General features: G+C 47.9%; 54 protein-coding genes and 1 CRISPR repeat array. Of the genes, 26 read left to right on the top strand and 28 right to left on the bottom strand.

Annotated elements, in window-relative coordinates:
- Positions 1-9 precede the first annotated feature (9 nt).
- Positions 10-716: direct repeats of the CRISPR family, unit length 35 nt; unit sequence GTCGCAATCCCTTCAATCAGGTCGTGTGGTTCGTT.
- Positions 717-990: 274 nt separating this feature from the next.
- The 12 genes from cas2 (VIS94_02330) to cas6 form a co-directional block, all read right to left on the bottom strand.
- Positions 991-1,296: a CRISPR-associated endonuclease Cas2 gene (cas2, locus tag VIS94_02330; GenBank protein ID HEY9159907.1), complete on the bottom strand. Its 306-nt coding sequence runs from the start codon at positions 1,294-1,296 to the stop codon at positions 991-993.
- Positions 1,293-1,592: a CRISPR-associated endonuclease Cas2 gene (gene cas2, locus VIS94_02335; GenBank protein ID HEY9159908.1), complete on the bottom strand. Its 300-nt coding sequence runs from the start codon at positions 1,590-1,592 to the stop codon at positions 1,293-1,295. The genes cas2 (VIS94_02330) and cas2 (VIS94_02335) overlap by 4 nt, the downstream gene beginning before the upstream one ends.
- Positions 1,589-2,752, bottom strand: a complete 1,164-nt coding sequence (gene cas1, locus VIS94_02340; GenBank protein ID HEY9159909.1) for a CRISPR-associated endonuclease Cas1 — start codon at positions 2,750-2,752, stop codon at positions 1,589-1,591. The genes cas2 (VIS94_02335) and cas1 overlap by 4 nt, the downstream gene beginning before the upstream one ends.
- A gap of 51 nt (positions 2,753-2,803) precedes the next feature.
- Positions 2,804-4,030: a TIGR02710 family CRISPR-associated CARF protein gene (locus VIS94_02345; protein ID HEY9159910.1), complete on the bottom strand. Its 1,227-nt coding sequence runs from the start codon at positions 4,028-4,030 to the stop codon at positions 2,804-2,806.
- 12 nt (positions 4,031-4,042) lie between these two features.
- Positions 4,043-4,531 carry a DUF3368 domain-containing protein gene (locus VIS94_02350; protein HEY9159911.1) on the bottom strand — a complete coding sequence of 163 codons (489 nt, stop codon included), beginning with the start codon at positions 4,529-4,531 and terminating at the stop codon, positions 4,043-4,045.
- The gene (locus VIS94_02355) at positions 4,518-4,769 is read right to left on the bottom strand and encodes a UPF0175 family protein (GenBank protein HEY9159912.1); all 252 of its coding nucleotides are present in this window, start codon (positions 4,767-4,769) and stop codon (positions 4,518-4,520) included. The genes VIS94_02350 and VIS94_02355 overlap by 14 nt, the downstream gene beginning before the upstream one ends.
- A 102-nt stretch (positions 4,770-4,871) precedes the next feature.
- Positions 4,872-6,257, bottom strand: coding sequence for a type III-A CRISPR-associated RAMP protein Csm5 (gene csm5 / locus VIS94_02360; GenBank protein HEY9159913.1), 1,386 nt, complete (start codon positions 6,255-6,257; stop codon positions 4,872-4,874).
- Positions 6,254-7,273, bottom strand: coding sequence for a hypothetical protein (locus tag VIS94_02365; protein HEY9159914.1), 1,020 nt, complete (start codon positions 7,271-7,273; stop codon positions 6,254-6,256). The genes csm5 and VIS94_02365 overlap by 4 nt, the downstream gene beginning before the upstream one ends.
- A gap of 87 nt (positions 7,274-7,360) precedes the next feature.
- Positions 7,361-8,041 carry a type III-A CRISPR-associated RAMP protein Csm3 gene (csm3, locus tag VIS94_02370; GenBank protein HEY9159915.1) on the bottom strand — a complete coding sequence of 227 codons (681 nt, stop codon included), beginning with the start codon at positions 8,039-8,041 and terminating at the stop codon, positions 7,361-7,363.
- Between the two features lie 13 nt (positions 8,042-8,054).
- On the bottom strand, positions 8,055-8,498 hold the full coding sequence (gene csm2, locus VIS94_02375) for a type III-A CRISPR-associated protein Csm2 (protein ID HEY9159916.1): 444 nt from the start codon (positions 8,496-8,498) through the stop codon (positions 8,055-8,057).
- 9 nt (positions 8,499-8,507) lie between these two features.
- Entirely contained in the window at positions 8,508-11,084 is a 2,577-nt protein-coding gene (gene cas10 / locus VIS94_02380; GenBank protein HEY9159917.1) for a type III-A CRISPR-associated protein Cas10/Csm1, read from the bottom strand.
- On the bottom strand, positions 11,084-11,794 hold the full coding sequence (gene cas6, locus VIS94_02385) for a CRISPR system precrRNA processing endoribonuclease RAMP protein Cas6 (protein ID HEY9159918.1): 711 nt from the start codon (positions 11,792-11,794) through the stop codon (positions 11,084-11,086). The genes cas10 and cas6 overlap by 1 nt, the downstream gene beginning before the upstream one ends.
- A gap of 341 nt (positions 11,795-12,135) precedes the next feature.
- On the opposite strand from cas6, the gene ribD reads away from it, so the two are divergent.
- From ribD to VIS94_02430, 9 genes are all read left to right on the top strand, one after another.
- The gene (gene ribD / locus VIS94_02390; GenBank protein HEY9159919.1) at positions 12,136-13,233 is read left to right on the top strand and encodes a bifunctional diaminohydroxyphosphoribosylaminopyrimidine deaminase/5-amino-6-(5-phosphoribosylamino)uracil reductase RibD; all 1,098 of its coding nucleotides are present in this window, start codon (positions 12,136-12,138) and stop codon (positions 13,231-13,233) included.
- A 2-nt stretch (positions 13,234-13,235) separates the two neighbouring features.
- Positions 13,236-13,871, top strand: coding sequence for a riboflavin synthase (locus VIS94_02395; protein HEY9159920.1), 636 nt, complete (start codon positions 13,236-13,238; stop codon positions 13,869-13,871).
- 11 nt (positions 13,872-13,882) lie between these two features.
- Positions 13,883-15,085: a bifunctional 3,4-dihydroxy-2-butanone-4-phosphate synthase/GTP cyclohydrolase II gene (locus tag VIS94_02400; GenBank protein HEY9159921.1), complete on the top strand. Its 1,203-nt coding sequence runs from the start codon at positions 13,883-13,885 to the stop codon at positions 15,083-15,085.
- Positions 15,085-15,549: a 6,7-dimethyl-8-ribityllumazine synthase gene (gene ribE, locus VIS94_02405; protein HEY9159922.1), complete on the top strand. Its 465-nt coding sequence runs from the start codon at positions 15,085-15,087 to the stop codon at positions 15,547-15,549. Before VIS94_02400 ends, ribE begins: the two co-directional genes overlap by 1 nt.
- A 16-nt stretch (positions 15,550-15,565) precedes the next feature.
- Positions 15,566-16,015 carry a transcription antitermination factor NusB gene (gene nusB, locus VIS94_02410; protein ID HEY9159923.1) on the top strand — a complete coding sequence of 150 codons (450 nt, stop codon included), beginning with the start codon at positions 15,566-15,568 and terminating at the stop codon, positions 16,013-16,015.
- On the top strand, positions 16,015-17,196 hold the full coding sequence (larC, locus tag VIS94_02415; GenBank protein ID HEY9159924.1) for a nickel pincer cofactor biosynthesis protein LarC: 1,182 nt from the start codon (positions 16,015-16,017) through the stop codon (positions 17,194-17,196). The genes nusB and larC overlap by 1 nt, the downstream gene beginning before the upstream one ends.
- Positions 17,193-17,960 carry a nickel pincer cofactor biosynthesis protein LarB gene (larB, locus tag VIS94_02420; GenBank protein HEY9159925.1) on the top strand — a complete coding sequence of 256 codons (768 nt, stop codon included), beginning with the start codon at positions 17,193-17,195 and terminating at the stop codon, positions 17,958-17,960. The genes larC and larB overlap by 4 nt, the downstream gene beginning before the upstream one ends.
- Before the next feature lie 139 nt (positions 17,961-18,099).
- Positions 18,100-18,279 (top strand): hypothetical protein, encoded by a 180-nt coding sequence (locus VIS94_02425; protein ID HEY9159926.1) that lies wholly within the window; start codon positions 18,100-18,102, stop codon positions 18,277-18,279.
- A gap of 120 nt (positions 18,280-18,399) precedes the next feature.
- Entirely contained in the window at positions 18,400-19,032 is a 633-nt protein-coding gene (locus VIS94_02430; GenBank protein HEY9159927.1) for a class I SAM-dependent methyltransferase, read from the top strand.
- Positions 19,033-19,303: 271 nt separating this feature from the next.
- Here the strand turns inward: VIS94_02430 and VIS94_02435 are convergent, their stop codons facing one another.
- Positions 19,304-19,939, bottom strand: coding sequence for a hypothetical protein (locus VIS94_02435; protein ID HEY9159928.1), 636 nt, complete (start codon positions 19,937-19,939; stop codon positions 19,304-19,306).
- 386 nt (positions 19,940-20,325) lie between these two features.
- Between VIS94_02435 and VIS94_02440 the strand changes: the two genes are divergently transcribed.
- Together VIS94_02440 and VIS94_02445 are read left to right on the top strand one after the other, a co-directional pair.
- Positions 20,326-21,816, top strand: a complete 1,491-nt coding sequence (locus tag VIS94_02440; GenBank protein HEY9159929.1) for a glycoside hydrolase — start codon at positions 20,326-20,328, stop codon at positions 21,814-21,816.
- A 52-nt stretch (positions 21,817-21,868) separates the two neighbouring features.
- Positions 21,869-22,657 (top strand): acetoacetate decarboxylase family protein, encoded by a 789-nt coding sequence (locus tag VIS94_02445; GenBank protein ID HEY9159930.1) that lies wholly within the window; start codon positions 21,869-21,871, stop codon positions 22,655-22,657.
- Between the two features lie 292 nt (positions 22,658-22,949).
- On the opposite strand, the gene VIS94_02450 is transcribed toward VIS94_02445, so the two are convergent.
- The 5 genes from VIS94_02450 to VIS94_02470 are packed head-to-tail and all read right to left on the bottom strand — an operon-like array spanning position 22,950 to position 28,370.
- Positions 22,950-24,536, bottom strand: coding sequence for a radical SAM protein (locus tag VIS94_02450; protein HEY9159931.1), 1,587 nt, complete (start codon positions 24,534-24,536; stop codon positions 22,950-22,952).
- Positions 24,536-25,258, bottom strand: a complete 723-nt coding sequence (locus VIS94_02455) for an acyltransferase (GenBank protein HEY9159932.1) — start codon at positions 25,256-25,258, stop codon at positions 24,536-24,538. The genes VIS94_02450 and VIS94_02455 overlap by 1 nt, the downstream gene beginning before the upstream one ends.
- Positions 25,259-25,266: 8 nt before the next feature.
- Complete coding sequence (locus VIS94_02460) at positions 25,267-26,379, bottom strand: phenyltransferase domain-containing protein (protein ID HEY9159933.1); 1,113 nt, start codon at positions 26,377-26,379, stop codon at positions 25,267-25,269.
- Position 26,380: 1 nt separating this feature from the next.
- Positions 26,381-27,094 (bottom strand): methyltransferase domain-containing protein, encoded by a 714-nt coding sequence (locus tag VIS94_02465; protein ID HEY9159934.1) that lies wholly within the window; start codon positions 27,092-27,094, stop codon positions 26,381-26,383.
- Positions 27,081-28,370 carry a glycosyltransferase family 4 protein gene (locus VIS94_02470; GenBank protein ID HEY9159935.1) on the bottom strand — a complete coding sequence of 430 codons (1,290 nt, stop codon included), beginning with the start codon at positions 28,368-28,370 and terminating at the stop codon, positions 27,081-27,083. The genes VIS94_02465 and VIS94_02470 overlap by 14 nt, the downstream gene beginning before the upstream one ends.
- 217 nt (positions 28,371-28,587) lie before the next feature.
- Between VIS94_02470 and VIS94_02475 the strand changes: the two genes are divergently transcribed.
- Complete coding sequence (locus VIS94_02475; GenBank protein ID HEY9159936.1) at positions 28,588-29,607, top strand: omptin family outer membrane protease; 1,020 nt, start codon at positions 28,588-28,590, stop codon at positions 29,605-29,607.
- 30 nt (positions 29,608-29,637) lie between these two features.
- Positions 29,638-31,242 (top strand): YbhB/YbcL family Raf kinase inhibitor-like protein, encoded by a 1,605-nt coding sequence (locus VIS94_02480; GenBank protein HEY9159937.1) that lies wholly within the window; start codon positions 29,638-29,640, stop codon positions 31,240-31,242.
- A gap of 71 nt (positions 31,243-31,313) precedes the next feature.
- On the opposite strand, the gene pgeF is transcribed toward VIS94_02480, so the two are convergent.
- Positions 31,314-32,012 carry a peptidoglycan editing factor PgeF gene (pgeF, locus tag VIS94_02485; GenBank protein ID HEY9159938.1) on the bottom strand — a complete coding sequence of 233 codons (699 nt, stop codon included), beginning with the start codon at positions 32,010-32,012 and terminating at the stop codon, positions 31,314-31,316.
- Positions 32,013-32,022: 10 nt separating this feature from the next.
- Here pgeF and VIS94_02490 point away from each other — a divergent pair, with 10 nt between their 5' ends.
- Positions 32,023-32,496, top strand: coding sequence for a flavin reductase family protein (locus VIS94_02490; protein HEY9159939.1), 474 nt, complete (start codon positions 32,023-32,025; stop codon positions 32,494-32,496).
- A gap of 51 nt (positions 32,497-32,547) precedes the next feature.
- On the opposite strand, the gene VIS94_02495 is transcribed toward VIS94_02490, so the two are convergent.
- Positions 32,548-34,374 (bottom strand): acyl-CoA dehydrogenase, encoded by a 1,827-nt coding sequence (locus VIS94_02495; GenBank protein ID HEY9159940.1) that lies wholly within the window; start codon positions 34,372-34,374, stop codon positions 32,548-32,550.
- Positions 34,375-34,558: 184 nt separating this feature from the next.
- Between VIS94_02495 and VIS94_02500 the strand changes: the two genes are divergently transcribed.
- Positions 34,559-35,395: a lysophospholipase gene (locus VIS94_02500; protein ID HEY9159941.1), complete on the top strand. Its 837-nt coding sequence runs from the start codon at positions 34,559-34,561 to the stop codon at positions 35,393-35,395.
- A 48-nt stretch (positions 35,396-35,443) separates the two neighbouring features.
- Here the strand turns inward: VIS94_02500 and VIS94_02505 are convergent, their stop codons facing one another.
- Both VIS94_02505 and VIS94_02510 read right to left on the bottom strand, forming a co-directional pair.
- The gene (locus VIS94_02505) at positions 35,444-37,762 is read right to left on the bottom strand and encodes a GH92 family glycosyl hydrolase (protein ID HEY9159942.1); all 2,319 of its coding nucleotides are present in this window, start codon (positions 37,760-37,762) and stop codon (positions 35,444-35,446) included.
- Between the two features lie 114 nt (positions 37,763-37,876).
- Positions 37,877-39,169, bottom strand: coding sequence for an L-serine ammonia-lyase, iron-sulfur-dependent, subunit alpha (locus tag VIS94_02510; GenBank protein HEY9159943.1), 1,293 nt, complete (start codon positions 39,167-39,169; stop codon positions 37,877-37,879).
- Between the two features lie 94 nt (positions 39,170-39,263).
- On the opposite strand from VIS94_02510, the gene aspT reads away from it, so the two are divergent.
- Positions 39,264-40,952: an aspartate-alanine antiporter gene (gene aspT / locus VIS94_02515; GenBank protein ID HEY9159944.1), complete on the top strand. Its 1,689-nt coding sequence runs from the start codon at positions 39,264-39,266 to the stop codon at positions 40,950-40,952.
- A 32-nt stretch (positions 40,953-40,984) separates the two neighbouring features.
- On the opposite strand, the gene pdxT is transcribed toward aspT, so the two are convergent.
- The 3 genes from pdxT to coaE all read right to left on the bottom strand — a co-directional run bounded on the left by pdxT (position 40,985) and on the right by coaE (position 43,124).
- Complete coding sequence (gene pdxT / locus VIS94_02520) at positions 40,985-41,530, bottom strand: pyridoxal 5'-phosphate synthase glutaminase subunit PdxT (GenBank protein HEY9159945.1); 546 nt, start codon at positions 41,528-41,530, stop codon at positions 40,985-40,987.
- Positions 41,530-42,414: a pyridoxal 5'-phosphate synthase lyase subunit PdxS gene (pdxS, locus tag VIS94_02525; GenBank protein ID HEY9159946.1), complete on the bottom strand. Its 885-nt coding sequence runs from the start codon at positions 42,412-42,414 to the stop codon at positions 41,530-41,532. The genes pdxT and pdxS overlap by 1 nt, the downstream gene beginning before the upstream one ends.
- Positions 42,415-42,482: 68 nt before the next feature.
- Complete coding sequence (gene coaE / locus VIS94_02530) at positions 42,483-43,124, bottom strand: dephospho-CoA kinase (GenBank protein HEY9159947.1); 642 nt, start codon at positions 43,122-43,124, stop codon at positions 42,483-42,485.
- 266 nt (positions 43,125-43,390) lie between these two features.
- Here coaE and VIS94_02535 point away from each other — a divergent pair, with 266 nt between their 5' ends.
- The 8 genes from VIS94_02535 to argC all read left to right on the top strand — a co-directional run bounded on the left by VIS94_02535 (position 43,391) and on the right by argC (position 52,697).
- Positions 43,391-44,101 (top strand): FadR/GntR family transcriptional regulator, encoded by a 711-nt coding sequence (locus VIS94_02535; protein HEY9159948.1) that lies wholly within the window; start codon positions 43,391-43,393, stop codon positions 44,099-44,101.
- A gap of 27 nt (positions 44,102-44,128) precedes the next feature.
- Positions 44,129-44,914 carry an MBL fold metallo-hydrolase gene (locus VIS94_02540; GenBank protein HEY9159949.1) on the top strand — a complete coding sequence of 262 codons (786 nt, stop codon included), beginning with the start codon at positions 44,129-44,131 and terminating at the stop codon, positions 44,912-44,914.
- The gene (locus tag VIS94_02545; protein HEY9159950.1) at positions 44,904-47,480 is read left to right on the top strand and encodes a hypothetical protein; all 2,577 of its coding nucleotides are present in this window, start codon (positions 44,904-44,906) and stop codon (positions 47,478-47,480) included. Before VIS94_02540 ends, VIS94_02545 begins: the two co-directional genes overlap by 11 nt.
- Positions 47,481-47,497: 17 nt before the next feature.
- Positions 47,498-48,703, top strand: coding sequence for an enolase C-terminal domain-like protein (locus VIS94_02550; GenBank protein HEY9159951.1), 1,206 nt, complete (start codon positions 47,498-47,500; stop codon positions 48,701-48,703).
- 77 nt (positions 48,704-48,780) lie between these two features.
- The gene (locus VIS94_02555; GenBank protein ID HEY9159952.1) at positions 48,781-50,043 is read left to right on the top strand and encodes an MFS transporter; all 1,263 of its coding nucleotides are present in this window, start codon (positions 48,781-48,783) and stop codon (positions 50,041-50,043) included.
- Positions 50,044-50,054: 11 nt separating this feature from the next.
- Positions 50,055-50,759, top strand: coding sequence for an RraA family protein (locus VIS94_02560; GenBank protein ID HEY9159953.1), 705 nt, complete (start codon positions 50,055-50,057; stop codon positions 50,757-50,759).
- A 16-nt stretch (positions 50,760-50,775) separates the two neighbouring features.
- Positions 50,776-51,750, top strand: coding sequence for an NAD(P)-dependent oxidoreductase (locus VIS94_02565; protein HEY9159954.1), 975 nt, complete (start codon positions 50,776-50,778; stop codon positions 51,748-51,750).
- On the top strand, positions 51,747-52,697 hold the full coding sequence (argC, locus tag VIS94_02570; protein HEY9159955.1) for an N-acetyl-gamma-glutamyl-phosphate reductase: 951 nt from the start codon (positions 51,747-51,749) through the stop codon (positions 52,695-52,697). The genes VIS94_02565 and argC overlap by 4 nt, the downstream gene beginning before the upstream one ends.
- 5 nt (positions 52,698-52,702) lie before the next feature.
- Here argC and VIS94_02575 read toward each other — a convergent pair whose 3' ends face one another.
- Complete coding sequence (locus tag VIS94_02575) at positions 52,703-53,608, bottom strand: alpha/beta fold hydrolase (GenBank protein ID HEY9159956.1); 906 nt, start codon at positions 53,606-53,608, stop codon at positions 52,703-52,705.
- A gap of 227 nt (positions 53,609-53,835) precedes the next feature.
- Here VIS94_02575 and VIS94_02580 point away from each other — a divergent pair, with 227 nt between their 5' ends.
- Together VIS94_02580 and melA are read left to right on the top strand one after the other, a co-directional pair.
- Complete coding sequence (locus VIS94_02580; GenBank protein ID HEY9159957.1) at positions 53,836-55,107, top strand: Ig-like domain-containing protein; 1,272 nt, start codon at positions 53,836-53,838, stop codon at positions 55,105-55,107.
- 88 nt (positions 55,108-55,195) lie between these two features.
- Positions 55,196-56,527, top strand: coding sequence for an alpha-galactosidase (gene melA, locus VIS94_02585; protein HEY9159958.1), 1,332 nt, complete (start codon positions 55,196-55,198; stop codon positions 56,525-56,527).
- A gap of 116 nt (positions 56,528-56,643) precedes the next feature.
- On the opposite strand, the gene VIS94_02590 is transcribed toward melA, so the two are convergent.
- Complete coding sequence (locus tag VIS94_02590; GenBank protein ID HEY9159959.1) at positions 56,644-57,366, bottom strand: enoyl-CoA hydratase/isomerase family protein; 723 nt, start codon at positions 57,364-57,366, stop codon at positions 56,644-56,646.
- 111 nt (positions 57,367-57,477) lie between these two features.
- A complete protein-coding gene (locus VIS94_02595) occupies positions 57,478-57,651 on the bottom strand; it encodes a hypothetical protein (GenBank protein HEY9159960.1) in 174 nt (57 codons plus the stop codon).
- Positions 57,652-57,671: the final 20 nt, after the last annotated feature.

Raw genomic sequence — 57,671 nt, forward strand, 5'->3', positions numbered from 1 at the left:
GTTGCCCTAGTCGCAATCCCTTCAATCAGGTCGTGTGGTTCGTTTTGATAACGAAAAATACATTCTCGTAGCGTGTGGGATTGTCGCAATCCCTTCAATCAGGTCGTGTGGTTCGTTGGGAAAAAATGAAAAAATCAGGAGGGAAAAAATGAAAAGTCGCAATCCCTTCAATCAGGTCGTGTGGTTCGTTTTCTGCCATCGTAGATGGCAGGAAATTTTTCTACGATAACGTCGCAATCCCTTCAATCAGGTCGTGTGGTTCGTTTGTCTCTCCTCCTACAACACCTCCCTCGAAATGGTTTGGGTCGCAATCCCTTCAATCAGGTCGTGTGGTTCGTTGGAATAAAAAAAGAGGAAATTTTTTCTGCTATCGTAGATGGTCGCAATCCCTTCAATCAGGTCGTGTGGTTCGTTGATGGATTTAAAAAAGAAAATATTTTTACCGGATAGTTGAGTCGCAATCCCTTCAATCAGGTCGTGTGGTTCGTTTACATAATTGAAGAGAACAGGGTCAAATCAATCATGGCTCGTCGCAATCCCTTCAATCAGGTCGTGTGGTTCGTTATGAATATAGAAATTCCCGTGACCAATAGGTCACTCGAGGGCGTCGCAATCCCTTCAATCAGGTCGTGTGGTTCGTTTAAAGAGCCAAATGCGCCGAAATACAGAGTGTTTTTTAGGGTCGCAATCCCTTCAATCAGGTCGTGTGGTTCGTTAGCTTCCCGTTTTTCATATAAATATTCAACAGGTTAGACATATCTTTTTGAGAACCTGTATGAATGCTTCCAAAGAACAGAGTCATCATTTTCTTTTTGTCCACCTTATCGTTATATCTTATTGTTTTAATTAATTTATTTATTGCATGAGAACCTATGGTACTTGTTCAGATCCATCATGTTCCATATAACCGCTGACAGCAGTTATCTAAAAGGCATTCGTTAAACAAAATCAATTATCATCAAGAAGGTTCTCAAAATTTTGTATATCTTATTAAACTATTGCATAACTTACATCCCAGTCAGGTTCTCCGAATACGCTTACGCCAAGCTTACTCCTTTTCTGCCAGTCGGTATCGCATATTATATAATAGCGCACCGAGTCTGTTTCAATGTCAATTATTTTGTTGATTTTTTCGTGAAGCACTTTAAGCATTGAAGGAGTTATAATCAGTTCGAAAACCGAATATTGAACGCGCACGCCACAACCTTCCAACGTTTTAGCGACATTAGCAAGCCGCTTAGGATCAGTTATGTCATAGACTGCCAATATGTTTCTTTCTTCGTTACGCAGGCTCATACAATCGCATACTCCTTTATATCGACAATTTCCCCTACGCCCTGCACTACTGCTTTCTTGAGGCATTTTTCGCATAACACGTATATTCTGACCGAGTCTTTATCGCGGTCAATTACTTCAGAAATTTCCTTTTTCATTTTTTCAAGTTTCGGCGAATCCATAATACATTCAAATATCGATCGCTGACGTCTGAGACCGTAGTTGCACAAGACTTCGGAAATATCCTTCAGGCGTTTCTGAGCTGACGGGTCATCAATGCAATCAAACTTGATGTCGTATGTAACGATATAGATCATCTCATCACCAGCGGGATATAATCCGGTGTCTCATTTCTGAGGAATGAAACAAATTGCCTTACCTGAACCGTAATAGAATCTCTGTACGTCATCTTTTCTTCAAGCAGCGGATGTGTGAATTCAGTTTCGAGCTTGCGTTCAAACTGTGCAATGACCTTTTTCAGCGCTGATGGGTTCAGATATACAGCGGTCTTTGGTGGTTTTGCCTCTTCATGACCATCATCTTCGAGTGATGATGATACTGGTTCTTCAAGTGTGCTTATTTCTTCAACTGGTGCCAATTCACTGAATACAGACATTTTGTCTTTTAAAATATCCGGGGCATCTGGCTGGGCTATCTCAATGGCCTCTTCATCCTGTGGTTCGATTTTTCTGAAATCATCCTTGCCGACAATGCCAAGATTGAAAAGCGAGAAGGTCAGCGTATCAGCTATAATTGTGCGGAACTCTTCAATGAGGTCAAGAGGAAGCGAACGAGTTCCTCTGCCTATCGAATGAAAGATGCCTGCATAAGGGTCAAGACCTTCACGCTCTACTGCACCCTCTACCCTGCTTCCGAGCACGGTGTAAATCAGTGATAGCACAGCGTTGACAGGATCGGTCGGGGGACGGCGCACTCGTTTTTTGAAACCCTGCGATTTAGTAAATCCCAGGTTGAATACAGAAAAATAGATCTTTGAAGCCGAGCCCTCATAACCGCGAAGAGACGCTGCTGACACAGCGCCGTCAACCTTTGAAATCAAATCTTTAAGCTGCTCTGTCTGCTGCTTTATATCCCTGTTCTGAAATCTGGCTATCCTGCCAAGCATGACAAGCTGGTTTTTCATCTTGCCCCTGGCCACGGCCTTGCAGAATGAAAGGCATTTCTCACTGTCTGAAAGCATCTCATACTGGAGACGGCGAAGATGTATGGCGGAATCGACCGGCGGAACAAGCTTGCCGTTAAAGTGGCCGTTCTTGCTTAGAAAAACAGTGGTGATTTTATGCTTTAAAAGCGTGTTCATGGCGTGCCATGATATCTCGACCCCGCCGAATATAACGACCTGCTCGGTTCGGTAAGGAAAGATTGTGTGATACACAGCGCCATCCTTAATAACCTTGAGCGTTCCGCCATCCTTGAAAATCTTTGCTCCGGGTGTTGTGACATATACCGTTATCATTGCGACCTCCTTTTCGTATAATGCGCTATTTAATTTTTAAAAGAGCTTTAGCTATTTATAGTCAATCCATGGAAACTGGCATTGTCTGGCAATGTCAGGAAAATTCGGGCATGCAAACTCTGCGAGTTCAACGACATTTTCTTTCAGACCTTTGAATATTGTTTCATTTATCGGATCAAGGCCATGCGCCATAATAGAGCTGTTTCTGTTTTTAAGATAACCTTGAAGCTGTTCATTTTCATAGAAAATCTTTCCTGATTCATGCCCAAGTTCTGATAAAAGATCATAGGATGCAAACAACCCTATTTTGATTTTATTGTCTTTTTTGTCGCGTGTTTTTTCCAGCTTTTCCCTTCTTGATTCTGGAACTTTATCAATATTTACATCTCCTGTTTTAATTTTGTAGCAAGACGAGAGTATATGTTGAGCAATAAGCTCCACAACCCTGTAAAGCCTCGCCACGGCATCGTCATATTTCCCTTCTACAGACCGCCTGACAGCGTTATTGAAAATATCGATTATAAGCTGAGGCCTGACTGTTTCAGGTTTATTGTTTGATAGCAATTCAATCAGTTCGCAGGCTTTTTCTTCGGGTTTAAATATTTCAAAACCTGTCCAATTAATTTTGGATAATTTTTTGTATGCCTTTTTGTGATTAAAAATATCCCAATTTTCATAAAATGATGAGATATCTTTTAAAGCTTTAAGCCTGTTGTTTTCAGAAGCGCTCAAGGTATTTTTGTTTATACCTGATATAATTTGAAGCGCTGGAGAAAACCTTAAATTGTATATCATCTGTTCAGCAAGCTTCAGATCATGCAGTGAAAAGACAGCCTGCGGTATTATCGTGCGAAACTCCTCTGTGCCATCCTTGACTACACCGCCTTCCCTTTTTCCTGTTATGTATTTTATCGACTGACACTGGTTGTATGTTGCTGAAAGGACTGCCCCGGCACTCATTGCCTTTGTGCCGCTTGTGAAATCGACCTCAATATCATCGAGAGCAAAACCTTTTAATCTAAGGTTTTCAAATACTTCATTTATAACAGAAAAAACTGACTGGAAATTTTCCATGTCGTTCAGCTCGATTATCTCGAATGCGTCTTCAGCAAGTTGGGATTCACTGGCTATTGTTGTTGCATAATCCCTGCTTGTCTGTGTTGCAATCAGCACAAGAAAATCCGGCCTGCTGTTTTTAACGGATTTGACAAGAGGTTTCACAATACATGTTGATGGATTTGTCCCTGTTCCAACGGTCATGATTAAGGCTCTTTTCATATAGGCTAATCCCTATTCATTTTCGTTCTTGCAGACTGTTTCTATAAAAGAATCAGACAACCACAGGCCGGATGATTTGATTCTGAAAAGCGCTTCTCTTACAGAAGAGATAAGTTCATTTCGTCTAGCCATAACAATGACAGCAACTGTCCCGATATACTTGCAGCCGAATAATTCGGCGCATTGCCTGGCCTGCATATCATCAACAACGGCGTAAAATTCTTTATTCTCAAGAGCGTAAGAGATAACCGATGTTTCACCTTTGCCTAAATCCCATCCGGCAACCCGGGCGTCCTGATAATTTCCGGACGCCAGTTCTATGTTTTGAAATGAAAACATCTTGTCTATTTGAACATCATTCAAACCTTTTACAGTAACCTCTGCCAATACTTCGTTTGTGATAATTATATGTTTAAAGAGTTCTGACAGCAGGTGATAAAAACCGGATTTTGAGAGGCTTATAATAGGAGAGGAATTTAATACCACATTATTTATCTGCATCTTTCAAAACCTCATCGGGCGAATACTGAAAAGGGGAAACTTTGAATCTGGCAAGCGAGAGAATAAAATCAGCCCTGGTCAATCCAGCTATCTCTGCGGCCTTTTCCTGAGATATCATTCCCATCTCAAACCATTTCACAGCCGCAGCCAGCCTCATTTCTTCCCCGAATTCAACAGGACTTTTCCTTATCGAAGAAAAAACATCTTCAGGCATGTTAAGACTCAGTGTTATCGACATAAGTCCCCCTTTTTTTATTTAAGTTTTAATCTATTATGCTGCATATTTCAATTATCCGCTTAAATATTTCCTGCAACAGGTGCGCTTATCCTGTCTTTGTTTTCAGACCTCAAATATCTTAACGATTCTGAACTGATTCCCCTCCTGCTCGACTTCAACTTTTGCCTGTGTCGGTTTGCGCTTATTAACGACCTTCTCAAACAGACTTTCCGGAATAAGGTCTTTACCTGTGCAGGCTGCCTTTTTGCCTTCGGATGCCGCCGTCAGCCTCTGGTCGCCGGGCGACCATGATAGAATCGCTTTCTCCCAGGTAAGAGAGGTTGTAGGAACCGGTTCATAAGCTGGTTTGATCGGGGTGGCGGTAACAGCTGTTTCTTCGTAACTGTCATTAATGGCCGAAATTTCATCCGCTAACGGCTCATTTCTTTGGAATGTCACCCAGCCGAAGGGTGTGAGGCTTGAATTTGTCGCAGGTTTGGGATCAGTCGAGGCAAGCCAGATAGTTGTAGCTGAAGGAAGAAATAATGGCGGGGCATTCTTTGGACCCTTTATTTTTATATTTCTCAGCCCTTCGATTGTTACGGCTTCCGCACCCGAATGCCTCCCAAGGCAAATTAAAAACCCTCCTTCTGGTATTTCCTTCAACACACATTGAGATGCGCCTATTTTTGACAGGGATGAATTTTCCCTGCCAAGTTCTTTTGAATAAAAAGATGTTGCGCTGTTGAAAAGGGATTGAATCTTGACTGGATTGTTTATTCCGGAACCTTGAAGCGCATCATCGACAGTTATCGTCCCTTTGAAATACGAGCCCGGCTCTATTATTTCAAGTATCGGGCTCAAGTTTTCATTTGAAACCTTTCCTGGATTTTTCTTTCTGTTGATAGCATAGACAATTCTTGTCCTGACGATTCCAACAGGCATGAAGTCTGAAACTTTAACCATACGGAAAGGGTCGGTTGCAAAAGCGCCTCCATCAAGGAGCTGTTTTTCGAGCTGATCGGCCTTCATATTTCTATCCGGCCTTACATTCTTTTTCTTTTGAATCTTGTTGAGCCACGCAGTTCTTAAAGCTCCTTTTATTGATGAGCCCGGGATATAAGGCTGATTTGTATTAGGGTTGAAAATCGTTCTAGCAATGGTAAAGTTGTTGAGTTCGTTCCTGATCTTAGTTTTATCGCCTAAAGGAATTTTGAGCTTGTCTTTGTAATGAGAGATGAAGCCATTACTTACCTTCACCCTGTATCCATTCATCTTTTTTGCGCTCATGAATTTCATGATTTCCATGCGTGACTCGACCGTTCCCTTTTCGCAGATATCAGAAAACCTTTTTCTTTGAGCTTCATCCAGGGATTTGATGAAGTCCATCGGATCAAAGGAGACGAGCTCTGATCGGGATTCATCAATCACAAACCCCGTCGGCTCATAGTCTTCATCACATCCGATGTGAACAGGGCATATCGTTTTAAGATAAAGTGTTATTGTCATAGCTCCACCCCCGCAGGCAGTTTAAAGGGAAGATAGATCGAATATCCCTGATGGATGGTCACAAAATCATTGACCTTTGAAATGCCCTTAATGCCCTTGCCGAGATATGGTTTTTCTGAAAGTCTGCTGTCTTTCGGGATGATTACAGCACCTTCATCAGCCATGATTACCGGCGACTTGAACGGCCTGCCGGATTTCGCCATGACATCGCCATGCCTGCCGTAGCGGACAAAGGGCGTGAACAGGCAGTCTTTGCATAATGCGGAATCGGGTATGGACGGCGACATGGTGTAAAGAGCGTCGCCTTCTCTCGGTTTCGGAACTGGCAGTTCTTCTACTTCTCCGAGTGAAAACCTTCCCATTCCAGTAGAAGCATCCCTGCCGAACCCGCTCTGACCTATTCTGGTCAGACCGTCTTGTATCCTTTTAATATCTGTTGCCTCTTCATCAATGAGAACGAATATAGCAAGCTCAACTGTCGGATAATAGACAAAGGCATCGACCGAATAAGGTGCGAAGCCTTCACCTGTCGTTCCTGTAAGACGGTTAATGGAATTGTGCTGGCGTTCAAAATTTTCAATGAAGCCGCCTTTTGTTGATTTACATTCAGGGCATGCTTTCAACAAATCGGAACTGTTTAAGAAGGCCTGCTCGTTAATGTTTATTTTCAAATCCTCGCCAACCTTCATCCATTTCTTCTTAAGGTTATCCTTGCGTGTTTCCATGTACCGCCTTTTGTCTGATGCAGTATCCCTGAAAAGCATTGAAGGAGGAAGGTCAGGCCTTTTGAAAGCAAACCACGACTTGTTCTTCTGACTTTCAAGAAATACTGGCCAAGCCGATGAGAAAACAGCAAACGGCTTTTCTGTATAACAGTCTGCCCATTTTTTAAGACCGCCTTTCAGCAGTGAATCATCATAAGCCGCCTGCCAGCAGATATGGCCGAATATCGTATCGCCTTTAAGCGGCGTCCCAAAGGACGATTCTGGTTTTATTATTATTGAATAAAGTTTCATTATTCATACCTCGCTACATGACTTCCAGCACCTCGATGGAAAAGAGGCCTCCCAAAGATGGCACCTCAAGAAATTTCTACCCATGCCTCAAAAGACTTTCAGATTGTCGAATTTGTCTTTCAGTCCTGCATCATCGAAGTGAAATTTCACCCTGCCGTAGCCCCGGCTGCCGCTGCCGCCGAGTGCGTCATGTTCGAGGAGCTTAAGACCTTCAAGCAGATAGTCAAGTAGGCTGTCGCCCTCGTTATCAAACACCTTAAGGTTAATGGAGAAGTCGAAAGATATTCCAGCAGGAACGCGCTCGGTCTGCCTTGGGTTGGAAGCTGTTCCGCTGATACGGTTGATAGTGTTTTCAGCTTTTACCTCAAACTTCGAGAGCTTGCTTTTTTTCCATTCATCAGTGAGCATGCAGTCCGCAAATGAGACCCTGGTAGGGCCAATGGCTGAAGAATCTTCCTTGTCATCGCCGCCGGAACCAAAAAGCTTGAGGATGTTTTCTGCTTCAGAGTTTCCATCTACTCTTTTCAGATCGCCAATTTTAACAGGGCTTCCTCCTGTATTTGCCATCAGCCCGCTTTTAAGCTCGAGCAGTGAGCGGACTTTTCCTTTAAGTGATGAACCGGGTATATATGGCTCGTCAGTATGCGGATGCCTTACAACCGGATTGTCGGTTCCGCCGATGTGCATTTCAGTGTCGCCAGCGCCTATATGAAGGCCGCTCAAAAGTTCGATTGTTCCTTTGATTTCTTTGATATCTATAAGTTTCATTTCATTCCTCCTTTTAATCCTTTGCGTGTAAACGATAAAAACCCATGAATGCTTCGAATAAATTCGTAAAGACTTTAAGATCATTTGAAGTATCTATTTGTTTTATTGAGTCCTTTAAAAAATCAGTAAACTTTTGTGTTATGAAATCCCTTCCTTGTGCGTATGCAGCTTTTGCGATTATCATATTTATATAAGGTTTAAAGATTTCCGGTTGTTCAGGATTGATTTTTGAATTTGCCCTTGAATTGATCATTAAAACTTCATCATAGAACTTTCTTATTTGAGTTCGTTTGTTTTTTTTCTGTTCAATCTTTTTTTCAGTTGAACCATCTTTGTTTCTAACAGTTTTCTCTACTTGACCCTCTTCCGCAATAGCTCTGGCTAAGTTGTCAGCAGTCTCATTAAACAATTGGGGTTCGATAAACCCTTTTTCTTTGTTCATGTAAAATTTAATCATATAACCTCCTTACCTTCTATTATAGAGTATTTCCCAGACAGCGGCTTTGAGCTTCGAGCCGTAGTTTTCCAGGTTTTTCACCATCATTTGTATAAACTCATTCACCTTTTCGTCTCGCTTGCCGTCCTTCAAATCCTTTGCGATGTTACGGGATGCCGAATAGTTGAAAAGGGCTCGCCATTTGAGCGGCTGCATGTCATCAATGCTGACATGGGCATTCTTTCCCGGCGGCCTTATGATATCCTTGGCCTTTTGCGCCATCTCCATGAAATAATTCATTCGGTAGAGCATGGCGCTTCCCATTGTCCTGTCGCTAATATATTCGAGCAGCTTTTCCTTTACCGGTTTGAGTTTGTTGAATTCATTCCATGTCATTGTTTCGCCAAAAATTGTTATGCTGTTTCTGCCGTTACCCTTGGATTCGCCAAGAGCCTCTTCAGAGTGATAGGCCAGCGAATCAACGGGCGTGTTCGGTCTTTCAATCGTAATTCCCGCTGAAAGGTGTATTTCGGGATTGCCGCAGGTGTATCTGCCGAACTCTTCATTTATAACTCCTGCCAGCTCGATAATTCGGTTCCAAGGGCCGATGAGGAACAGGTCGTCGCCACCTGCAAAAACCGTATAGACATTCTGGAAGTTTGCATCAGTTTTCAGCTTCCAGGGAAGCCAAAGGCTGAAGAACTGATTCATCTGGCGGCTGAGTGAAGCCAGGCGCGAAGCTGTGAACAGTTTTTCTTCAATACCGCAGGACATTATCATTCCCAGGTTGTCAACATCGGCCTTTAAAACACCAAGCGCCTCTATGCCGGAGAATTTATCCATTGATATTGGATTAAGCGCCTTTTTAGAAATGTGACTGAAAGTTTTTGGGGCACCTTCGTTTATCATTTCAATTAGTTCAAGTTTTTTTGCTTCGCTCTTTCCACCACTTAGAAGTCTGTCATCAAACTGGTCTTCTTCTGAATATTTTGGCACATAGCCGTTGATAAACTTTGCTGTTACATCTTTTGACGCCTCGCCTTTTTCATTGATTGATATGTCCCAGTATTTAAGAAGCGAGCCTCTTCTTGCAAGTTCATTGAGCGCGCCTGTTGTAAAACCAATCTGATATTCTCCGAAAACAGGCTCGAGAAGCTTATCGCCGTGCAGGTCCGCATTAACAGTAGTTATTGCAATTCGTTCATTTTTCACCAGATTGGCTCCAAGGAAGATATGGTCGCGGCAGATTTTGCAGGCTGAGCCATTTTTGACAATTGCTGAACCTTCCACTTCTTTATCTGATGGCCTTTTGCCGCAATAAGGGCAAAGCGCTTTATCGAGTTCGTTATTGAATGAGTCCAGATAGCCTTCAACAGCGCCAAGCGAATTAAGATTGAGTTTTCTGAACTTGCTTACTTCAAGTGCGCCCCCCAGCCTGTCCCAAAAGGCTGAGAAATTACCTCCGACAAAATCATTGGGAGACGCTTCAAGAACTGAAATACCAATTGCCGTTTCACCGAAAGAGATTTTTAAAAACCAGTTGTTGATCTTTTCTCTGACCTCTTCGACTGCACTTTTTGCGGCTTCAGTGTTCGGTGCAAGTATCGTGAACTTTCCGGCCGCATTCAGGATAACCGAAGTATGCGGCAGACCGATTTTACGGCAAAGCATATCGGCGGCAAGCTCTGCAAAAAGTGAAACCGCAAACGAGCGCCCCCTTAAAATCTTGCTGCGGTTTTCACCTGAATCACCGCTGGGTCCGGAAATAAAACTCTGTATGCCATAAAGATCGCCGGTTATCAGAAGAAATTTTTTTGGTTCATAGTCCTGTATAATCTGCAAATCCATGTTGCCTTTGTGATAAAGATATAAAGCAGAAGCGAACGCAGAGGTCATCCTGCTGTGATCATAAAGTGAGATATCTGGTATTTTTTTTCCAGCCCTTGCCGCAGGTATGCATGTTGTGAAAATCATCATGAGGCTATCTAAATGCTCGAACCAAAGGGCGGTATTTTCATCTTTATGATGAAGTCGCTCAAGCGCATACACAAACTCGTCAAAAAGGTTTTTGTATTCCACTCTGGCTTTATCATCATCTGAGGGCACAATATCTTTCTTTTGATCCGGAAAAATATTTTCAGGCGAAAGGGGCTTTAACGGATAAGCATAATTCGAAGTATTGTTTGTTTGCAGAGCATTTTCAAACAATGTTTCAAGACGGGTCTTCCTGTAATCCTGCCATGCAATTGCTTTGTTGTATTCGTCAAAACGCTGCCTGTCCCAGCCGCTTGAGATACGGTCGGCCATTGCTATTATCCACTGCATCGGCGTTCCTGGTTTGTGATGTCCTGCGGCAAGATTTATAAATGTATCGTCAAGACCCCATCCTGATTTATTGAACTTATCAGGTAGCAGTTTTTCAATATGATCGATAAATGCTGCTGTATAAACAGCATGTCTGTGCGTTGGAACGCCGTTATACTCCGGTTGGTAAAGTCCCGAATTATCATTGATAAATCCCGGTAAAACATTAATGCCCTCCTGCGCCAGCTTGCCAATGTCATGCATGAATCCTGCAAGAGCAATTTTCAGGGTCGTCTCATCCATTATTCTTCTCCTTCAAAAAATAATTCAAATTTTCCCAGACCGAATGAAGTCTGTTTTCCGATATGTACTGTTTCGCAGAATTTCAGAATTGGAAGGAAATTATTCAGGACATTGCCTTCATAAATTATATTACCCACCAGACCCCCCATCAGCATTTCCTGATCCTGTCGGCTCGAATACCTCCGCCAGTCATGCCATGAAAGGTCAGAGTGAACTGTCCTGACTGTTTCGGCAAGGCTTATCAATCCCTTGTAATCCAGTGCAGGCTCGCCTTTGCCGTATGTTTCAAACAAGGTCGAAATCCGCCTCAAACATGCCCTTATAAGAACATGAAAAGGTAGTTCCGCACGTTTGAGATTGTTTTCAAATTTCAGCCTCAGCGGCGTTTGCAGCACGACTGTTATTCCAGATATTTCCGATTCCTTTATTTTTGCAAACCTTCCGGCGCTTATATTTTTAGTAAATGAGCCTTTCACAAGCTTCCGCTCTTTGCCTGAATAAATTAATTTTCTGTTTGCCTTTACTGACACCAGATTGAATGTGGAACGGAAGCCATCAATCATTTTTCCGATTCCCGTCTGCCCCATCTGTTCAATGGCATAGACAAAATAGGGGAGATATTCATTGGCTTTCCCGAGAAGTATAATATCAAAATCAAAGAGTTCACCTTTTGTCCAATGTGTTTTTTTTGTGATTGGTGCTTCTATCACATAGGGATGGGGAGGAGCTGCTACATGATGTTTTTCACCAGAATCTTCAAACTTTCCAGGTTCAAATATAAAAGGATATATACAGGACTCATTAAGCAGGCAACTGTTACATTCCTGAAACCTCAGGGCGCAAACCACTTTTTTTAAAGATAAACCAAACACCCCTCTGAATGTAGAGCCTTTGAATTCAGGAAGTATACAATCAGAATCAAGTACACATTCAAATTTATATTTTCCAATTTCCATAAAAAGTCTCATCAATAAATTATATATAATTATATGTGTTTTATCGGAAAAAATATATCATTTAAATTACTTAAAAAAATTTTGGTTTATGAATTATGGACACAACTGGTATAAAGACCATGGATATGGACGATTTGACATACATGAAAAAGGCCATCGAGCTGGGATATAAAGGTCTGGGCAGGACTGCGCCGAATCCGCCGGTAGGGGCTGTCATCGTAAAAAACGGCAGGATTATCGGCGGGGGATTCCACCCAAGGGCAGGAATGCCTCATGCAGAGATTTATGCACTGAATTCGTGTTCCGAAGACCCGGCCGGGGCCACCCTGTATGTAACACTCGAACCGTGCTGTCATCACGGCAAGACTCCGCCCTGTACAGACGCAATAATAAAAGCCGGGATAAAGCGGGTCGTATACGCCGTTGACGATCCCAACCCCATTGTTTCCTGCCGCAGCGGTAAATCCCTGGAAAATGAGGGCATCTCGGTATCATCCGGGGTATGCGGCCATGAGGCCGGCAAGCTAATTGAATGGTATTCGAAATGGATGAGAACCGGCCTTCCCTTTGTGACCTTAAAAGCGGCCACCACACTAGACGGCTTCATCGCTGCATCAAACGGAAACTCCAAATGGATAAGCTCTGAAGAATCAAGAAAAAGGGTCCATGAAATGAGGAACAGGATGGATGCGGTTCTTGTGGGAATCGGAACTGTCATCACGGATAACCCTCAACTCACATCCAGGATTGAAGGGGCCCGCGACCCGCTTCGCGTGATAATAGACAGGGATTTTGTAATACCGGCCGGCTCGAAATGCCTGGGTGAAAAATGCATGGTTATAACAGCATCTGATAAAGACCGGGACGAGATATCAGATACCGGGACGAAAATTATCCGTTCCGGATTGAATAATGACGGTTTCTTTGACTGGAATGATATCCTTAAAATTCCTGGCGCTATGGGCCTGCACTCTGTCCTTGTCGAAGGCGGCAGCGCAGTTATTTCAAGCCTGCTTAAGGCATCCATCGCAGATAAAATCATTCTTTTCATTGCGCCTAAAATCCTGGGCTCGGGGGTCAAGCTTGTATCATGGGATAAAACTTCAAGCATTGATGATGCGCTTGGCCTTATGATAGAAGACGTTCAGACAATAAGCGGTGATATCATGATTGAAGCCCGCATAAGAGGATAAAGATGTTTACCGGAATTATCGAATCCGTCGGAACCGTTACCGGAATAAAGCCATATTCAAGCGGCTTTGTTATTGAAGTGGATTCCGGGCTCGACCTTTCAGGAGATGCAGTCGGAGACAGCATTGCTGTTGACGGCATCTGCCTGACTGCAACTAAAATTGCACAATCGAAATTCACAGCCACAGCCTCGAGGGAAACCGTCACGCGTTCGACTCTGGGCAGCCTTAAAACCGGTTCAAAGGTCAATATCGAACGCGCCCTCACCCTGTCAACACGCCTTGGAGGCCATATCGTACTCGGCCACGTCGATTGTGTGGCACGCATCAGGGAGAAAAGAATCTCAGGCGAATCCATCCGCTTCAGTATCGAACTCGACAAGTCATATTCAAAATATGTGATTGAAAAAGGTTCGATTGCGGTTGACGGAATATCGCTTACAATAAACAGCATTTCAAGTGATGCGTTCGAACTCAACATCATACCATTCACGCTCGAATCCACTTCCTTGACACTCAAAACCTCAGGTGATAGGGTAAACCTCGAATTTGACGTAATCGGCAAGTATGTTCAAAGAATGATTGAAAACAAGGGCGGCGCAACTCTGGGCGATCTCTTGAAACAAAACGGTTTTATCTGAAGGATAACAAAATGCCAAGCTGTACAATCGAAGAAGCGATAACCGAACTTAAAAACGGCCGCATGATTATTCTCGTCGATGATGAAGACAGGGAGAATGAGGGCGACCTTACAATGGCGGCTGAATTCATTACGCCGGATGCCATCAATTTCATGGCAAAGCACGGCAGGGGGCTCATATGCCTTGCACTTGACCACAAGATAGTGGACCAGCTCGGCCTCGAACTCATGGTCAAGAACAATAAGAGCTCTTTCGGAACAGGATTCACCGTCTCTATTGAAGCCAGCAAAGGTGTCACCACCGGCATATCAGCCGCAGACAGGGCGACGACAATAAAGGCTGCAATCGCTGAGAATGCAAAGCCGTCTGACATAGTCAGCCCGGGCCACATCTTTCCGCTAAGGGCCCGCGAAGGGGGCGTTCTGGTAAGGACCGGACAGACGGAAGGCTCTGTCGACCTTTGCAGGATGGCAGGTCTGAGGCCGGGCGCTGTCATCTGCGAGGTAATGAAGGACGACGGCACAATGGCCAGAAGGAACGACCTGGAAGTATTTGCCAGAGAGTTCGGTCTGAAGATCTGCACGATAGCTGACACCATCGCACACCGCATGCGCAATGAAATTCTGGTGCGGGAGGTCGTAAGGGCGAAGATGCCTACAATTTACGGGAATTTCGAGCTTGTAGGATATGAAAACGATATCGACCATAAAGACCATTTCGCAATTCTCAAAGGCAAAATCTCCCCTGAAGAGCCTGTTCTGGTAAGGGTTCATTCCGAATGCCTGACCGGAGACGTGCTGGGGTCTCTCAGATGCGACTGCGGTGACCAGTTGACTTCCGCGATGGAAATGATCGAGGCGGAAGGTAAAGGCGTCATCGTCTATATGAGACAGGAAGGCCGCGGCATCGGCCTGCTCAACAAGTTGAAGGCATATCATCTTCAGGAAAAAGGCATGGATACGGTTGAGGCGAATGTCGAGCTGGGGTTCGCACCGGACCTGCGCGATTACGGAATCGGCGCCCAGATACTGGTTTCTCTCGGTGTAAGGAAGATGAGGCTCATGACCAACAACCCTAAAAAGATCATAGGTCTCGAGGGATACGGGCTTGAGATCGTTGACCGTGTGCCCATTGAGATTCCGCCGACCGAGATGAACAAAAGATATCTCAAAATTAAAAAAGAGAAGATGGGTCATATACTGGAGGTGGTTTAATGGCAAAGACTATTGAAGGAAAACTCCTTGGTGCAGGCCGTAAAGTGGCGATAGTAGCAAGCAGGTTCAACGAATTCATTACCGCACGCCTTATAGACGGTGCGCTTGACGCACTTGCCAGACATGGGGTGAACCCGAAGGACATAACCATTTATCGCGTTCCTGGTTCATTCGAGATTCCGCCTGTGGCAAAGAAGGTCGCTTTGAACGGCAGCGTTGACGGCGTCATATGCCTTGGTGCCGTAATCAGGGGTTCCACCCCGCATTTTGACTACATTTCGGCAGAGGTATCCAAGGGAATCGCCCATGTCTCCATGGAAGCAAACGTTCCGGTCATATTCGGGGTGCTTACTACGGATACAATCGAACAGGCTGTCGAGCGTGCAGGAACGAAAGCAGGAAACAAGGGGTTCGATGCAGCAATGTCGCTTCTCGAGATGATGGACCTTTACTCTCAGGTCTGATCAGCCGAAATAAAATATGAAGGTAAGGTCCAGGGCTAGAGATGCAGCCTTGCAGTATCTTTATCAGGCAGAGGTAAACAGCAGACATTCCAGGGAAACACTGGACAGTTTTCTGTCACATTTCATCGAAGATGAATATGTCAAGCCCTATGCAAAAAACCTTGTAGCAGGCGTTCTCGATAATCTGCAGGAAATCGACACCCTTATTGAAAAGGCGACCTCCAACTGGAGGGTCAGCCGAATGACCCGTACAGATCGTAACATACTCAGGATTGCCACCTATGAACTAGCCATGAGGGAAGATATTCCATACAAGGTTGCAATAAACGAAGGGGTCGAACTTGCAAAGCGCTTTGGTTCGCCCAGATGTCCGTCATTCGCAAACGGCGTTCTTGATAAGGTGTGGCTGCTCGTTTCAGACACCGTAAAGAAAACCGCCGAAGAAGAAGAGGACCCTGCCGAATAATGAAAGCCCTTATATTTGACCCGGTCGGAGGCGCAAGCGGCGACATGATTCTCGCCAGCCTTATCGAACTGGGCTGCCCGGTAAGCCACATACAGGACACCCTTGAACTTCTCGGCCTTGGAAAACCGGTAATCCGTCTTGAAAACAAAAAGGTAAACGGCGTCTCATGCCTCAAGCTCGATTTTGAAGTCCGTGATGAAGAAACCGAACGCTCATGGAGAGACATCAGGGATATGATAAACTCTTCAGGGCTGGCCGGTGGCATTGCCGAAAAGGCCCTTGATATATTCGGTATACTGGCATCAGCGGAGGCAAGAGTGCACGGGGTGGCGACAGATGATGTACATTTCCATGAGGTAGGTGCCGTTGATTCCATATTCGATATTGTCGGAATCTCAGCCGCAATCGACTTTTTCAAACCTGACGAGATTTTTACAACACCTCTTCCTCTAAGCACGGGAACTGTTGAATCCCGTCACGGCACCATACCTGTTCCGGCGCCTGCAACTCTCCTGCTTATTGAGGGCCTGCCTTCGAGAATGACTGATATCAGGGGCGAGCTGGTCACACCCACCGGCGCCGCCGTAATAAAGGCACTTGCCGCACAGGCTGAACTTCCCGGTCTTTCAATAATATCTTCAGGGTACGGCTGCGGGGCAAAAACCTTCCCCCGCTGGCCCAACATGTTCAGGTCCATTCTTTGCGAGGCATCCGCCGGAAACGAAAGGGTTTATGTCATCGAATCGGATATCGATGATATGATCCCTGAAGACTGGGATGCCGCTGGTGATAAAATAAGAGAGGCCGGAGCAATCGACTTGTGCCTTGTTCCATGCATCATGAAAGAGGGTCGCCCGGGAAATATACTTCGTGTGCTTTCATCAGTGGTCAACCTTGAATCAGTATGTTCCGCTATGCTTCAGCATACGACTACAATCGGAGTCAGATATTATCCGGTAGAGAGAAGAATCCTTGAAAGGCGCGTATTCCAGCTCGATACCGCATACGGAAAAATAAGGATAAAAGAGGTTGTCACACCTGACGGGTCTTTAAGGCGCAAACCTGAATACAAAGACATGAAAAAAATCTCGGAAGAGCTGAACATCCCTGTCCAGAGAATCAGAGACGAAGCTTCGAAAATGCTTTCATCTTACTCAAAAGATGGAGGTGAAAAAAAATGAAAGACATACTGGATAAGTACAAATCAGGCCTGATCGATGATGCACAGGCCAAAGAAATGATAATGAAAATCTTCTATGAGCGCGGCGAGGAATTCATGCTGGACATGCACAGACAGGAAAGGCTGGGTTTCCCCGAGGTGGTGTTTGCAGAAGGAAAATCCACCGAACAGGTGCTTGATATTGTCGAAAGGATGCTTCCACAATCCCAGCCGGTGCTCATATCAAATGTCTCTGACACCCAGACGTCTGCAATAGAGGCGAAGTTTTCTTCACTTCCGATTCAAAAAGCGGGAAGGATGATGACGGTAGGCGCAATGCCCGAAGATAAATCACTCGGCACAGTAGGCGTCATAACCGCCGGAACCTCTGATATTCCTTTTGCAAAGGAATGTATTCTCATTCTTGAAGCCACCGGCGCAAAGACCCTTGCCTATTTCGATGCGGGTGTTGCAGGGATTCACCGCCCGTTTTTGAGCCTGAACGATGTGAAGGACGCTGAAGTCCTTATAATCCTTGCAGGCATGGAAGGGGCGCTGCCGACGCTAATTGCATCGGTCACGGACAGGCCTGTGATTGCAGTGCCCACCCCTGTGGGTTACGGCATAGGCGGCGGCGGAATCGGCGCCATGATATCCATGCTGCAGTCCTGCTCTCCTGGTGTCGTAACGGTCAATATAAGTAATACCATCGGCGCCTCCGCAGCAGCGATAAGGATACTCAGAACCTTAAAACACTCTTTTGAGAAAAAAACCCGCAGCAGATAAAAACCGGAAAATATACAGGATTTTGTTTTCAGCAGACCCAGCTTTTGTCAGGATTATCAACCGCAATATTATTTTCATATTAAACATGAGAATTCTTGCTGCCGATATGATGCATTAATCGGGATTTGTTTATGCGGGCATGATTACCAGAAGCGGCACCGACAGGCTGCTTGCAGATTCCGACAACAATTCACACAAGGAGGTAGGCGATATGGCTAAATGTGCAAAAAAGGCAGCACCCAAGGATGCGAAACCTGCAGCCAAGAAATCAGGATGTGCAAAATCAGCCAAACCCTGCGCTGCAAAGAAAAAGGCTTAACTTGAAGCAGGTCCCGCCTGCATGGAAACATCTGAGCGCAGGCGGGGAAATTTCTCTATTCATGGATCGTCAAAGGCTTTTTCCTTGACTTTGTTTTTCACGGTTGTTTAGAGGGGGGATATGAAAATTAATGACATTCCCGAATTGCCCGTTAAAGGATTCATGCCTCATGACGAAGGTCTCAGGCTTTACGAATTAGCAAAGGATGCAAGCAGTTTCGGCGCCTGCCTTGAGATTGGAAGCTATTGCGGCAAGTCTGCACTCTACCTCGGCCTTGGATGCAGGGAAAGTTCAGGCATCCTTTTCTCAATAGACCACCACAGGGGCTCTGAAGAGCAGCAGCCGGGCCAGGAATATCATGACGCGGAACTTCTTGATGATAAATCAGGGAAGATCGACACTTTCAGATTTTTCAGGCAGACACTTGAAATCGCCGGGCTAGAAGACACGGTTGTCCCGATTGTATCGAAATCGGCTGTTGCGGCCCGGATGTGGTCAACACCGCTTTCCCTGGTTTTCATCGACGGTTCACACGCCTTTGAATCCGCCCTTGTCGACTACATATCCTGGTCCTCGCATATCATGCCAGGCGGCTATCTTCTCATGCATGACATATTCGAAGACCCGAAAGACGGCGGACAGGCCCCGTATGAGGTATATAAAATAGCCGCTCAATCAGGCCTCTTCCGTGAACTTAAGAGAACAGGGTCGCTCAGGGTTCTCAAACGGCTTATACCCGGAGAGATTAAATAGACCCGCTTATCTTTTCGATTTTCAGGAGCCAAGAAGGACGTTCTTCGGATATTCGGTATTGGTTTTCTGGATGATGTTCAATTTCTCGATGTAGGATGTCTTATCGTCTTGTCCACTGATATGCAGTGAAAACCATCCGAGCAAGACTGTAAAGATTGGCACGTTATATTTACCTTCAGCTGATAACAAAAAATGAATATTCCAAGAAATATTGAAAGATGCATTGGACCCTTTTAATATCAGTCAGAGCACAAGGCCCGAACCTGAGGAGTTACTTGCGGTATGTCCCCCCGGAGTCGATATATTTCTTAACCGATGCCAGCGACTTGCTGACACCGCTTTTCTTGAATATATCTTCTATGAATTTCGGGACATTTTTAACGCTGACGTTGCTGCCGTACCGGGCAAGCGTCCTGCCCCGTCCGTATGGATAGAACCTGTAAAAGCCTCGCAGATCTGCAAGATCGTTTTTGAAGTCGGGATCCAGGCCCCAGTAGAAGTAGTAATCGGGTTTGTCGAAATGGTGAATGACCCTGAAGGTCTGTGTAATGAAGAGCGCCCTGACCCTGAATTCGATTTTGTCCTCAAGCTGGGCTTTTGTGATGACCCTGCTCATCTCAAGCTCCTTGAGATATTTGTACTGGTCTTCCGTATGATAGAACAGGTTCCAGGTCTCCTCCGGTGAACGGTCGAAGACTATTGCCGCCTCTATCAGCCCGGACTGCTCATCCGGTGAGGTTGCTGTGAGGGTAAACACCGTCTTCCCCCGTGCAAGCTCCTGCTTCTGAGCCTCGCTTAAGCCTGCCATGCCGTCTGGACCGAAATCGGGCATTGCAGCGTTGATACATTCCGGGATGAATGCAAGAAAAACCACCAGAAGAAACACCATCCTTTTAATCTTCATCATTTCGCATCCCTCTAATCCACAGGAAAGGCAATTAATTCATTTTAAAAAATACACTAAAAACAAGCGGCTCTCCAGCTAATTACAGTAAGCATATTGACTTGAAGGTAATTCAGGATACTTTTTAATTCATTTCCCTGATATTAATGATGAGCAAGTTGATCGTCACCGACGAAGCCAATAATATTAGAATGGGATGACAATCAGTGCTTCAATTACCGGCAGACAGTTCTTGAAAGGCCTCTGCCAGATTGATTCATCTGAAATGAGTAGATTTTTCTAATAGAACATGGCCGGATCATGACAATTGATACCGGCTTTTATATCAAATGCATGAAATCTTGTCCTGTTGGGGGCAAGCGGAAAAATATCAGGCCGGGGGGAATATTATGAAGCACCGTTTTATCAGGCAGCTGCAATTGACGGTCTTTATGACATTTATGATTTTGTCGGGCTGCAACGATGGAGCAGTAACCATAAATACAGAAAAGGAACTGCAGACCATGGACGGTTTCGGCGCCTCTGGCGCATGGTGGGCCCAATATGTCGGCACGTGGGATGACGATGTCCGCAATCATATTGCAAAACTCCTCTTCGACCGTACCGAAGGCATCGGCATGTCAGTATACAGATACAATATCGGGGGAGGCCTGCCTGCCGCAGGCATATGGGATACCTGGCGCCAGACAGAAACATTCGAGGTATCGAAAGGAGTATATGACTGGTCGCGTGATGCAGGCGGAGTGTGGTTTCTGAAACAGGCCCAAGCATACGGCGTCGAGAACCTTCTGGCCTTCGTCAACAGCCCGCCTGCCCGCATGACGGTATCGGGACTGACTACAGGACAGGACCTCCCGGTAGAGGGAGATATCGACCCCGGGGCAAAGGCACTGATACAGGACATCATGATGACAGCATTAACCCCAGACTCGATATGGCGCAGCCCCTGGTCAAACCTGCGTCCTGACATGGTGGATGACTATTCCGCATATCTCGTGGATGTTCTTGATCATCTCAGAAACCATGAAGGAATCCCCGTAGGATGGATAAGCCCCATCAATGAGCCTCAATGGGCCTGGCGGGGCGGACAGGAAGGCTGCCACTACACGCCTGATGAGTGCATGGAGGTCATGCGCTCGCTCATGCAGGCGATAGATGCCTCAGGCATGCCTGTAAAAATAAGCGGTGTCGAGTCCGGCTCCTGGTTCTCAGCCGATTTGTACCTGAACGCTCTTATGTCCGACCCTTATATTGCTGCCGGATTAGACAGCTTTTGCGTCCATTCGTACGGACCGGAAATCGTCACTCCTTTGAAAAAGCCGCTTGCCTGCCTGGTAAAAACAAAGTGTCCAGGGACAAAGCTCTGGCAGACGGAATGGTGCGAGATGGTTGGCGGCCGCGACACAGGCATGGATTCCGCCCTTGTCATGGCAGATCTGATGCACGAAGACCTGACTTTAGGCAATGTAGCATCATGGCAGCTCTGGATAGCGGTCTCAAAATACGACTTCCATGACGGCCTGATATATGTCGATGAGAACACGCATTCAGTGACCGAGACCAAGCGCCTCTGGGCAATGGGAAACTTCAGCAGGTTTGTGAGGCCGGGCTTTGTGCGTGTACCGGCCCTTTCCAGTGCCCCCGGCCTCAAAACGACGGCCTTCCGCTCAGCCGACGGGGAAAAAATAGTGCTTGTTGCAATCAATGATGGAACCAAATCTCTTGAGATGCGGCTGCCGGTGCTTGCAGAATATACAAAAATGGATGCATACGAAACTTCGGAAATCCATAATCTGGATCTGCTTTTCAGTTCCGGCCAGCAGAATAAATATATTTTCCCCGGAAGGAGCATCACAACACTTGTCTTTGAAAAAGAATGAATGAATTTCATAAAGACTTAAAATTTGAATTAAAGAAATTACGGAGGTAACGATGAAGAGCATAAAAACTCTAATCCTGTTGGGCATACTCATAATAACCGCATCAGGCTGTGCATGGCAGAAGAAGAACATTGAGGCCACAGGCGTTTTTCACGAATTTCATGGAATCTATACGATGGTGGAGCCTGCCGACCTCGATCTTTACCGTGAACTGCTCCCCGCTCCTCTGGAAATGCCTGATAAACCTGTGGTGTCGCTGTTCGTAGTGGATTATACCGAAGTCCATCCCTGGCCCATGACACCTTATCTTGAGGGCGCCGTCTTCCTGCGCGCCAAATACAAGGGACAGGAAGGCTGGCACTGCAAGACCATGCCGGTTAACAAATGGGTTCCCAACAAGGGAGGCCGTGCCCTGGGCTTCCCGAAGTATGTTACCAAGACCGTCTCTCTTGACCCCGATGGTGATAGATGGAAGGGCGAAGTCAAGGACAAGGGCCGGCTCAAGCTGTTACTGGAGTTTACACCCGGGCTCACACGCGAACTTATTCCCCAGGAGGCAGCCATATTGGAAGCAGGTCCGGGAAAAGCCCTGGCCGACCCGGTATTCCTGTTCGTACCGCCGGATGAGGGCACTCATTTCCAGAAGGTGGAGATGGTAAACGTGGTTCAGCCTCTCTGGTCTGCATCGCCTGGCATGGTCAGAATCACGATCGGGCCTGATGAGCCCTGGGCAGGCCTGGTTGCACCGGGCGCAGTCTCACCCGGATTCTTCGCAGAGTTCAAGGGTGCAGCCAACCTGGTGCCGACAAAACTGACAGAGATAAAAAAAATAAAACAATGAAGGTTCATGAAGATGATTTCTGGATGAAATCAAAACATATTTCTTTCAAAACAATATATCAAAATGATTGTTTACCGCGAGAGGCATGAAGGACACGAAGAAAACACTTTCAAATCGCCGTGGTTTCATTCCATTTGTTTCTCTTCGTGACTTTCGTGTTCTTCGTGGTTCATATCTTTAGAAGTAATTCGTAATAATCACACTTAAGCGTATACTGGATAGAGTTATCGCGACATCAAGATTTTCTGCCGATGACAAAAAGTGCTGCCGCAGGTCAAAATTTCAGAAAGTACTAGATCTCCGGCGGGTAGTCCGAAAATTTGTTGAAAGTCCAGAACCACTGAGTGCCGGCCGGGGTGCTGCTCGATTTGATAAAACCCTTCTCAATCAATGAATCGAGCGTCTTGAATGTCAGCTCCGGATCAGTATCCGTCGCTTTTGCAATCCTTGCCGAAAGGTTTTCGATGCTGCCGTTTCCGCTATCGAACCCTCCCATCTCTTCAATCAGGTCGCCGTTAAGCATCTTGAAGACCAGGTTCATGCGTCTGTGCCCCACAACCCTGAGCCATTCGTAATCCGTTGAAATGCCTTCATTTACACGGCGGACAACCTCTTTCCATATCTCCTCATGTACATACAGATGCTCGTTCATGAAATTTTCAATATCTTTTGGCGTCAGCGCCGAGGTTTTTACGATGGCATGGTTCGCATCATAAAGATCAAAATCATCGGTCAATATCTCCACATCGAACTTCTCGGTCTCTTCCCAGATCGTCGTCCCGGGGAAAGGGGCCAGAAGGTGATAGCCATAGTCTATGCCTAGGCTTTCCGCGAATGTCTTGGTATCATTAATGCTTTCATGCGTCTCACCGGGAAGCCCGATGACAAAAGACGCATGCGGCGTAACTCCTGTCTTCCTGCAGGCCTCGACCGCCTTTCTCGCCTGCTCGAGCGTTATGCCTTTTTTAATTCGCTTGAGCATCTCAGTATTGCCGGTCTCGATGCCGAAGCTGACTGTGTCACAGCCTGTTTCTTTCATCATGGAAAGAACCTCTTCATCGACCGTGTTGACACGGGAAAAGGCAGTCCATGTGAATTTGATACCGCGCTTTTTTATCTCGTCACAGAATATTCTTACCCTGTCCTTGTTCGATGTGAACAAGTCGTCAGCGATATTGATGCGGGTAAAGCCGTAGGAAAGGATCTCTTCGACTTCGTCAACCACCAGTTTCGGAGACCGGTAACGCACCTTGTAGCCGACCATTCTCCTTCCAAGGCAGAATATGCACTGGTTCGGACAGCCGCGGCTGGTTATGATGCTGACAGGAAATCCCAGCGCCTGGTAGCGGTTCATGGGAAGGAGATGCCTTGCCGGTTTAGGAAGCGTATCAAGGTCATGAATCAGTTCGCGCCTGCCGGTGAAAATAACCTCGCCGTCCTTTCTGAATGCTATGCCTGCGACATGCTCCCATTTCGACCGGTTGTGGATTACCGGCAGAAGCTCTTTCAGCGTTTCCTCTCCCTCACCTATCACGATGAGGTCGATCTCGGGATATTTATTGAGCGTATTTGCAGCGTCAAATGACACATGCGGCCCGCCCATCATGGTAATCACATCGGGATTATGCCTTTTCGCATCCTGCATTATTGCAGCCGCACCCTTGAAATTCATGGTCACGGAATTTGCGCCGATGACATCAGGTCTGAATGCATCCATTTCATAAGCAAGCTTTTCAGGAGAATATTTTCTTACGATATAATCAAGTATCGTGACATCTGCACCCGCCTCTTCACAGGCAGCAGCAACATAACAAACGCCGAGAGGTGGAGACGGCGCTTCTTCAAGCGGATAAGGTGATGCTACAATAGCTACTCTCATCAGTCTCCCCTTTTTGGAAATGCCATGGACCTGATCCAGCCCAATATCGAATTATTCTTCAGCATCTTTCTGTCAAGTTCGTCATGTTCCATTTCAAGCCTTTCCCTGTCAGAGAACCAGTGTGAACGTTTGTGCATATCTTTTTTTGTATCGATATCCCTGACTTTTTTTGCAGGATTCCCCGCCGCAATGCAATTGGCCGGAATATCTTTCGTAACAACGGACCCTGCGCCTATAACGCTGTTATCTCCTATCGTAACGCCCTTGCAGACAGTCACGCTGTCGCCGATCCATACATTGTTGCCGATAATTACCGGTGAGGTGGTACCCATCGATGTCACCCTGTCATATATACCATGCCAGTCGGAATCGGTTATATATGCCTTGCCTGCAATCATGCAGTCATCGCCTATCACCACCCTGTTCGCTGAGCTTATCCTTACCCCGGGGCATATTAGGCAATAGTCGCCTATAGTAATACTTCCCATGCCTTTATTTTCCGGCCAGACGGTAAGCCTTACCGTGTAGTCCGGGGCGGATATTACATTGACGCATTCCCCTATCCTTATCGGTCCGCCGAATATATGGACATTCCATGGTTTCATGAAAGTATAGCCGTCTCCGAGATATTCAAGCTGGGGTTTTATAAAACGCTCGACATAAAAATCCCTGAACCAGAGATCGAGCTTCTTGATGTAATAGGGTCTGTGATCCTTAATCAACTTTGAACCTAGCCTCTCATTTCGGCTGCATAGTCAGAACTTTCCATTCTGAGGCTTTCTCCCATAAACAGGCTCCTGCGGCGTTGCGGCATGCTTGCGCTTTCCCAGAATGAATGATCGAATATATGAGAACCTGCGGTAATGCCGGTAAGGGCGTCATGTGCCATCATGACAACCGCATTTGTCCACGTTATCTTGTCCTCGGGCCAGATGACGCCGTCGGGGAATGTCACTCCACACCAGTATGTGCCGTCGTCAAAGCGCTTATCGCTTATCCATGAGAATACATTTGCTGCCAGATCGGGCTTCCCCATCCCTGCAAGTGCAATTGTGAGTTCTGATGTCTCGGCCATCGTAACCCAGGGCCTGTCGGAAACGCATCTGATACCGAGTCCTTCAACGGCAAAGGTGTCCCAAGATTTTTCAATTCGCTTGATTGCCTGAAGCCCTGTCATGGCCCCTGACAGAACCGGATAATACCAGTCCATGGAAAATCTGGCCTTTTCACTGTTGAACAGATGCGGTCTGAAACGTATGGCATCCCTTAGTCTCACAATAGCTTTTTCCCATTGCGGCCTGTTTTTGCCAAGGATATAGGCGATTGCAAGCGCACACCTGATACTTAAAAAGATGGAACTGGAACCCGTGAGCAGCGCCATGGTATCAACTTTGTCTTCCGAATTTTTCGCCCAGTATATTTCTCCGCCAGGGGCCTGCATGCCCAGCGAAAAGTCGATCCCCCTGTTCACTGTATCCCACATGCTTAAAAGGAACTGCTTGTCTCTGGTAATCAGGTAGTGATGGAATACACCCACAGCAATATAAGAGGACATGTTCGATTCCTTTGTCCTGTCCTCGGGTTCACCGTTTTTGTAAGCGGAATACCAGCTCCCGTCCGTGTTCTGAAAATCGGCCATCCATTCATAAGCCCTTCTGGCCTCATCAATCGACCCTGCTATGGAAAGTCCCATCGCCGATTCGACATGATCCCAGGGGTCTGTTTTCCCGCCTTCATGCCATGGAATTTCCCCAGTGGGAAGCTGCAGATTCAGGATTGAATCCGCCAGCAGATTCATATCGACTGCATGACCGTTAATCGCCTTTAATATCTCAACACCCATACTACTCACCTTTCGTCAGATAAAGAACGACGCTCTTGGCAATTACAGGATTAAGCATCCTGTCCAGAAACCTGGTCAGAAAAGGCTTCTTCATAATGTCCCATACAAGAAACTTGTGGTAAAGCCTTACAGGCCATGCCTTATCATTCTTGTGGCCGACGAGGCACTTTATCCACCAGTACGGACTGTGGAGCGCGTGCGCCCAGCCTGAACCAACCAGTTTTGCCCCTGCATCCTCCAGCATTTTGATAAGTTCATTCCTTTTGTATATCCGTATATGCCCGCCCTTTTCATTATGGTACTCGTATGAAAGGGCCCAGCATATCTTTTCGGGAAAATAACGCGGCACACTCACTACAAGAGACTTCCCGGTTTTTAATACCCTTAATATCTCGCTTATGGCCTTTTCATGCTCAGGTATGTGTTCAAGCACTTCAGAGCAGATCACGCAATCAAATGAGGCATCGGCAAAGGGCAGATTCGTTATGTCGCTTAAAGAGACATGCCCGATTCCGCCCCCGTCTTCACCTTCATGTCGCATTATTTTAAGGGTGTTCTTGGCCTTGGTTGCATCCTCCCTGTTCATATCTATTCCAACTACATGGACATTTTTATATCTGAAGGCTTCGCTGAGATGACGACCTCCTCCGCAACCGGCATCAAGAACCCATGAGCCGGGTGAAAGGTCAAGCCTTCGGTAATCAACTGTCAGCATATATTGCCTCTTTATAGACATTTGCAGTAGCCAGTGCCGTATTTTCCCAGGTGAAGTTTCTTATTACTCTTTCATAACCGGCCTTTGCAAGTTTATGGCACATGCCGGGATTGTCTAGCAGAGTTATTATCGCTTTTTCAAGTGCGGAATCATCGGCAGGAGGAACAAGCAGTCCGGCATCCCCCACAACTTCAGGCAATGCTCCGCCGGTTGTGCTTATAACAGGAACCGCACACGCCATTGCCTCGCCTGCAGGAAGCCCAAAACCTTCATATATGGACGGAACAACAGCTATCGTGCTGTTTGCATAGTACCCGGCAAATTCTTCTTCTTCAATACGGCCTGTAAATGTAACAACATCATTTAAATTCAAATCCTTCACAAGCTGTTCAATTGCCCCGCCGGGTTTCGGTTTGCCTATCACCGTCAGATGAATGTTCCTTTTTCTTCGGATTCTGTCCACCGCATGCAAAAGATATTTCAGACCTTTGAGCGGTGTATCGGCGCTGTTTGTTACAATCAGACGGTTTGAAGGTCTTAAATTTCCGGGTATCGGATAGAATATTTCGGTATTTATTCCATTGGGTACCACATTGAAATTTGTGGCATCAACCTTGAAATCGCTGCTTATATCCTTTTTTGACGCCTCCGAAACCGTAATAAAGTGTTCCAGATTTCTTGCTACCCTCTTCTGCATGCCCAGAAAGGAATACCACCGCCATTTCTGGACCTTCCTCAGCATATTAGGCTGAGCACTGACTTCTATATCCCTGTCTTTTGTTATCGGATGATGAATCGTGGTCACCAGAGGCAGCAGCTTTTTAATCCCGAGCATGCCGTATGCCAGACACTGGTTGTCATGGACAACATCATAACGGTTTTTATTCTGCTTAAGGAATGAATATGCCCTGAGACTGAAAGTAAAAGGCTCGGGGAAACCTCCTGAACTGAGGAGCATCCACTCGAGAAGATTTACAGGAGACTTGAGTTCGCTGATCCTGGGCGTCCTGAAAAGGTCATTGGGATTGTACAAATCCAGACTCGGCAGCTTATGTAATATGATATCGTCATCAAGTATCGGATAAGGCTGCCCGGAAGCGACCTCCACGCTATGGCCGAGATCCTTCAGAGCCCTGCTGATTCTTCTTACATAAACGCCCTGTCCGCCTGAAGAAGGATTCCCGCGGTAAGTAAGTATGCATATCCTGAGCGGGGCATCTGATGCCGTGCCCGATCCTGCAATATTCCTGTTTTCTTTTATAGTGTCGGTTTGCATAATTTTCCAATGATTCCCGTAGTTTTAAGAACGTTACCCATATCAATAATACAAGCATAAATCAATGAAAAAGACCTTTAAGATATTTAGTTGGAATCCCGTTTGATAATCAGTTAAAATAATTTATATATAATTAAATTAATCTTAAAGCTTTGAACATTAACTTTCCGATATAAGAGAAAGGGAATAAAGTTCCTCATAAGAGGGGGCGCTGTTTATGAGAAAAGTGACTGTGGTTTATCTGGTTTTTTTACTTATCTTCGGAGTGGCGGGAAAGGCTTTTGCCGATGACCTTGATTTGTTCGGCAATAACGATATCAAGACCTCCAGACAAGATAAAGCCAAAAATCCTTTTGCCGAAAGACCCGATATCAGACTGTCAGCAGGAATCGGATACCTGCAGGGAGAAACCAGTTACCAGATAGGCGGGCATTTTGACAGTCCGCAATACGGTCCTTATGATTACCGGTTTCCGATAAGCGAACTGGACTGGCCGCTGAATGTGGTAATGGGTTCGGTTGACCTCACTGCCAGCTACTGGAGGCTTTCAGGAGCTCTTTCCTATAAAATGAATCTTTCCGATCCGAAACAGAAAATGGAGGATTCTGACTGGGGCGCAATAAGCGGTGATCCTGAAGACCTTATGGATGTATATTCGGAAAGCAGTGTTACCCTTGATGCAAAAATATTCGACGGCAACATAAATTTCGAGTTCCTTAAATATAAAGACTGGGGCATGCAGATAGGCGTGGGTTATCTCTGGCAGGATTTCAGCTATGTTGGAAGCAATGTTGACCAGTGGTATCCTCCATATCCCTCAGAACCTCATTTTTATTATGGCGGAAGGGTTATTGCATACGATGTGACCTATGAAATTCCATATGCTCAGCTTCTGGTTAATTTTAACACAAAAAAATTCAGAGGGGCCCTGGCCTATCAGTATTCCCCGTTCGTGAATGCCGAAGACGAGGACAAGCATCTTCTCAGGTCTAAAGTCGGTAAAGGATACGATAGCGGATATATGAATGCCGTCCGTTTCAACTGCACTTATGATTTTACAAAACATTTTTTTGGAGGTCTCGATCTCAGCTGGAGACAGATTCAGACAACCGGATACCAAAGGCAGCATCAGGAGGCATGTGCGGAAAACAAGTATCAGGAATGGTGGGGAGATATCGACAATGAGATATACAGCGAGCAGAGAGAATGCAAGCTGTCTGCAGGGTTTAAATTTTAATATTAAACGACAGAAAACACCGGAGGTTTTATGATGCATTACTTAAAACTCATAAAATTGTCTTCCTTGATATTATTATTTGCCGGATTCTTCGGAATCGGGTGCGGCCACAGCAGTCCGGATGCAATGATAACAAACGACTCCAACATGTCGCTGTTCAGTTCTGCCTTCAGCAATGCTGGCAGCATACCTGTGACATACTGTTACAATGACGGATCATCAGGCCCTGACTTCAAAAACTACTCGCCGCCTCTTCAGTGGACAGGAACACCTGCCTCCGCTAAAAGCCAGGTAATTCTTGCCTGGTGTGATAATGACGGCTCTTCGAACTGGGTGTTATACATGCCGGGTTCTTCAGCCGCATCCCTTGTTGAAAACGCCTCTGCTTCAGGCAGCCTTCCGGCAGGCAGCATTCAGGGAAAGAACAGGTACGGGACAAACCTGTATGCAGGGCCTTATCCCTATTCGGATGTAGAAAGTTATGATTATGTTTTCGCTGTTTTTGCACTCGACAGCGAACTATCGGTATCTTCTTCAAGCACCATGGCGGATGTCCAGTCAGCCATGAACGGGCACATAATAGGAAGCGGATACATTACAGGCAGCTCGACAAGAATGATCCTTACTTCTAACGGACTTTCAGATGGCGGGGCTATACCCGTGAAATATGCATATTTAACTTCATCTAATTCATTATATTCGTCAGACTACTACAATTATAATTCAAATCCTGATTTCACATGGTCAAACGCTCCTTCAAACACAAGGAGTTTCACCCTTATCGTTGAAGACCAGGATGGAAATACAAACTGGATTGTATATAATATTGCGGCCATTAATACATCCATCCCGGAAGGCAGTGATAATGCACGGCCTAATCCGCCAGGATCCACATTCGGAACAAACGATTACGATATAATTGATTACATTGGCCCCACTCCTGCTTCCGGTCAATTGATGACATACTACTTCAGGCTATATGCGCTTGATACCGTTCTTGACGAGCAGGCTCTCGGTCACGCATACAAAGATCAGATACTGGCTGCCATGCAGGGTCATATAATAAGCGAGGCATCCATTTCAGGCAAATTCATCAGGCTTGAACTGAACAGCACGGGAAGGACATATTCAGATGCCTATCACGAATATATATGGGATAATGATTATTATTACAGGGGAATTTTCAGCAGCATTAATCCGCCTTTTACATGGAACAGTTCGGGCATACCCGCCGGTGCGGTCAGCATGGTCCTTTTAGGTACAAAAATGGTAAACTACAACGTTGCTGATGCTACCAAGACCTGGGTGCTCTATATCCCGCAAATTAATCCTCATTTATACAGTATTACAGAAGGCTGTTCATGGGATCGAGGACTGTTTCCTGGAAACTGGGTACAGGCAATGACTGATCGCAGCAAAGAGAGCGATGCACCAAACTTCGGCTATGACGGTTTTGTCTATTATTCAAACTCCACAGGTCGGCCGCACCCTTACCGCTTCGGACTATACGTTCTCGCATCAACACTGGGAATTACATACAATGATACCTATGACAGCGTAATCGAAGCATTGGAAAGTGCAACGGTATTGAATAAGGCGTTCGCAGGCGGCTATTATCTTAACAGGTTGCCGTAAGAACTTTAAACTATAAAGATTCTGTTCATGAAAACAGCCCGGCGACGGTGATGTCCCGGGCTTCTTTTCTTCTATAAGACCTTGAATCCAGGCAACAGCTTCAACCCTGTGTTTTCCCCGATTATTGACAATTGCCTTTCATCGGTTCCTGACTGCCGTCGATATGAAAAAAAGAGCTCTGGATTGCAGCAGGTGCATATTTTGAGGACAGCTATTTTATACCCTTCGATGCCGCCAGACTGTGCTTGAGCCTTTGCTGTTTCCCAGAGGTCGGCATATATGATGCCGTTTTCATTCCTTTGAAATTTTGAAGGTAAAAGGGTTGCCACGTCATTACCAACCCTGAAACAGCATGGACCGACAGCCGGTCCTATCGCCGCACTTAAATTGTGAGCCCCCATTTCCTTCATCTTTGATATGCATTTTCCGATAATGCCTTTTGCAAGGCCTTTCCAGCCCGCATGCACTGCGGCAAAGATACCCTCTTCAGATGTGAAAAGAACCGGCACGCAGTCGGCAGTCCTTATTACAAGTGCGTCTTCGGGATTGTTCGAAATTATCCCGTCGGCCTCAGGTATCCCGGAGGAGATTATTTCCGATGTACTTACAATTGCGTCTCCATGAACCTGATTAAGCGTAAATACCCTGTTTGAGCCGAGGCCTATGGCAAGCTTGTTCTTTACTGATTCAGCAGAACCGTCAATGCCGCCAGTATAGTCTTTAGTGCAAAATATCCCGTTCATGTTGTAGGATATATTAGAATAGTTCATTGGAGGCTATATGAATAATGAATGGCAGAAGGTTTTGGACAGGTTCTCCTATGGCATATACATCGTATCAGTCAAAAATGGTCCTTATGACAACGCCATGATAGCATCGTGGGTGACTCAATGTTCGCATGAACCCCCTCAAGTATGTGTTGCAATCAGACGAAACCGGCTCTCCCACAGCCAGATATTAAATGCTGGCGCCTTTTCAATAGGAATTCTGCCACAGGGTGAAACCACACTTATAAAAAGATTTAAGATACCCGACTGGCAGCACAAGTTCGAGGGACTGGAAACCAGACATACCATATTAGGAAACCTGATGCCCCAATCTGTTATAGGATATCTTGACCTTGAACTAGTCAATACGATTGAAACAGGAGACCATACCCTTTTTATAGGGAAAGCCGTCTCAGGCGAGTTTCTTCATGACATTGAGCCCATGACCGTAAAAGATTATGATGGATGCTACAGAGGGAATGCATAAAAAAGGGGGCTTTGTAAGCCCCCTTTCTGTTCTCTTGTGTGGTGAATTTACTTATACAGCGAACTGTGCTTCGGTGATCCTGTGTGCACTCTCTTCTATCTTGCTCATGAGCTGGCACTTTGCGGGAACAAGCGCGGTTGTTCTCTGAATGTAGAACCTGGCGCCTTCAATTTTGCCCGTGTAATAGTCCTTATCCACTGCGCTTGATGTCGCTGCAAGGCCTTTCTTGGCCGCAGCAGCCATCTTGCAGTGCAGGCTGCCTACCAGAACTTCGGAAAGGGCTGTAAGGAAATCACATGCATTTATAAGCGGGTTGTAAGGATTGGTCTTCAGCATGCCGCGGAACCCCATTGCAAGCCCTGCAACCGCGTTCATCGCGTCTTCCACGATCTTGGCTTCGTCGGCCAGATCCTCATAAGCTTTGGCTTCAGCAATGAAGGACTGTATTTCGCCGAGCAGAGTCATGAAGTATGCACCTTTTTTCATACCAAGCTTTCTGCCGAGAAGGTCAAGGGCCTGGATTCCGTTGGTGCCTTCGTAAATCTGGTTGATCTTCTGGTCGCGCATCATCTGCTCAACTGGATATTCACGGCAGAAGCCATATCCGCCGTATGTCTGCACTGCGGTGCTGCAGATTTCCATACCGAGATCCGTTGAATATGCCTTGACCATCGGTGTGAGCATCTCTATCAGGCCTGTCCATTTCGTCTTGTCATCTTCTGTTTCTGCGATAAAGCTTCTGTCCATGCAATAGTAGCAGAAATATGCGAGAGCCCTGATGCCTTCAACGCCGGATTTCATCTTGAGAAGCATTCTGCGTACATCGGGGTGCTTTATGATTTCACGTGCAGGAGCGTTAGGATCGAGAACCATTTCTACAGGCTCTTTGCCCTGAATTCTTTCTTTCGCATATGAAAGCGCATGAAGGAATGCTGCGCCAGCCAGAGATACACCCATCATACCAACGCCCTGGCGTTCTTCATTCATCATGTGGAACATGATCGGCATGCCCTGGCGCTCTTCGCCCATCAGGTAACCGATACACTTTCCGTTTTCGCCGAAGTTGAGCGTACAGGTTGCATTGCCGTGAATGCCCATCTTGCTTTCGATATTTCCGCAGGCGACGTCATTAAATTCGCCAATAGTCCCTGTTGCATCATATCTGTATTTTGGAACAATAAATATCGAGATGCCCTTCGTTCCTTCGGGGTCTCCCTCGATTCTGGCAAGGACCGGATGGATGATGTTCGGTGTAAGGTCATGGTCGCCTGCAGAGATGAAGCATTTCGTTCCGGTTATTGAGAATGTGCCGTCCGGATTTCTCTTGGCTGTCGTACGGAGAAGACCGACATCGGAACCTGCTCCAGGCTCGGTAAGGCACATGGTGCCTGCCCATTCGCCTGAATACATCTTCTGAAGGGTTATATCACGCAGCTCATGCTGGAAGAAGTCTTCAACAAGTCTTGCCGCACCGTGGGTAAGACCGGGATACATAAGGAACGCCTGGTTGGTCGAAAGGAACATGTTGGCGCATGCAGCTGAAACGACTGCAGGAAGCTGCTGTCCGCCGAGATCATAACTTTCAGATGTCGTCATCCATCCGCCTTCACAATAAAGCTTGTAAAGCTTGTGGTATGCCTCTGGTGCATAAACCTTGCCATCCTTGAAAGTTGCTTCAACCGGCTTCCTTTGAACTTCGTCAGGATATGTCGGCGCTATGTCGTTAACAGCCAGTTTTGCTGCTGCATCGAGCGTCATATTGACCGTGTCGGCATCGTGGTCCGCATAGCGGCCCTTGCCGAGCAGAGTCTCACCAATGTTGAAAACTTCATGCAGAAGAAATCTAATATCCCTTTCATCAATCCATTTACTTGCCATAATATCCTCCTAAGGTTTACTTTTGTTTGCTTATGAATGAGCATTCATTCTATAACCTCATGTACAGATTGTGTCAATAAATAAGTCATATAGACTCCCGCCTATTATTATATCATCTTGTAGATTGTACTAAGATTTCCATTGTGCCATAATTCTCTTACAAATAATCTGTGGAGGTTCTCCTATGCAGGAAAAAGAGGGTATGTTCAAATCAAATGACGGAACCGATATCGTCTGGATGGCATGGCTGCCTGAAGGAAAACCAAAAGCTGTCATCAATATAATCCATGGATACGACGAACACATCAGAAGGTATGCGAATGTAGTTAATGAACTGGTCCCTGACGGATATGCCGTTTTCGGAGTTGACCACAGGGGACATGGAAAATCAGGTGGCAGAAGGTGCCATGTGGACAGCTTCAACGAATACATAATCGACGAACTGAAATTCATGAGAGACATAATCAAAAAGGAATATCCGGATACCCCTCTTTTTATTTTAGGCCACTCAATGGGCAGCATTATAGCCATGAACCTTGTCGAGAATCATCCGGAAGGGATAAAAGGTGTCGTGCTTTCGGGATCAGGTTCATACCACGGCCCGAAAACAAAGAAATCGGATATTCTTCTGTCTAAAATAGGATCAAAGCTGTTCCCGAAAGTTCATATCAAATTCCCGCTGGCACCGGATTTCATAACTCATGACCCCGGAATTCTTGATGCATATATCAACGATAAGCTCAGATGCGGTAAAATCACACCAAGACTTGCCGAGCAGCTGATGACGTTTCTTATCGAAGGCGCCCGTAACGCAGGCATGATCAAAATGCCGCTGATGCTTCAATACGGAACGCTTGACATCTCATTCTCAAAACAGAAGGAACTGTTCGACAGTGTCGGCTCCACAGACAAGACATACAAGAGCTATGAAGGATTCAAACACGAGGTCTACAACGAAATGCCCGAGATGAGGGCAGTTGCTTTAAAGGACCTTCATGACTGGCTTAACGCCAGAATATGAAAGGATATCTGATACGATATCCTTTCATATTCAGACAAAGCAGGTTCTTTAGAACCCTCCGCCTTCTTTCGGCGACGGCCCCAATGTGAAAACGAGAAATCCACCGTCTTTTATGTCGGCATGCCTTAAGGACGGTTTCGTCAGTCTGATGCCGTTGAGCGTCGCCTTCTGCACATACATATTTGCAAGCGACTGATTCTCGGCGACAACAGTCAGGGTTCTGCCGCCGCCCATATTGATTTCAGCCCTGTCAACTATGGGCGCCCCGATCCAGTACCGGTCGGTTCCCGCGACAGGATAAAGACCGATTGCCGAAAAGATATACCAGGCGCTCAAAGTGCCTCCGTCATCATTGCCGTCCAGTCCGTTTACATCCGTGCTGTGGCGTTCGGTAAGCGCCCATCTAACCCATTTCTGGGTCAGTTCAGGTTTCCCTGCCTCGTTGAAAAGATAAGGCGCATGGATGTCGTGCTGATTTCCCTGCCAGTAGCCGGGCCCGGGATCGATGGCGGCACGTGTTCTGCTGGCATCTGACATGAAATTGTCAAGTTCGGTGATGAAATAATCCTTACTCTTGAAAAGTCCGATGAACCCGGCAGGATCATGCGGAGCGGTCCATCGCCAGTGTCTGGGCCCGCCTTCGCAATATGCCCTTGCAATTTCCTCAGGAAGTATGTCGTCATAATAGCTTGTTATATTCGGATAAAAAGGCTCAAGCCAGGAACCATTCGAATACCTTGGCTGAAAATACTGAGTCTCGGGATTGAAAATATTTCTGTAGGTCATCGATTTTTCCCTGAATAAAGCCGCATCTTCGGGTTTTCCAAGCGCCTCGGCAAGCAGTGCGATGCTCCCGTCTGCCCATGCATATTCCAGTGTACGGCTGACCGACTCCTTTATTTTGTCATCAGGGCAATACCCGTAAGCTATGCATTCAAGATTGCCGTCCCTTACATCGGCATCTGACGGACCTTTTTCAAGCGATGTCAGCTTCATGTATTCATATGCTTCGGCAGCTTCGAAATCAGTTATACCTTTGAGATAGCTTTCAGCCATGATCATGTCGGCCGGAGTGCCGAACATGGATCCGGTATATCCGCTGCCGGAAGGCCATCTGGGAAGCGTTCCTCCCATGCGGGCCATACGGATAAGGCTCTTCAGGCAGTCCCTCTGAATTTCCGGGGCGATCATTACAAGAAGCGGATGCTCGGTCCTGAATGTATCCCATAACGACATGTCGGTACGGTAAGTATAATCATCAGCAACACCTACCTGATTCTTGAAACCAAGGTATCGCCTGTTAACATCGGTAAAATCTGTTGGCATTATCATCACATGATACAGTGCGGTGTAGAATATGGTTCTAATCTCAGGATCAGCAGTTTCCATATTTATCCTGGAAAGCCATGCCTCCCATGTCTGACGTGCGGCGTTTCTTACCCCTTCGAAATCAAGAGACCCCGCTTCAGCATCAAGATTTTCTCTTGCGTTCTCAAGGCTTACAAAGCTCATGCCGATTTTGATTTCAACGGGGTTGTTTTTTATGTTGCCGAAATTGATGTCAGCGCCAGCATCGTCTCCTGAGGATTCAAGCTTTCCTCCAACATTCTCACCGTCGCTCCATGTGGCAAATGTTGCAAAAGGTCTGTTGAAACGGGCCACGAAATATCCCTTGAGGCCGCCGTATCGACTCGAAAATGCTGTCAGAACCCGGCCTTCACCTTCAATTTCCCTGGTATCAGGAAGAATTTTCACCCTGCCTTCGGTCGCATGGCCGCCTGCAAGGAAACTGGTCGCATCTATCAGTATGTGTGCATCCCTGCCAGAGCCGAATGTATAACGGTGGACGCCGACATGTTTGGTGGCTGTCAGTTCGGCAAGACAGTTTATTACAGGCAGGTTCACTGCATAATAGCCGGCAGTTGCAACCTCCTGCTTATGTGAGAAGTAAAGCGGCTTCTTCAGCCTGTCTGCAGGGTCAAAGTTACCGACAGAAGGCCTCACCCTGAAATGGCCAAGGTCAATTGCGCCCGTGCCGGAAAGCCTTGTATGGCTGAACCCCCACAGATAATTGTGGCCGTAATAATAACCGGCTGTCCCGCACTTTATAATATTGTTGCCCCCGGGGAAGGTCGTATCCGGGCTAAGTCTGACCATTCCGAAAGGTGTTGTTGCGCCCGGAAAGAGCATGGCGCTTGCCCAGGGTATGCCGCCTGTGCCGATGAATGGATCAACCCACCTGCCCAGTTCTCCAGGCTTTGTATCAGGCATGGGCTCGCACCGAGAAAGGCCGAGCATGAATAAGGCAGAAAAAATCATTACCGCTATTAATGTCAGGCGGAAAAAAGTGTTCCCTGATGTTCTCATTTTACAGCTCCTCATACGTAAACGGAATAAAAGAAAAACCTTAATTAAAATTATTGACTAAGACCTCCCGTGTCAAGGTCATTAATCCATCTTATCGTGTTCAAAAAGAAATAATCAGGCCATGCCGCTCCTGACGGATTTGTCCTGCAGGATATGAACAACCGTCGGGTCGACAAGCCCCATACCCTCGAAGGAAACCCTGCACAGGTTTTTTATCGACTCTTCAGGTGAACCTCCCAGCACGCCGTCGGTCTCCGACAGACCGTAACCTGCCAGCGCCATAAAGGCTGAGCGCACGGCTGTTTCTGCACCGCTCATGATCTTCATCGAGCATCCGGGTTTGGCCCCATCACAGATTATGCCGCACAGGTCGCCGATTACATTATCGATTGCATAACCTATCTTCTTCATGTCAATGCCGGCATTCTGATATACGAGGGCAATGGCGGCGGAGATGCTTGCCGCTATCGCGCAGCCGCAAATGACGGAGAGTTCTCCCATGAAGCATTTGACATAGGAGTTGACCGCATGGGATATCGCAATGCTCTCCACTATGCGATCAATCTCGATATCCTGATGCCTGCCCACTATATATGGGACAAGGATCGTGAGCGAACCCTGATTGCCGCTGCCGCCGCTTGTCATGACCGGTTCGGGCATGCCGCCCATTCTTGCATCTACCGCCGAAGCGACAGCCAGTTTGACCCTGTAGGAAAGGTCGTTGGCCATTATCCCTTCCTTCATCATATGTTTGAGCTGGTATGCGGTTCTCTTCATGTCGATTCCCTTCAAGGATACGGCTATGTTCATGTCTATTCCACGCTGAATGTAGGCCCGGTCATCCGCATCCATCACGATGACATTTTTCAGGACATCTTCAAGCTTCATCTCCCGCATGACATCCTTGTATCCCTTTTCGCGGGAACCTGCATGAGGGTGCTTTTCTATTATCGATTTCCCGTCTTTTTCGAGTTTAACGATGTTTGTATGCCCTTCAGCAACTACACATCGGACAACTGAGACACCGTCTGCAGCCTCGACCTCGACATGAAATTCCTTTTCGTCTTCCTTGCAGCAATATTGAAGCTTTCCTGAAGCTATAAGCTCTTTTGCAATATTTAAAACTTCAGGGGAAACATCCTTTAATATTTCAAGACGCAGTGAAGATTTTGCAATAGCGGCTCCGAGCGCCGCCGCAATCGCATTCCCTTTTGCGCCGCCGCTGTTGGGTACCGTTACGGCCGCCCCGTTCTTGTATGTGCCGGGATCCACGTAAAGCGTTATTTTTTCAACAGGTCCGCCCAGCAGTTCGACTGCGGCAGCGGCGGTATATGCACATGAAATGGGTTCGGTGCAGCCTATTGCCGGAAAAACTTCATTTTCAAATATATTTTTCAAAAGATTCATGTACGCCTCCGGTAAAATTTAGTATTAATAACAAGTTAGTTGATAGTAGCATGCGGCGTAATACCGCATCAAGGATGAAATCCGGGAGGTAATGATGATCGAAGATTTTGTAAAGATTGCACAACAGAATCCTGAAATACTTGTCTTCCTTTCCCTTGCTGCAGGGTATGCCATAGGCAAAATCAAGGTAAAAGGATTCGGGCTCGGCTCGACGGCTTCCGTTCTGATTGCTGCGATGGTATTCGGCCAGATCAGCATCGAGGTCCCGGGAATACTTAAAAGCATAAGTTTCGCGTTGTTTGCCTTCTGCATCGGCTATCAGGTCGGCCCACAGTTTTTCGGGGCGCTTAGAAAAGAAGGTTTGAATTATTTATGGATATCTCTCGTCGTTGCATTTGCAGGTCTTATAACTGCCGTAATACTGGGTAAGATACTGCACTTTGACCCGGGCACCACGGCAGGTCTTTTTGCAGGATCGATGACCCAGTCTGCGGCAATAGGAACCGCGCAGGGTGCGGTGGAGCACCTCAAAATCAGTGAGGCGGACAAGGCGTTGCTGAACGGCAACATCGCAATCGCATATGCAATCACATACATATTCGGCACAGTCGGCGTAATATTCCTATTTAAGATTCTGCCAAATCTCATGAGAATAAATATAAAAGATGAAGCGGAGAAACTTGAGAAAACAATGGGCGGCCTGTCGGATACATCTAAAAATCCTGAGTTGTTTTCATGGTCAAAGCAGGTGGAAATAAGGGCATATAAGGCATCAAACGCCATGGCTGTAGGTAAAACCGTGAGCGACGTAGAGAAGCTGTTCTTTCCTGCAAGGATTGCCATCAACAGGATCAAACGAGGTGACAGCATCCTGGAAGCAAGGCAGGACATGATTGTCAATTCAGGCGATATTCTTGTTGCTACAGGTAAACATACCGGCCTGGTAAATGCACAGGATTACATAGGTCATGAAATAGATGTATCGACTGTTGTAGAGCTTATAGGGGAATCCCTTGAGGTATGTGTCCTTAATCCCGAGATCGCGGGCAAAACCCTTGAAGAGCTTGCCCGTTACAAGGATGGCGCGCATGGTGTTTTCCTGAGAAAGATAACAAGGCAAGGCTCCGAACTGCCCATACTAAGCGGCACAGTCATAAACAAATGCGATATAATTCAGCTTGTAGGCGAGAAAAGCGACGTAGACCGCGTTGCAAAGGTAATCGGATATGCCGAAAAGCCTACATCCGCTACAGACCTGATCATGGTCGGCATGGGGTGTGCGATAGGCACTCTTATCGGCCTCCTGGTGCTTCCCGTTGCAGGCATACCCATAACTCTGGGCTCGGCCGGCGGTATCCTTTTCGCAGGACTTGTCTTCGGTTGGCTGCGCTCAAAGAGACCGACCTTCGGCCGGATACCCGAGGGCGGACAATGGCTGTTGAATGACCTGGGGCTTAATCTGTTCATCGCCTGCATCGGACTTGCTTCCGGCAGGCAGGCCCTTCATGCGCTTCAAGCTTCCGGACTGTCCGTATTCCTGGCCGGAGCCGTACTGGCGATTATCCCTATTATTATAGGCCTTATATTCGGAAGATATCTCCTTAAAATGAATCCCGTGCTGCTGCTTGGCGCCCTTACCGGTGCGCGGGTTATTCCTGCCGCGCTCAATACACTTCAGGATGATGCAGAAAGCAATACCCCGGTGATCGGTTTTGCAGCGCCCTTTGCATTTGCAAATGTATTCCTTACCGTCATGGGAAGTGTGATTATAAACATTATGTGAGTTTGTTTACCCGGCTGACGCGCCGCCGGCTTTTACTTCTCCCTGTTGACCATGGAAAGGAAATAATCGATAAAAACAGGATTGTCAGTTAGTTCGGGGTGAAATGTCGAAAGAAGGATATTGCCTGATCGAACTGAAACGATGTGGCCGTCAAGCTCGCTCAGAATCTCGCAGGAATCGTTTACCCTGGTTATCCTCGGCGCACGGATGAAAACCATGGGAATTTGTTTTTCAAGAAATGAACCGTTTTTAACAAAACTGTCGAGCTGGGCACCATAGGCATTTCTTTCAATATTTACATCAATGCATTCAAGGATACCGCCCTTTGACAGCAGGATGACGCCGGCACACGTCCCCCATACCGGCAGGCCCGTTTTGATAAGCTTTTTCAAAGGCTCAACGAGCCCGGCAAGTCGGATCAGCTTTGTAAGCGTCGTGCTTTCACCGCCGGGCAGAATCAGCCCCTTGATGCCTTCAAGGTGCTCGGGATAACGGATATATTTATAGGGGATGCCACGCTCGGCCAATTTGTTTGCATGTTCGACGACATCCCCCTGAAGGGCAAGAATCCCGATCATTACCAGCCTCTTGTTGCCAGCCTCTCTTCTTTCGGAATCGCAGCAATCTCGAGGCCTTTCATTGCAGCCCCCAGATTTTCGCTGACCCGTGCAATCAGTTTCGGGTCATCATAATGCGCGGTCGCTTCCACTATCGCCTTGGCCATGACAGAGGGGTTTGATGATTTGAATATACCGGAGCCTACGAACACCCCGTCAGCGCCGAGTACCATCATCAGCGCCGCATCGGCCGGCGTCGCAATCCCGCCTGCGGCAAAATTCACGACCGGCAGCCTGCCGTCGGCCTTTATGCCCTTTACCAGACAGACCGGTGCGCCAATTTCCTTGGCATACGCATAGATTTCATCATCCGGCATATTTATGACACGCCTGACCTGCTGCATGACCGTCCTCATATGGCGGACCGCTTCAACTATATTTCCTGTACCGGCCTCACCCTTTGTGCGTATCATGGCCGCACCCTCGCCTATGCGCCTTAACGCCTCGCCAAGATCACGGCAGCCGCATACGAACGGAATCCTGAATGCATGTTTGTCGATATGATTGGTCTCGTCCGCAGGAGTCAGGACTTCGCTTTCATCAATATAGTCAATCTCAAGCGCCTCAAGGATCTGTGCCTCGACGATATGTCCAATCCTTGCCTTTGCCATCACGGGAATGGTCACGGCCTGCTTGATCGCCTTGATAATAGTCGGGTCGCTCATCCTGGCAACACCGCCCTGCGCGCGTATGTCGGCCGGAACGCGCTCGAGAGCCATGACGGCTACCGCTCCCGCATCTTCTGCAATCTTAGCCTGTTCAGGCGTAGTAACATCCATTATGACCCCGCCTTTGAGCATCTGGGCAAGGCCCCTGTTCACCAGAACCTGTTCATTTCTATCCATAATCCACCTCTCGTTTAATGCCGTCCCAATGGTTTAAACATTGGGTTCTATTAATAGTTATTTTAAGTCTAGTCAACCTCGGCACACCGGTTTTTCAACATGTCAAAAACTTTTATTGCCTGAGCATATGTCTCATTCACACCCAGACTGTTGTCTATGATGATCGTGGCATATTTTTTCTTTTCATCGACCGGCATCTGAGAACGGATCTTCGCCATTGCTGCGGCCCTGTCTATATTATCCCTAACCATAAGCCTTTCAAGCTGGATATCTTCCGGGGCATAGACGAGTATGACATCGCTCATGCCCCGGTACATGCCTGATTCAATCAATAGAGGAACATCCAGAATGATGACCGCGCCGGGATTCTTTTCAGCATCACTAACCTGCCTGGCCATTTCAGAGAATACTTCTGGATGGACAATACTGTTTAGCACCTGCTTTTTATCCGGGTCATTAAAGATGATGTCACCCAGTGCCTTCCTGTCGATTTCACCGTTTTCCTGAAGGATGCATTCACCGAAATATTCGATTATCTTCAGGCAGGCCGGCTTTCCCTTAAGGACCGCATCAAAGGCTATTTTATCCGCATCAATTATAACCGCCCCGAGTCCGGCAAGCATCTTTGACACAGTCGATTTCCCCGTAGCGATGCTTCCGGTGAGTCCGACAGGTGAAGGTTTCCATTCTTTCTCTTTTTGTCCGGCCATACATGTCCCTTTTCAGTTACAACATTATCTTTTCCAGGCTTATTTCACCATCGTTAAAACCAGTCAGAAATATATAAAAATATCGCTGCAACATCAACCTCATCATATCAGTTAGATTATGTCTATTATACGCCACACATATATCTTTCTTCGAATCAGTCCCCTCAATGAATCGGGCGGTTGAAATATCAGTCCATGTTTTATCTTGACTTGAACCTCTTTACGCTATAATGTCTGACATTATGACCTTTTAATGGAAGGTGTTTATGGAACCGCTTGTCAAAATGAACCTCTCGGAATCGCTTGCAAAGATAATCATAGAACAGATCAAGGACGGGCTTCTGGCACCAGGCTCCAGGTTGCCTACGGAAAAGGAACTCATGACGAGATACAGCGTTGGCCGCTCTTCGGTAAGGGAGGCGTTCCAGTCGTTGGCCATAATGGGAGTGCTGGAGACACATCCCGGTCAGGGCACCTTTGTAAGGGATGTCTCCAGGAATATAGTAGTAACCCCTCATATCTTCTCACCTCTGGTCGGCTTCGAGACAAGTACAGATTTTCTGGAGGCCAGGCTCCTGATTGAGCCTGCCATAGCAGGACTTGCGGCAAAGAGACATTCTCAGGAAGAGTATGATGAGCTATCCTCACTGCTCGACAAATGCGAGAAAAACATCGCCGCAAACAAATCCGTGACAAAGCTGAACGGTGAGTTCCATGTGCGCATCGCCCATGCATCCCACAACATAGTCTTCGTGCGTTTCATAGAAGCCATAATCAGGATGCTTATTGCCCTCGGCGAGTCGCTAGAAAACGACCCGGAATATCTCAAATGGGAGCTCGCCTCTCACAGAGACGTGCTTTCGGCAATCCGTTCACGCAAGGCCAGAAATGCCAGGCTTGTCATGGAAAAACATATAAGACAGGTATCCAAATTCCATTCCCGGCTCGATCCTGCCGAAGGCAGGACCAGAATATAGCTGTATGGAACAAAAGGGTTCAGCAGTATGGAAATAACACTTTCAGGGCATATGACGGTATTGATAGATATTGGAGGCGTGCACTTCCTTACCGATCCCTGGTTCGGGCCCTGCAATCTCTTTGAAAGGATTCTTGCGCCTCGTCTGATGCCTCCATTCATGGGACTGGATAACATTCCTCCGATCGACGCCATGATCGTATCACATAACCACATCGACCACTTCGATTCGACGGCCATAGATCTTGCCCGACGAACCGGATGTACGGTCATAGGCTCAACGAAAGCTGTACGGCGCGCTATAAAAAATGGCATAGACAATACCATAGCTTTGAAGCACGGAGATGAAATCAACTTCAAAGGCGTGTCCATACATGCCGTGTATGCCGCTCACCCTCTGGCATCCGATGCCATAGGTTTTGCCGTCAGGAAAAGCGGTACGATATACTTCAGTGGCGATACGAGGTTTTCGCAGGAAATCATTGACCACCTGAGTGGCTTTCACGTCGACATCGCCCTCGTACAGGCTGCCTGCGCACGCTATCCATTCGCAGGAAAGGATGGAATGGACCTGACCGACCTTATGCTCTTTGCAGAAAAGGTGAGACCTTCGTGGACCATCCCACTGCACCTGGACTGCATCGGAAAGTGGCTTGATCCGGGCCGCGGCATAAGGATCATGAAGGAAAATAAAGAAGAGGTCTCAGAGGCACTGAGAGACTGGACCGGGGTAATGGAATCGAAATCCCTGGGTGCGAAAATCCTCGAACCAGGAAAGCCATGGCAGCCAGTAAAGGATTCAAATGTCAGATAACATACTCATGAATGCGCTCTCGTCGCACGCCATGCCATCCTTTATTGCCAGATCGATACTCAGGGTGTTCGCTTCGGTACACGCGGCAGCATCAAGCAGAAAAATCGATCGCGGCAGCACAGAAGACATCCGGCCTGAAATTCCGGTCTATATCATGGAGGGTTATCACGGGGGCATGCTTTACTGGGACTGGCTCATATTAAGAAAAGGCGGACTGTGGAGAAGCCTTATCTGGCCCGCCGTAGGCGTCCCTCTGCTCGCAAGGGCGGAAAAGGGGATACCGGTGACGCTCGAACTGGACGCACCCACTTTCAGACACATGGCCCGGAATCAGAAAAAGGCGTTTTCGCGCCTTAAAAGCCTGGCCGCTTCCGGCATGATAGACATCGTCAATGGGACATTCTCTCAGCCGCTCCTTTCAACGATAAGCGGAGAATCGGCTATCAGACAGTTCGAACAAGGGTTGAAAGCGATTTCACAGACAACAGGTTTCAAGGTTTTATCATATGCCTGCCAGGAACCGTGCTTCTGCTCGCAGCTTCCGCAGATACTCAAAGGCTTCTCGATCCCCTATGCGCTCATAAGGACGCACTGGGCACCGTTCGGCAAAGAAAAGGGTATCGATTCTCCAGTCATCTCATGGAATGGCCCGGATGGCTCCAGCGTTACGGCAGTCCCCAGATACGGCTGGATGGACTACGCCAACAGGGGTGATATGTATCCGGGCTCCATGCGCGGCAATCTTTCCGGAGCGCATTGCAGCCAGTGGAACAGAAAATGGATCGAAGCATCAGCTCGTGCTGCATCGAGGACACGGACAGTCCCCCTGCTCATATCTGCCATGGAAGACCTTTCACCGCACGAATCGCCTATCCCTGCAACCCAGGGCCTTTCTCGCATGAATGGAATACGCTTTATTACGCTCGGGTCGTTCATAAAGGAAAACTTGACAGCATCAATGGAAAATCTCCCGGCCGTACGCCTCACTTCGGACGATTTCAGGATGTCTCTGCCCTGGGGGCTTGAGGCGGATGCATTGATGATCGCCCGAGACAGCGCTGAATCCACACTTCTTACGGCCGAAAGGGCCGATGCGTTCTTCAGCCTCATTAAAGGAGCAGGCAGGGAAAGGGATATAAACGAGCTGTGGGAAAAGCTGCTCACGGCGCAGCATCATGACTTCCATCTGTGCGGGCCGTGGCTCAGCCTTGCCCACGGAAAGCCCATATCAGCATATGCACGGGATCTGTGCAGAGAGGTGGAGTTTTCAGCCGAAGGGCTTGCTGAAGAGGCTTTGATCGGCCTGGTGAAACCCTCCGATACAGACAACGCCGGAAGTCGGAGCCTCGTCCTGTTCAACCCCCATGCACGAGAAACGAAAAACGTCTTTCTCATACCCGGAGCATGGGAGGTGAACGATAACGGAACAAATATCCCTGCACAGATCGAAACAGACGGGACATATATATACCGTGAAATACCTGCTCTGGGCATTGAAGTGCTCGGCCTTCGAAAAGCGGCTGCAAAAAGTGTCGCCGGACATGAAGGAAACTGTCTGAGCTTCGAGAACGAATTCTACAGGGCCTCGATCTCAAAAGGCTTCCTTAGCATATCGGCCGGGGATTGCGGCCTGCTCTCATCAGGCTGCTATTTCAGCGTAGGTATGGGCGGCCATGTTCTCGACTCGAAAAAAACAACTGGCATCCCGGGTCTTACTGCATGCGGCGACATATTAAGCAGATGGGAAACCTCCGGAACGATAGCGGACATGCCGTTCACCCAGACCTTCATGCTCTACAGAAAGCTCCCGAGAATAGATGTCGAGGTCAGTTTCCAATTCGATGATGGCATGTCATTCGGACCGGGGCCGTCTGACGGCCGGGGCTTTTATGCAATGAACGCGCTCAAGCTATGCGCATGCTTCCCCATGACAGAGGGCATGGTCATACGCTCTTCCCCGTTCATCTCGGAAAAAACAGATTTGGAAATCTTCATAGGCAACAACTGGGCCGGGATCGAACGCGAAGGCTCGGGGCTCGCAGTCATCTGCCCGGGTGCCAGGGGCTTCTATTATGAGAAAAATACCGGCGTCTTGAAGCTCGTACTTGCATGGTCGCCCGCATCATGGATGTACGCAAGCGATGATTCGTTCACACCGAACGGCTCGAAATATGTGAGGCTTAACGGCAATTACACCTTCCGCTATTCTCTCCTGCCCTACAGGGAAAGAATCGAAGCTGTAAGATGCGCCGAAGAAATAAGGCTCCCCGAATATTCTTTTATCACCGGCGGGACCGCATCAACGGAAGCAAGGCTGAAATCCGGCCTGTTCAGCGTTGAGCCGGACGAGGTCGTCCTGACAGCCCTTCTCACGAGACACGGCAGGCTGTTCGGCAGGCTGTTCAATCCCGCAGGACATGCAATCGAAGCCTCTCTGATCTCGGATATGCCGCTTGAAATCACCGTCTGCGATATGGATTTTTCATCGGAAAAACCCGTCCCGGACGGCAGGATTAACATGCGGCCATACGGGATACAGACCATCGGCATATGCGACGGTTCATAAATATCCGGAGGTAAAGAATGAAAATAACCGATCTGATCGTTACACCCGTTGGAATCCCTCTTGAAATGACGCTCCTCCATGCATGGGGCAGACACCCGGGCTTCGGCCGCGTCATCATACAGGTCATTACTGACGAGGGAATAACCGGCCTGGGCGAGACCACGCTCACCCCCTCAGGCAGGCAGATGGAGGAGGTCCTCAAGGCGAGCAAGGCCCACATTCTGGGTGAAGACCCGTTCAGCCTTGAAAGGATAAGGGCCAGGCTCAACAATGCGCTATACGTACGCATGTTCGGACCGAACCTGGCTAACGCTTTTTCCGCCATTGAATTTGCCTGCCTTGACATACAGGGTCAGGCCATAGGAAGGCCTGTATGCGACCTTCTCGGGGGAAGGATGCGCGATCACGTCCCTCTTTCGGCATATGTTTTCTACCAGACGCCCACGGATGATGACATCCCGTGGGAGGAGGCCGATGCCCGCATTGTCGAACATTGTGCAGATCTCTGTGAGAACAAGGGCTGCAAATCGATCAAGTTCAAGGGAGGAGTTTTCAGGCCGGATCTCGAGGTTGAAACCGTCAGACATCTGAACGAGCGGCTGCCCGGTATACCCGTAAGGCTCGACCCAAACAGTTCATGGGCCCTCACTACGGCTGTAAAGGTTGCGAAGAGCTGCCAGAATCTTAATATGGAATATCTGGAAGACCCTGTCTGGGGAATAGCGGCAATGGCCAAACTCAAGCGTATGGCGCCTTTCATGCCTCTGGCTTCGAACATGGCCTGTTTCGGATGGGAAGATATAGGCCCGGCGGCCATGATGGACGCCGTCGATGTGATCCTCGCCGATCCCCACTGGTACGGAGGTCTGCATGCGGTGAAGGCGCTCTCGAGACTCTGCGAATCATTCGGCCTCGACCTTGGAATGCATTCAGGGACGGAGTTCGGCGTTTCCATGGCCGCCATCCTGCAGCTGGGTGCTGCCCTACCCAGCATCCACCATGCACCGGATGCACATTACCATTATCTCGCCGACGACATCATCAAGGGAGGCCCCATCCCCTACGAGAACGGCGGCATGAAAGTCCCGGCCGGGCCGGGGCTCGGCGTCACGCTGGATCACGACAAGCTGAAGCAGTACAATGAAATCTATGAGATGTTCATGTCAGGAGGCTTCAAGGACCGGATAAAGCCCGAACCGCTTTATTTGAAGTCCAGATGGTAACCACGCTACGGGATAAGATGTTAAAATTTCGATCATAACATGCGCACTATAAGCAATATTTTTCAAGGGGAGGAAAGATGAAGATAGTTGATAAATTCCAGGTGTTTTTCATAAACGCCTACTGGTTCGGAATGTCCTTCATGTGGAACAGCCTGAACGCAATCGTCATCCCCGTGATTATGCTCGGACTCGTATCCGAATCTGTAAAAAATACATGGCTCGGTCTTATCAAGGTGCTGGGACTTATAATCGCAATCATCGTACAGCCTGTCGCAGGCGCCGTCAGTGACGGATGGGTCTCAAAATGGGGCAGAAGACGGCCGATGATTCTCATCGGCACCATCGGGGATGTGGTTTTCCTTGCCGTGATCGGCTGGGCTGCCGGAATATGGGGTGTGTTCATAGGCTTCATGCTCCTCCAGGTTTTCTCCAATATTGCACAGGGGCCGCTTCAGGGCCTGCTGCCCGATGTGGTGCCGGCCGATAAGATAGGCATTGCCAGCGGTATTAAAATCTTTTCCGAGATGACAGGCCTTGTCATCGGCATGCTCGCGCTGGGAATGCTCATACCCAAAGGTTCTACTCATCCGACAAGTGCCATGCTTGCAATCATCATAGTCCTTGCTGTCTGCGCCGCTGTTACCCTCATGTTCTCCAGGGAAAAACCCACGCTCGATAAGCCCAAAAAGCCGATAAGGATACTCAAGATACTGCGCAACACCCTCATAGTCTGGGACGTAAAGACTCCAAAGGGATACTGGTGGCTTCTCGTCTCGCGGTTTTTCTTCGTCTTCGGCATAACTGCAGTGCAGACGTTCGCGATGTATTTCATCAAGGATAAGGTGGGCGCCGAAGATCCGGTCAAGGCGACAACCGATCTGATGGCCGCCCTGGGTGTGTTTCTTATGGTCTTTGCCGTCATATCGGGATGGCTCGGCGGAAAGGTGGGCTACATAAAGATGCTCGTAATTGCGGGCATCCTGGGCATTGCCGGTTCGTTGCTGCTCATGATCGCACACACGCCTCTTCAGCTGCTTATCTTCGGAAGCATGTTCGGGACAAGTACCGGCATATTCCTCGCATCCAACTGGTCGCTGGCGAACAACATGGCGCAGGGCGAGGATGCGGGAAAGCTCATGGGGCTCTCCAATCTGGCCACCGCAGGTGCGCCGCTGCTGGCACAGTTCATTGGCGGGCCAATCGATATAATCAACAGCATGTGGCCCGGCGGATGGCACGGCTATACGATGATGTTCCTTCTGACCGCCCTGTTCATCCTGTTGAGCACTTTGATTCTGGCAAAGGTCCCTGAATACAGGGCCTCTGCTGAAAAATCATAAAGGAGTGTTTTATGCCAAAAACATACGAATATGATGAAATATTGAGTTTCTGCGAACGCATTGAAAAGACCTATACACCTGCAATCGCCGATTCGCTCGATGAGATGGGCTTCATGAACCAGAGCATGAACGTTGGATTCGCACCCATCCTGCCTAAGGCATCAGTTGCCGGTCCAGCGTTCACCATGGAAGAGGCAAAAACCAGAAAAAGCAAGAGGCTAATGGACTATGACCCGGAGTTTGTTGCAGAAATGCTCGAATCGGTATTCGGCTCCATGAAGAAGGGCCAGATCGTGGTCATCAATACGAACGGGTTCTATGGCGCGGGCGGGTTCGGCGAACTGATGGCTCATACATGCAAGTTCTTCGGCGGAGTGAAGGGCGCAGTAGTAGACGGGCCTATACGGGACATAAACCGAGTGCTAGAAATTGATTTTCCCGTCTGGGCGAAAGGCAGCATCCCGACAGACTCCATAGGTAGAGTCGACCTTGTCGGCATAGGCTCGCCGATATTTTGCGGCGGTATAAAGGTCAACCCGTCGGACATAATATTCGCTGACAGGGACGGGATCGTGGTCATACCTGTGGCCGATGTTGATCTGGCCGAGGTCGTCGAAATGGCCGAAGACAGGTTTGTGGCGGAAAGGCGGTCAAGGCAGGAGCTTCGCGAGGGCAAGTCCCTGCTCGAGGTATACCGGAAATACGGCAAACTGTAGACAGAAGGGGAATGCGATGAATATCCTTATAACCGGAAGTTCGGGCTATCTTGGCAGGAACACGGTCCGACACGCAATAAAGGAAGGGCATGAGGTCACCGGCTTCGACCTGAAACCTTCGGGCTTTGACGATTCCGCCTTCAATGAGATCATTTCGGACATAACCGATGAAGAGGCTGTCACGAAGGCTGTTGCAGGCCATGACGCCGTCATCCACTCGGCAGCGGCGCTGGCCCAGTTCGTAAGGGACGAGGACAGGCTGCACAGGATAAACGTTTGGGGGACTCTCAATGTGCTCTCCGCTGCACTTAAACATAATGTCAGGAAAGTCGTCTTCATATCGTCGGTCGAAGTCTATGGAGTCGATGTCCCGAATCCGTGCCCCGAGGATGCGCCCATGAGGCCTCTTTGCCAGTACGGCCGGGACAAGCTCGATTGCGAAATCCTGTGCAAGAAATATATGGACATGGGCCTTAACATAACGATATTCAGGCCGCCAACCATCAACGGAGCCGGACAGAACGAGCCCTTCCTTGTGGACCAGATGCGTTCCATATCGAAGGGCGGACTTGCCATACTGCCAGGAGGCGGAAAAACGAGGCTCCAGATGGTCAATATAGATGACGTATCGAGCGCATGCATGATGGCGATCAGGAACCCCGATTTCAGTAACAGGACTCTCAATCTGGGAAGCGAAAACGTGCCCACTCTTGAAGAAATGACGACAGCCCTTTTCAGGCATGCCGGAAAAAGGCCCCGGGAACTCAATATACCCGCAGGCCTTGCAAGGTTCGCAGTCAGGCTTCTTTCGGTCCTCGGAATATCGCCGCTCGAACCTCAGCATCTCGAGATCGCCCTTAAGGACTATGTATTTGACATAAAGAGGGCAAAAGCCCTAGGATGGAAACCCTTGAAGGACGACATACAGTCCGCAAAAGACGCTTATGACTGGCTGATAAAACAGGAGCAAATAAAAAGGAATTTTGAATGAAGGTATTCGTTGACGGACAGGAGGGCACGACAGGGCTTAAGATAAACGAAAGGCTTGCAGGCAGGCCTGATCTCGATGTGATAAAGGTCGATCTGAAAAGGCGCAAGGACCTGAACTACAGGAAGGCAAAAATAAATGAAGCGGATGTGGTATTCCTCTGCCTGCCGGATTCGGCTGCGATAGAAGCGATAGCGCTCCTTGAAAACACGACAACGAAGATCATCGACGCCTCGACCGCCCACAGGACCAGTGACAACTGGGCATACGGCCTGCCCGAGTTGAGCCCTTCGCATAGGGAGGCCATAAGACAATCCCGCTTCGTAAGCGTGCCGGGCTGCCATGCAACCGGCTTCACACTGGGACTGTATCCGCTCATCGCTTCCGGCGTCATGGGCAGGGACTATCCCGTCACATGCTTTTCCCTGACAGGTTACAGCGGCGGCGGCAAAAAACTCATTGAACAGTATGAAACCGCAAGGGCTGGTGATCCAAGAATGCTGGGATGCAGGCCTTATGCGCTGGGCCTCGCACACAAGCACCTTCCCGAAATGACCAAGGCCACCGGACTTGCAAAGCCACCCGTGTTCAATCCGGTGCTGGGGCCCTTTTCGCAGGGCATGATCGTAACCATCCCAATCGTATTGAGCCAGCTTGAAAAGAAACTCTCCGCGAAAGATCTGCATGACGTCATCTCGAAACACTACTCGGGAGAGAAGTTCGTCAAGGTTGCCGCATTCGGAGACGACAGCGCTCTCGATGACGGATGCCTCGACCCTCAGACAAATAACGGCACGAACAGGGCGGACATATTCGTCTTCGGCCACAATACTCAGGCTTGCATCATGTGCCGCCTCGACAACCTCGGTAAAGGTGCATCAGGGGCTGCCGTGCAGTGCATGAACATTATGACGGGCAGCGATGAAGGTTCAGGTCTTACAATTTATTAACCGAATCAATGTGCTTCTAACCATTCGATAACTTCCTGCCAGTAAGTCAGAAACGCCGGATCATCCAGTATCGAATGCTTTGCGCCTTGGGCTATGATAATCTTCTTGTCTCCGCCCGCATCGAGCCTTGCGAAATAGTCCTTCACCGCACCCACCTCGACCGATGTATCGTCTGTCCCGGCCAGAATGATAACGGGCTTTTTTGTCGCCGATGGGCCCTGTTTCAGCGCCATCTTAGCTGATTTGTTAAGCTCAAGGAGATAGCGGGGCGAGGCCTTGGAAAATCTGAGCGGGTCCCTCGCATCATATTCCTGATGAAGCGGGTCAACAATTCCGTCTGCCGGATTTCCCGTTATATCTATTACAGGCCTTCCAGGCGCGAAGAGCAGATTGAATATATTAGGTATGGCCTTCATGAGCATCTCGGAAAATTTTCCCGATTTGAACTTGACGGCAGGCGAAAAGAGTATGAAACCGGATACCGGCAGGTCGGGATAAAGCACCGAGATGCCTGACGCGAGCTGGCCTCCCATGGATTCGCCTAGCAGGAATACCGGCAGACCGGGACTCGCTTCCCGCCTTATGAACTCGATGAGATCGGCCGCATCCCTGTACCAGTCCGTGAAGCGCAGTACATCGCCTCTTCTGCCTTCGGACCTTCCGTGGCCTTGATAATCGAAGACCGCAACGTTCGCGCCCAGAGGCACGAACCTGTCGGCCACAAGAGAGAAGTATTCCCCGTGCGCGAATGCGCCGTGAAGGCATACAACGATCTTATCCGGTTTCGTAGCCCTCCACAGCCGGTAGAACAGGTTGTACCCGTCCCTGTTTTTGAAATGTCCGTATTCACCGTCTCCGGCAGGGGCGTCCCTTCTCATTTTCATCAGCACCGGGTCATATGAGTAATCCATGGCAGCCTCCTTTTATCAGATCATATTTATATCAGACGTGCTGAATCTTGTATTTTAAAAAATTAAAGGTGATACCCGGCTCCCCGCAGCTCTGGTTTGATGGATATCTCATTGTTTATTACAAACGAGCGTCTCCGTATTAATGAGTTTTCTTTGGCCCCCTTTTTACGGTATGATTAACTTAAAGGGGATTTGACCCCTGGATAATAATTCATTCGGAGGTGTCTATGATAAGAGGGGCAGAACCGGTAAGATTTTTTCTGGCAGTAATTATTCTACTGGCTTTGGGGCTTTCCGGCTGCATCAAGGTAGTAAGCACCGATCCGGCAAAAAATTCCAGTGATGTTTCCAGGATTCAAGTCATTACAGTCGTTTTCAACTCCAGCCCGAAGGCATCAACCGTAAACGGCTCGACTTTCTTCGTCAAAGACGCCGGCGGAAACCCGGTAGAGGGTAACATAACATGCAGCGGAACGCAGGCAACCTTTATGCCGAAGCATATTCTCGCAACTCACACGACCTACAGCGTCACACTGACATCGGGCATCAAGGACGGGACAGGCCTGCCGATGCTGAGCCGCTACAGCTTTCAATTCACCACCAATGACACGTCGGAAAAGCAGGTCACAGATGCCTGGGGCGACCAGTTCGATGCCTCCATCTCGGGCAACCTCGTCGTCTATACAGACTTCAGCGGAGTCGATGCGGATATATGGTACGCCGACCTGACCACCGGCCTTTCTTATCCGGTCACTACCGCATCAGGTGACCAGCAGCTTTCAGGGGTATATGGCGGCAGGATTGCCTACAGCGACTGGAACACAATGGATGTGCTGGTCTATGATGTAGCATCACACACGACGCTGAATATAACAAACGCAGCCGTTTCGAACTCCTTTGACCCGGCCCTGGGCGGCAATCTAATTGCCTGGACCGATGACCGCGACGGAAATGCCGAGATATACGCCAGAGACCTTTCAACAAGCGAAGAACGTCGCATAACCAGTAACATCTTGACGGATCAGGCCGCAGCCGTGGGTGACGGCATCATAGTATGGGAACGCTGTGACGGATACGCATGTGACGTTTTCGCATATGAGTGGGCCACCGGGGTGACAACACAGCTTACTGCAACACCCTGGGCAAGTGAACGCTTCCCTGACGTTTCCGGCCGCACAGTAGTATTCCATCGGGAACAGGGAACGCCGATAGAGAAAAATATTGTGGCCTTCGACCTCGATACCCTTACCGAAAAAGTGCTGTCCCTCACAGGTGATCAGGAAAATGCACATATCAGTGGCGACTTCGTCGTCTTCAACGACTCGGCTACCGGGTTGAGCCACATCGGGCTCTGGCAGCTATCGACCGGGGGCGTCTTCGAGATAACAAGCGGTGGAGACAACTCCCAGTATCTGCCCGACATAGACGGCAACCGCATCACCTATACCGACAACCGTTCAAGCTCGGGCGAATTAAACATATACATGTGCACATTCTGACTGAAACATGAATAAGACTGCGGCGTCACTTTTCAAAAAGTGGCGCCTCATATAATTGTTTTACTGTCACAATTAAAAAGAGGAATTTATGAAAATTGCTTTTATCGGCGCCGGAAGCCTGGGATTCACAACCGAACTCGTGCGCGACATTCTGACGTTCGATCTGCTCAAGGATTCAACGCTCGCGCTGATGGATATCGATGACAAAAGGCTTGAGTTTGCACAGACCTCTGTAAAAGGAATAGTGTCGGCTGGTAAATATCCAGCAAAGGTGATCGCGACAAAGGACAGGAAAAAGGCGCTTAAAGACGCCGATGTCGTGCTGACCACAATCCTATCCGGAAGCACGGATGTCTGGAAATACGATATCGAGATCCCGAAAAAATACGGTGTGGACATTAATGTCGGGGATACCAGGGGGCCGAGCGGCATCTTCAGGTTCCTAAGGACATTGCCTCCAATGCTCGAAATCATCCGCGACATGGAAACATACTGCCCGGGAGCGGTACTCCTCAATTATACGAATCCAATGGCCATGCTGTGCGGTGCCCTTCAGCGAAGTACTCATATACCGGTCACCGGCCTGTGCCATTCCGTTCAGGGAACGGCCATTATGCTTGCATGCTGGATAGGAGCCAGGTCATTCGATGACATCACATACACCTGTGCAGGCATAAACCATCAGGCGTTTTACCTCAGGTTTGAAAATAACGGAAAAGACGCCTATCCGGATATATACAAGGCTGTAACAGAGAATCCCGATGTCTATAATGAAGAGATCGTAAGGAACGAGATGTATCTCCACCTCGGCTATTACCCGACCGAATCGAGCGGGCATAACTCGGAATACAATGCATGGTTCAGGAAACGGCCCGACCTGATAGAGAAGTACTGTCTGCCCGGCACGGGATGGAACCCCGGTGAATATGCATACATCCTTAAGGAGTATCAGGAGACCGAGGCCACATGGAAAGACAGGGTCAGAAAAGAACTTGAAAGACCTCTTGAGCCGCATGACCTGAACCGTGGTCTGGAATACGCCTCCTTCATCATCAATGCGTTGGCCGGAGGTGAGATATATTCATTTAACGGCAATGTGCCGAACACCGCACTTATTACAAACCTGCCTGATAACGCATGCGTGGAGGTCCCGGTCTATGTGGACAGGGCGGGTTTCCACCCGGTCCATGTCGGCGCTTTACCGCCGCAGCTTGCGCCCCTCGTCTATACGAACTCCATGATTGAGGAAATGGCTATAGAGGCTGCGCTTACGGGCAATGCCCGTCTTGTTATGCAGGCGATACTTAACGACCCGCTTACCGCGGCTGTCCTTTCAATGGCTGAGATAAGGGCAATGGTCAAAGAGATGTTCGAGCAGAACAGGGGTTACCTAGGATATTTCAAGAATATGGACATTTGAAAATTGTACGGATTCAGTACCCCCGAAAAATAAGGGCCGCGTCTGGAAACAGTCCGTGAAGGCCTGGAAATACTGTCTCAGATGCGACCCTAGTAAATGCTTGTTCTTCTCCTACTTTAATCGGTCACCATCAAATTAAGGGGCTCTATGAAAGCCTTGTCCTCATTGTCGATGACGGCGACGATATCCTTGTGAAGCCTGCGTTTGTGCTCACCGAATATCCCGCGTTTCTTGTTGAAGGTTTTTGCAAAGGCGATTGCTTCCTGCATGAGTGCGGCCTGATCCGGACAGGCCTTATCAAGAAAATGCTTCTCGTACAGTTCGACTGCCCCGGCCCGCCTGCCGGTGAGTTTCAGATCGTTATAGAGGTAATAAGGCATAGCCTTCTTGATAAAAGCGATCATACCCGGCAGGAAAGGAATGCCCAAATCCACCTCAGGGAAACAGAAAAAGCCCTTATCTGATTTCATGAAGCGGAAATCACATGCGCAGGAAATTATTGCGCCGTTTCCGAAAGCATGCCCGTTGATGGCTGCAATAACCGGCAGCGGAATAAGCAGAAGCCTTTTAAACACATCGTTCATGCCGTACATGAAGGCCCTTATGGAGTCCTTGTCGCCTTCCTGAAACTTCTGCATGAGCCATTCCACATCAATTCCCTGCGAGAAGTTCTTCTCATCGCTCGATGTAAGTACGACAGAAGAAACATCCTTGTCCGCCTGGATTTCATCCAATACGGCCAGCATGGCCCGGGCAAATGCCAGGTTATGCCTGTTGGCGCCATTGTTCATGTATATGATCGCTACGTTTTCATCCTTTTTCCACTCGACGACTGCCATAAAACCGGTTCCTCCTTCAGAATTATTATCCCTTATGATACACAAAATCCCGGAACCATTCCAGAAAAAGGCAAATCACAGGCATCCCTGAAGAATAAAATGATCGGAAGATCAGCTCTCCGAAATTTCGGAACATCCTCCCCAGCCCTGCTCCTCGCAATGGTCCAGAAATTCCCAACTGCCTGCCGTACTTGTTGACTTACAGAGATCCAGGACCGCCTCTTCAGGCTTGTTGCGCACCAGCACAACCAGTTCCGGCTTGTTCCATGCCTTCTTTTGTTCCATCACAATTACTCCTTCTTCTT

The organism is Desulfomonilia bacterium, assembly GCA_036567785.1.
In the GTDB taxonomy this organism is placed as follows: Bacteria; Desulfobacterota; Desulfomonilia; order UBA1062; family UBA1062; genus DATCTV01.

Excerpts from the sequence above, each read along its gene's own strand:
- VIS94_02395 (HEY9159920.1), top strand. The coding sequence starts at position 13,236 with ATGTTTACCGGAATTATCGAATCCGTCGGAACCGTTACCGGAATAAAG.
- VIS94_02595 (HEY9159960.1), bottom strand. The coding sequence starts at position 57,651 with ATGGAACAAAAGAAGGCATGGAACAAGCCGGAACTGGTTGTGCTGGTG.
- ribD (HEY9159919.1), top strand. The coding sequence starts at position 12,136 with ATGGACACAACTGGTATAAAGACCATGGATATGGACGATTTGACATAC.
- VIS94_02505 (HEY9159942.1), bottom strand. The coding sequence starts at position 37,762 with ATGAGAACATCAGGGAACACTTTTTTCCGCCTGACATTAATAGCGGTA.
- VIS94_02555 (HEY9159952.1), top strand. The coding sequence starts at position 48,781 with ATGAAGATAGTTGATAAATTCCAGGTGTTTTTCATAAACGCCTACTGG.
- csm5 (HEY9159913.1), bottom strand. The coding sequence starts at position 6,257 with ATGACAATAACACTTTATCTTAAAACGATATGCCCTGTTCACATCGGA.
- pdxS (HEY9159946.1), bottom strand. The coding sequence starts at position 42,414 with ATGGATAGAAATGAACAGGTTCTGGTGAACAGGGGCCTTGCCCAGATG.
- coaE (HEY9159947.1), bottom strand. The coding sequence starts at position 43,124 with ATGGCCGGACAAAAAGAGAAAGAATGGAAACCTTCACCTGTCGGACTC.
- VIS94_02465 (HEY9159934.1), bottom strand. The coding sequence starts at position 27,094 with ATGCTGACAGTTGATTACCGAAGGCTTGACCTTTCACCCGGCTCATGG.
- VIS94_02450 (HEY9159931.1), bottom strand. The coding sequence starts at position 24,536 with ATGAGAGTAGCTATTGTAGCATCACCTTATCCGCTTGAAGAAGCGCCG.
- VIS94_02490 (HEY9159939.1), top strand. The coding sequence starts at position 32,023 with ATGAATAATGAATGGCAGAAGGTTTTGGACAGGTTCTCCTATGGCATA.
- nusB (HEY9159923.1), top strand. The coding sequence starts at position 15,566 with ATGAAGGTAAGGTCCAGGGCTAGAGATGCAGCCTTGCAGTATCTTTAT.
- VIS94_02350 (HEY9159911.1), bottom strand. The coding sequence starts at position 4,531 with ATGCAGATAAATAATGTGGTATTAAATTCCTCTCCTATTATAAGCCTC.
- VIS94_02345 (HEY9159910.1), bottom strand. The coding sequence starts at position 4,030 with ATGAAAAGAGCCTTAATCATGACCGTTGGAACAGGGACAAATCCATCA.
- VIS94_02440 (HEY9159929.1), top strand. The coding sequence starts at position 20,326 with ATGAAGCACCGTTTTATCAGGCAGCTGCAATTGACGGTCTTTATGACA.
- VIS94_02510 (HEY9159943.1), bottom strand. The coding sequence starts at position 39,169 with ATGAATCTTTTGAAAAATATATTTGAAAATGAAGTTTTTCCGGCAATA.
- VIS94_02560 (HEY9159953.1), top strand. The coding sequence starts at position 50,055 with ATGCCAAAAACATACGAATATGATGAAATATTGAGTTTCTGCGAACGC.
- VIS94_02445 (HEY9159930.1), top strand. The coding sequence starts at position 21,869 with ATGAAGAGCATAAAAACTCTAATCCTGTTGGGCATACTCATAATAACC.
- VIS94_02535 (HEY9159948.1), top strand. The coding sequence starts at position 43,391 with ATGGAACCGCTTGTCAAAATGAACCTCTCGGAATCGCTTGCAAAGATA.
- larC (HEY9159924.1), top strand. The coding sequence starts at position 16,015 with ATGAAAGCCCTTATATTTGACCCGGTCGGAGGCGCAAGCGGCGACATG.
- csm3 (HEY9159915.1), bottom strand. The coding sequence starts at position 8,041 with ATGAAACTTATAGATATCAAAGAAATCAAAGGAACAATCGAACTTTTG.
- VIS94_02480 (HEY9159937.1), top strand. The coding sequence starts at position 29,638 with ATGATGCATTACTTAAAACTCATAAAATTGTCTTCCTTGATATTATTA.
- argC (HEY9159955.1), top strand. The coding sequence starts at position 51,747 with ATGAAGGTATTCGTTGACGGACAGGAGGGCACGACAGGGCTTAAGATA.
- pdxT (HEY9159945.1), bottom strand. The coding sequence starts at position 41,530 with ATGATCGGGATTCTTGCCCTTCAGGGGGATGTCGTCGAACATGCAAAC.
- VIS94_02580 (HEY9159957.1), top strand. The coding sequence starts at position 53,836 with ATGATAAGAGGGGCAGAACCGGTAAGATTTTTTCTGGCAGTAATTATT.
- VIS94_02500 (HEY9159941.1), top strand. The coding sequence starts at position 34,559 with ATGCAGGAAAAAGAGGGTATGTTCAAATCAAATGACGGAACCGATATC.
- VIS94_02495 (HEY9159940.1), bottom strand. The coding sequence starts at position 34,374 with ATGGCAAGTAAATGGATTGATGAAAGGGATATTAGATTTCTTCTGCAT.
- ribE (HEY9159922.1), top strand. The coding sequence starts at position 15,085 with ATGGCAAAGACTATTGAAGGAAAACTCCTTGGTGCAGGCCGTAAAGTG.
- VIS94_02545 (HEY9159950.1), top strand. The coding sequence starts at position 44,904 with ATGTCAGATAACATACTCATGAATGCGCTCTCGTCGCACGCCATGCCA.
- VIS94_02355 (HEY9159912.1), bottom strand. The coding sequence starts at position 4,769 with ATGTCGATAACACTGAGTCTTAACATGCCTGAAGATGTTTTTTCTTCG.
- csm2 (HEY9159916.1), bottom strand. The coding sequence starts at position 8,498 with ATGATTAAATTTTACATGAACAAAGAAAAAGGGTTTATCGAACCCCAA.
- cas2 (HEY9159907.1), bottom strand. The coding sequence starts at position 1,296 with ATGAGCCTGCGTAACGAAGAAAGAAACATATTGGCAGTCTATGACATA.
- VIS94_02365 (HEY9159914.1), bottom strand. The coding sequence starts at position 7,273 with ATGAAACTTTATTCAATAATAATAAAACCAGAATCGTCCTTTGGGACG.
- aspT (HEY9159944.1), top strand. The coding sequence starts at position 39,264 with ATGATCGAAGATTTTGTAAAGATTGCACAACAGAATCCTGAAATACTT.
- cas2 (HEY9159908.1), bottom strand. The coding sequence starts at position 1,592 with ATGATCTATATCGTTACATACGACATCAAGTTTGATTGCATTGATGAC.
- pgeF (HEY9159938.1), bottom strand. The coding sequence starts at position 32,012 with ATGAACTATTCTAATATATCCTACAACATGAACGGGATATTTTGCACT.
- VIS94_02540 (HEY9159949.1), top strand. The coding sequence starts at position 44,129 with ATGGAAATAACACTTTCAGGGCATATGACGGTATTGATAGATATTGGA.
- VIS94_02565 (HEY9159954.1), top strand. The coding sequence starts at position 50,776 with ATGAATATCCTTATAACCGGAAGTTCGGGCTATCTTGGCAGGAACACG.
- VIS94_02550 (HEY9159951.1), top strand. The coding sequence starts at position 47,498 with ATGAAAATAACCGATCTGATCGTTACACCCGTTGGAATCCCTCTTGAA.
- larB (HEY9159925.1), top strand. The coding sequence starts at position 17,193 with ATGAAAGACATACTGGATAAGTACAAATCAGGCCTGATCGATGATGCA.
- VIS94_02425 (HEY9159926.1), top strand. The coding sequence starts at position 18,100 with ATGATTACCAGAAGCGGCACCGACAGGCTGCTTGCAGATTCCGACAAC.
- cas1 (HEY9159909.1), bottom strand. The coding sequence starts at position 2,752 with ATGATAACGGTATATGTCACAACACCCGGAGCAAAGATTTTCAAGGAT.
- VIS94_02400 (HEY9159921.1), top strand. The coding sequence starts at position 13,883 with ATGCCAAGCTGTACAATCGAAGAAGCGATAACCGAACTTAAAAACGGC.
- melA (HEY9159958.1), top strand. The coding sequence starts at position 55,196 with ATGAAAATTGCTTTTATCGGCGCCGGAAGCCTGGGATTCACAACCGAA.
- VIS94_02475 (HEY9159936.1), top strand. The coding sequence starts at position 28,588 with ATGAGAAAAGTGACTGTGGTTTATCTGGTTTTTTTACTTATCTTCGGA.
- VIS94_02470 (HEY9159935.1), bottom strand. The coding sequence starts at position 28,370 with ATGCAAACCGACACTATAAAAGAAAACAGGAATATTGCAGGATCGGGC.
- cas10 (HEY9159917.1), bottom strand. The coding sequence starts at position 11,084 with ATGGATGAGACGACCCTGAAAATTGCTCTTGCAGGATTCATGCATGAC.
- VIS94_02435 (HEY9159928.1), bottom strand. The coding sequence starts at position 19,939 with ATGATGAAGATTAAAAGGATGGTGTTTCTTCTGGTGGTTTTTCTTGCA.
- VIS94_02430 (HEY9159927.1), top strand. The coding sequence starts at position 18,400 with ATGAAAATTAATGACATTCCCGAATTGCCCGTTAAAGGATTCATGCCT.
- VIS94_02590 (HEY9159959.1), bottom strand. The coding sequence starts at position 57,366 with ATGGCAGTCGTCGAGTGGAAAAAGGATGAAAACGTAGCGATCATATAC.
- VIS94_02575 (HEY9159956.1), bottom strand. The coding sequence starts at position 53,608 with ATGGATTACTCATATGACCCGGTGCTGATGAAAATGAGAAGGGACGCC.
- VIS94_02460 (HEY9159933.1), bottom strand. The coding sequence starts at position 26,379 with ATGGGTGTTGAGATATTAAAGGCGATTAACGGTCATGCAGTCGATATG.